Here is a 56,822-nt window from a genome sequence, read left to right as displayed (position 1 = left end):
TCGCGCAGCCCGGCAACGCGATCGAGAACGCCGAGCGCCGCGCCGCGGACCTGGTCCAGCAGACGCGCGAAAAGGTCGCGGGCATGTTCTCCGGCAAGCCGGGTCAGCAGAACCCGGCGGACCCGAACGCGCCGCGCATCGAGAACATCGTCGACGACCGCTTCGTCGGCCTGCGCAGCATGGTCACGGCCCCGGCCGGCGGCGGCAAGGCGCCGCTGGACGAGACCGTCGGCCTGATCGCCGAGGCCAACATCATGCTGACGGCGGCCGATTCCGCGCTCAAGGGCGGCAGCGCGCCGCCGCCGTCGCCGGTGCCGACGCGACTGAAGGCCGCCGCCGCGATGAGCCCCGAGCCGCTGCGCACGATGCTCGACGACCTGGGCAGCAGCAGCGCCCGCGTGTCGCAGGGCGCGATGCGCCAGAACCTCGGCATGGAGGTGCGCTCGCAGGTCGGCGAGTTCTGCAACCAGGCCGTTTCCGGGCGTTATCCGCTGGATCGCAACTCGCCGCGTGACGCCACGCAGGCGGACTTCGCGATGCTGTTCGGGCCGGGCGGCAAGATCGACCAGCTCTTCCAGCAGAAGCTGGCGCCCTACGTCGACACGACGACGCGGCCGTGGAAGTTCCGCGCCGTCGAGGGCACGCCGCTGGGTGGCGACAGCGGCACGCTGCCGCAGTTCCAGCGCGCGCAGGCGATCAAGGAAACCTTCTTCCCCGGCAGCGCCACGCCGTCGCTGCGGCTGGACTTCAAGCCGATCGAGATGGACACCACGATCCAGCAGTTCATCCTGGACGTGGACGGTCAGATCGTGCGCTACAGCCACGGTCCGCAGATCCCGACCTCGGTGCAGTGGCCGGGACCGCGCGGCAGCTCGCAGGTGCGGGTGCAATTGAGCCCGGTCAGCGCGAGCGGCTCGTCGGGCCTGGTCAACGACGGCCCGTGGGCGCTGTTCCGGCTCTTCGACCGCGTCAAGATCGAGAAGACCGCCGCGCCCGAGCGCTTCAAGGCCACCTTCGAGATCGAAGGCCGCAAGGCGGTCTTCGAGGTCACCGCCAGCAGCGTCCGCAATCCGTTCCGTCTGCCGGAGCTCAATGAGTTCCGCTGCCCGGGCGGTCTGTGAGTCGCATCAGGAGAGCCCCACCATGAGCGCGCTGCCCGAAGCCCTGAACGCCGCCGGCGATGCCGTGCCCGGCTGGTACGGCAAAGTCACCGCGCTGGGCGACTTCGCCCAGCGGCGGCTGCCGCAGCACTGCGTGCAGCATTGCGACGCCTGGCTGTCCGGGATGATGCAGGACCTCCCGAAGGTGCTTGGCCCGCGCTGGCTCGACACCTACCTGACCGCGCCGGTGCTGCGCTTCGCGTGGGCACCGGGTGTCGTCGACATGAAGTGGTGGTTCGGCGTGCTGATGGCCAGCTGCGACAACGTCGGGCGCTACTTCCCGCTGGTCATCGCGCAGCCACGCGCGCAGCCGCCGGTGGACCGCGCCGGGCTGGATCACCTCGACCGTTGGTACACGGTGCTGGCCAACGCGGCGATGCGCACGCTGGACGACACGGCGACGGTGAACGCGCTGGAGGCGGCGTTGGCCGCGGCCCCGCCCTGGCCGCCGAGCCACGCGGCGACCTTGCCCGCGCCGGAGAACGCGGTGCAGTGGGTCGCCTACACCGCGCCGGCGAGCCTGCTCACGGCGGCGGTGCCGATGCTGGCGGCGGGCGAACTGCTGGAACGCCTGGCCGGCTGCACGGTGTGGTCGCCCAACCCCGAGCCCGGGGAGCAGGTCCACATGCGCTGGGGGCCGGGGCTCCCGTACGTGGAGGCGTTCGCGGCGATGCTGACGCGCAAGACCGGCTGATCTCGCTGGCTCGCGGTGACGGCAGGCGCGAGACCTTCAGCCTCACCTGTGCGACATTGCGCCCCAGGGAGAACCGCATGAAGACATTCGGACGCAGCCTCGCGCTGGGATTCCTGCTGGCCGCGGCGGTGCTGTGCGGCGTCGGCGTCGTCGCCATGAGAAGCGCCTATCTGATGGCGTCCGCGGCCGACGGCGTGACGCAGAGCCATCAGAACTTGCGCCTCCTGGTCGAGCTGCTCAACGACGTGGCCGAAGCCGAGGCCGCGCAGCGCGGCTTCATGCTCACCAAAGACACGGCCTACCTGGCGGCCCTCGACAAGTCGACGGGCGTGGTCACTGCCAGACTTGCCGAGATGCGCGCGACGCCCGCGTGGCGATCCCGGAGCGCGGAGCTCACCAATACCGAACAGGACATCTCCGCGCTCTTCGCGCTGTTCCGTGAGCGCATCGCCGACCGCCAGACGATGAGCCTGGAAGAAACCACGCGATCGCCCAAGGTCAGTCTGGTCCGCCAGGGCATGGAGCGGCTGCGCGAGCGGTTCGCCGCGTTGGAGCGCGACGAGGTCGCGCAACTGGAGATGCGCTCGGCCGAGATGGGCCAGACCACGCGGCTGGTCAAGGGCGTGGGGCTCGGGGGCACGGTGCTCGGTCTGCTGATCGTCGTCGTCACCGGCCTGGTCCTGCAGCGGCTGCTGATGCAGATGGTGGGCGCGTCCGCCGTGGACGTGGCCGAGCGCGCGCGCGAACTGGAAGCCTCATCCCTACGGCAGGCCGGGGCGACGAAGCAGACCTCCTCCGCGGCCATCGAACTCACCGCCACGATGCACGAGGTGCAGGCGGCCGCCAACCAGATCGCGCAGCGCTCGACCGAGGTCGAGGAGATGGCCTCGGCCAGCACGCGCGCCGCCACGGCCGGCGGCCAGGCGATGGCCCGCGCGCGCGAGGCCACCGTCGCGCTGAGCCAGCAGATCGACATGGTCGTCACGCAGATGACGACGCTGGGCAAGGAGGTCCAGGGCGCGTCCACCGTGCTCGGCGCCATCGAGGAACTGGCGGAGCGCACCAACATCCTCGCGATCAACGCCACGATCGAGGCCTACGGCGCCGGCGAGGCCGGCGAGCGCTTCCGCGTGGTGGCCGACGAGATCCGCCGCCTGGCCGAGAAGGTGCGCGCCGACGCGGTGGACATCCGGCGCCAGCTCGACTCGATCCGCAACGTCTCCAACGCCACCATCATGTCGACCGAGGCCGGGGTCAAGGCGGTGGCGGCGAACTCGTCGCTGTTCTCGGAGGCGGAGGCGATGTTCACGCTGATCTCCGAACGCGTGGCCGCGTCCGACCTCGCGAGCAAGGAGATCAAGATGGCCACGCACCAGCAGTCCAGCGCCGGGCGCCAGCTGGAGGTCGCGTTGACCGATGTCGGCCGCGCGACGGCCGACGCGGAACAGGTCGCGCAACGCAACCTGGAGACGGCCGCGGCGCTGTCGACCACCGCGCAGCGCTTGAGCGCGTTCGTGGCGTCGCCGACGCGATGGGAGGCCGCAAGACCTGGCCCCGTCGGCGCATCGCGCCCCGCGCCGCGAGGCGCGCGGGGCAGCTGAAGCGCGAGCGGCCGGCGACCGAGGGCCCGGCGCTCAGAGCGGCATGCGCCGCGTCGACTCGTCCTCTTCTTCCTCTTCCAGCGGGATCGGGCCGGAATCGATGGTCGACTCCTGCACCGCCGTGCCGGCTTCATCCGTGGGCGTCTGGGCCACGGCCGCCAGCACCGGCTCGCCCACCCACAGCGCGATCGCGCTGAAGTTGTCCTGATCGGGCAGCCGGCGCTCCTCGATCACCGCGCGCATCGCCGCCAGCCAGTCGTCCGGCGACCCCGCGTTGCGCAGCGTGTCGTGGATCAGCGTGTCGCCCGCGCTGCCCCACCAGCCGTCGCTGCACAGCAGGAAGACGTCCCCGTCCTGCAAGGGCTGCGGCGCGGTGGTGTGCGGGTTCAGGTCGTCCTCGATGCCGAGGGCGGCCACGAGGTGGTTCTTGTGCGGATGATCCTCCGCCTGCTCGGGCGTCAGCAGGCCGGCCTCGATCAGCATCTGCACGACGCTGTCGTCCTGCGTGATCGTGTCGATGTCGCCGCCGCGGATGCGGTACAGGCGCGAGTCGCCCACGTGCGTCCACAGCGCGAAGTTGCGCTGCGCATCGACGCACAGCGCGACCAGCGTGGTGTGCATGCGGTCGCGGCCCGTGCCCTCGACGCCGCGCCGCACGTCGTCGTGCGCGGCCAGCACCGCGCCGGTCAGCAGCTCGGGGCGCCACGGCAGGGTCGCGTCGCCCAGGCTGGTCTGCATGCGGTGCACGGCGCGGCGCGCGGCCTCGGCCCCGTTGCGGTGGCCACCGGCGCCGTCGGCCAGCACGGCATACCAGCCGGGGCCGTTCTCGTGCGCCACGATGGCGTCCTCGTTGTTGTTGCGCGCGCCTTGTTCGCTGCAGGCGGCGACCCTGATCTTGAGCATGGTGTGAACGACGTGTAGGACAAGTGGCGGGACTCAGGCCCCGCTCTGCTGTGCTTGTTGTTGTGACGGCTGCGAAGCCGCGGAGGCGCCCTGCCCATGCTGGCTCAGGCGCTCGAGTTGATCTTCATAGGCCTCCAGGAAGGCCTTGCCGAACAGTGAGTGGAAGTCCTCCTGCGCCTCGTCCCGGATGGACTCGAAATGCTGCAGGTAGAGCTCCCAGAGCTTGGCCTTGCGGTTCATCGCCAGCACGCTGTCCAGCACCGACCGGCTGGAGAGCTTGGCTTCCAGCGCCTTGGGCTGGAAGCGCGTCAGCACGCCCTCCAGCGCGGCGCGCGTGCCGGCCATCGTGCCGATCGTGTGGCCGACCAGGTCGCGCATCGCGTCCTGCATCGCCGCGGGACCGGGCAGGAAACCGCGCACCGGCGGCTGCAGCAGTTGCTCCAGCGCCGATTGCGCGTCGGGCGAGAACTTCAGCGGGTTGTTCTCGCGCGAGCGGATGACGGTCACCTGCGCGCGCAGTTCATGTTTCGTCGCGGCGCGCACGGCCATCATGCGCAACGCGCCGTCGACCGAGGCGTTCAGCAAGGACCCGATGACACGCATCAGGTCCGGGTTCAAGCCCTGCGGCGGCGCGGCCATGCGGATGCCGGCGCCCTCGCAGAAGGCCTGCCACAGCGCCGCGGTATCGGCGGCCTGGCCCGGGGCAACCGGCGTGGCGGCCACGGCCGGCGCGGGCGGCGGCACGTAAGCGGGCATGGGCGGCGGCACATGCGGCGGCGGCACATGCGGCGGCGGAACCATCGCCAGCGGCGGAGGCGCCACCGCCTGAACCGCAGGCGCCGCGATCGGAGCGCTGACGGGCGGAAGGATGGGCGGCAGGACGGGCGCGACCACGACGGGCGCCACAGCCGGGGCCATCACCGGCGGGACGGCGGCCACAGGGGGTGCCACGGGCGGTTGAGCCGGCGGCAACGGCGGCGGAAGCGGCGTCCGGACTTCCGGCGGCCGGAAGGCCGAATGCAGCGCCGGCGTGTGGTCCGGCAGCGCGGGGGTCTGCGGCTCGGTGTTGGTCGCCGGCGCCGCGGCGCCGAACAGCGCCAGCGGGTCCGACGCCACCGTGTCACGCAGCGCGTCGCCGGGCTTGGACGCGCCGGCCATGAAACCGGCCAGCGGATCGCTGCCGCCGGGCTGCAGGCCGAAGAGGTCGTCCAGCGAGCGGTTGTTGTCGCCCGGCACCAGGTCGGCGAAGGCACCGCCGAAGCCGAGCTCGTCGTTGCGCGCCGGCGGCAGGGCCGGCGCGGGCGGCGGCGCCAGATCCAGCCCGCCGAACGGATCGAAGGACGGGACTCCCCCGGAGACCGGCGACGGCGATGGCGACGCCACCGGTGCGGCGCGGGACGGCGGCGGCGCGAACGGATCGAAGTCGTCCGGCAGCATCATCGGACCGGCCGGCGCGGGCGGCGGCGCCAGGACCGGCGTCGCCGCGAAGGCCGAGACGTGCGGCGCGGGCGCCGGCGAGGTGCTGAAGACGTCGGGCGGCGGCGGCGTGCCGCCGAACAGGTCGGCGAACGGATTGGAACTGGACAAGGCGGCCGGCGCCGGGGCCGGCGACGGTCCGAGCGTCGCCGGACGGGCGAGGTCCGGCGCGCGGCGGATGACCGTCGCGCCGCTGTCGGCGCTGGCTTCGCTCTGCACTTCCAGCAGGTAGCCGCCGATGCGGACCTGGTCCAGATGGCGCAGCGGCACGGCCTGACCCTGCCCCACGGGCTGGCCGGCGACGGTGATCGGGTTGGCGCTGCCGACGTTGCGGATGACGAAACCGCCGGCCTCGGCGCTGATCTCGGCCTGCTGGCGGGAGATGTGGCGCTCCGGGTCCGGCAACGCCATGGTGTTGTTGTCGGCGCGACCGATGGTCCCCCCGGTGGCGTCGAAGCGCGCGGTGATGGGCTGCGTCAGGGGCAGGTCGTTGAGCGACACCGCGCGCAGGGTGAGGGTCATGTGGCTGCCTTTGGGACCTCGGGAGACTGGCATGGGATGTTTGCGTGACAATGGCCGCGCTTCAATGAACGAAAGTCACCTGAGAGGGGCTTGTCGCTGTTTCATACTCCACCCCGCTCGAATCCCGACGTGATGCCGATGTCGACCACCTTCCGTTCCGACGCTCCGATTTCCCTGACCCCGACCGCGCAAGCGGCGCGGGGCCGCGGCCATTCCCCCCTTGCTGCCGGTACGGCCCTGCTGCTGAGCCTGGCGCTCGCGGCCTGCGTCACGCCGGCCCCGCCGCCGCCGCCGCCGCCCGATCCGGTGGTGACGGCGCCGCCGCCGCCCCCTCCTCCGCCCGAGCCCGTGCCGCCGACCGCGGCCGAGCAGGCGCTGGCGCAGAAGACCGCCATGCAGGCGATCGAACTGCTGGAGGCCGGCCAGGAAGACCAGGCCCGCAACGAGCTGCAGCGCGCGCTGCAGCTGGATCCGGGCAACAAGCTGGCCAACAACCTGATGCGCCAGATCACCGCCGATCCGGTGGCGCAACTGGGGCGCGAATCCTTCGCCTACACGGTGCAGTCCAGCGACACGCTGTCGCGGATCGCGGGCCGCTTCATGGGCGACATCTATTCGTTCTACATCCTGGCCCGCTACAACGACATCCGCGTGCCGCGCCAGGTGTCGGGCGGCCAGGTGCTGCGCATCCCCGGCAAGCCGCCGGCGGGTCCGCTGTATCCGCGTCCGTCGGCCAGGCCGGACCCGAAGGCGACCGCCGCGGCCGCGGCCGCCGCGGCAGCCACGCAGCCCCCCCCGCCGCCCGCGACGACGACGGTGGCCGCCGCCCCGACGCCGGCAGCGCCGCCGCCGCCGCCGGAACTCTCGCCCGGCGAGAAGGCGATGCGCGCCGGCGATGCGCATGAGCGCGCGGGCCGCTTCGACAAGGCGCTGGAAGAGTACCGCCGCGCCGAGGCCGCCGATCAGCCGGGCGCCGGCGCCAAGATCGAGGCGGTGCGCAAGAAGCAGATCGCCAGGGCCACGCTGGCCGCCCGCACCGCCTTCGCCAAGCAGGACCTGGCCGGCGCGATCAAGGGCTGGGACAACGTCCTGCAGCTCGATCCGGACAACGAGCTCGCCAAGCTCGAACGCCAGAAGGCCGCCACGCTGAAGGCGAAGGCGGACCAACTGAAGTGACCGGTCATCGCTGACCGCATGCGAAAGAGGCGCCCCGGGCGCCTCTTCGCTTTTGAAGCCCATCCCCATGGACTCCCGCACCCCGCGCAACTTCGCCATCGACTGCCTGCGCGGCGTGGCCATCCTGTTGGTGGTCGTGCACCACCTGGCACTGCCGTTCCGGCTGCCGCTGGCGCCGAGCCTGCTCGGCCCGTGGGTGCCCAAGCGCCTGATCGACGCCGTCAGCTTCAACGGTTACGAGGCGGTGTTCATGTTCTTCGTGATCTCCGGCTTCCTGATCACGACGCGCCTTCTCGAGCGCCACGGCGATCTCCACCGTGTCGATCTGGGCGCCTTCTACCTCGCCCGCGCGCGCCGCATCCTGCCGCTGCTGCTGGTCGTCCTGGCCGTGCTGACGCTGCTGGCCGCGCTCGGCGTGCCCGACTTCGCGCCCTCGTCGAAGCAGTCGCTCGGCGGCCTGCTGGGTTCGGCGCTCACCTTCACCTTCAACTGGTATGAAGGCCGGACCGGCTGGGCACCGGCCGCGTGGGACGTGCTGTGGTCGCTGTCGATCGAGGAGGTGTTCTACGTCGGCTTCCCGCTGCTGTGCCTGATGCTGCCGCGCCCACTGCTGGTCGTCGCGCTCACCGTGCTGGCGCTGAGCCTGCTGCCCTTGCGCTCGCTGGTGCCCGTCAGCAACGAGGTCTGGTGGGAGAAGGCCTACCTGCCCGGCATGTCCGCCATCGCCTGGGGCGTGCTGGCCGCCCTCGCCGTCCAGCGTTGGCGGCCGGGCCCGCGCGACGCGCGCGCCCTGGCGATCTTCGGCGGCTTCTGCGTGCTGCTGGTGATCGGGTGGGGCGACCTCGTCCACCGCCATCTGTTCAAGAGCGGCATGTACGGCCTGTGCGTCGGCACCTGCGCGATGCTGATCGCGTTCCGGGCGCACGCGCCGGCCCCGCGCGCCGGCCTGAACTGGCTCGCGCGCATGGGCCGGCTCAGCTATGAGCTCTACCTGAGCCACATGGTCGTCGTGCTCGGCACCGTGGCGCTCTATCGCTCATTGCTGGGGACTTCGCAGGCGTGGACCTTCGTCGTGTATGTGCCGGCGGTCGCCGCGTGCATCGGCCTCGCGATCGCGCTGGAGCGTCTCATGGTGCGTCTGGCCGAACTCGTCACGGGATCGACGCGGGCGACGCGGCACGCCCGTGCAGGCGCCAAGGACATCGCACCCGGCAACTGAGGCGAACCTGCCGGGAAGCTGTATATTCATACAGTAGTCATTCTTCCGGCAGTGCCATGGACCTCCCCCGCAAGCTCGCCATCCTGGCGGACGCCGCCAAGTACGACGCCTCCTGCGCCTCCAGCGGCACGGACGCGCGCGATTCCCGCGGCGGGACCGGCATCGGCTCGACCGAAGGCATGGGGATCTGCCACAGCTACGCGCCCGACGGCCGCTGCATCTCGCTGCTGAAGATCCTGCTGACCAACCATTGCCAGTACGACTGCCTCTACTGCGTGAACCGGTCGTCGAGCAACGTGCCGCGGGCGAAGTTCAGCGTCGAGGAGGTCGTCGCGCTGACGCTGGACTTCTACCGGCGCAACACGATCGAGGGCCTCTTCCTCAGCAGCGGCATCATCAAGAGCCCGGACTTCACGATGGAGCAGGTCGTGCGCGTCGCGCAGGTCCTGCGCGAGGAGCATGACTTCCGCGGCTACATCCACCTGAAGACGATCCCCGATGCCAGCGAGGAACTGCTGCGGCGCGCCGGCCGGTATGCCGACCGGCTCAGCATCAATGTCGAGTTGCCGACCGATGTCGGCTTGAAGGCGTTGGCGCCCGACAAGGACACCGCCGCCATCCATCGTTCGATGGGCCGCCTGCGGCTGCACATCGACGATGCGAAGGACGCGCACCAGGCCGCCGCCAAGGCGCCGATCCGCGTGATGCCGGGCGCCGCCGCGCGTGCCGCCCGACCTCCCCGCTTCGCGCCGGCCGGCCAGAGCACGCAGATGATCGTCGGTGCCGATGCCAGCGACGACCGCAGCATCCTGCGCAGCAGCGCCGCGCTCTACGGGCGCTTCCGGATGCGGCGCGTCTATTACTCGGCCTTCAGTCCCATCCCCGATGCCGCACGGGCGCTGCCGCTGATGGCGCCGCCGCTGGTGCGCGAGCACCGGCTCTACCAGGCCGACTGGCTGATGCGCTTCTACGGCTTCGATCACGAGGAGATCGTCGACGACGGCACCGGTCTGCTGCGGCTCGATGTCGATCCCAAGCACGCGTGGGCGCTCGCGCATCCGGAGCGCTTCCCGGTCGACCTCAACCTGGCGCCGCGCGAAATGCTGCTGCGCGTGCCGGGCCTCGGCGTGGGGTCGGTCGACAAGCTGCTCGCCGCACGCCGTGTGCGCCGCCTGCGCGCCGAGGACCTGCGGCAGATGAAGCTGCCCGCGCGCAAGGTGCTGCCCTTCGTGGTCGTCGACGGCCACAGACCCGCGGCGACGGCGATGGCCGCGACGTCCGTGGCCACGGGCTCCCCGGGTCCGACAGCGCGGGCCGATTCGATGATGGCGCCGGCCATGCCGGTGCCGACGCAGATGGGCCTGTTCTGATGGTCCATGTCCGGCTCGACGGCCCCATCGATCTCGACGGCTTCCGTCAGGCAGCGAAGCGGCTGATGGCGCTCGGCATCCCGCCCGACGACGTCGTCTGGACCACGGGCGATGCAGGTGACGGCCTGTGGGGCGACGACGATCAAGGGAACGGACTTCCGCTCGGACTTCCCCAAGGGCTGCCGCCCGGGCTGGATGCGGCGACTGCGGCCTCCATGGCGGCAGCAACGGCGGCGACGCTCACCGTGCCCGCGGCCTTCCTGTCGCTGTGCCGCACCGCCCTGCTCCACGCCGAGCCTCAGCGGTTCACGCTGCTGTACCGGATGCTGTTCCGCCTGAAGACCGAGCCCGGCTACTGGCGCGACACGCTCGACGCGGACCGCCGCCGGGCGGAGCGGCTGGAACGCGAGGTCCGCCACGAGATCCACAAGACGCATGCCTTCGTCCGCTTCGTGCCCGTCGAAGACGCCGATGGCGAGCGCCTGGTCGCATGGTTCGAACCGACGCACCACACGATCGAGGCCGCCGCGCCCTTCTTCGCCCGGCGCTTCGCCAACCTGCGCTGGGCGATCCTGTCGCCGCGTTGCTCGGTGTCGTGGGACGGCGAGGCGCTGCAGATCGGCCCCGGCGGCCGGCGCGAGGACGCGCCGCCGCCGGACGCGGGCGCGGTGCTGTGGTTGACCTACTACCGCAGCATCTTCAATCCCGCGCGGTTGAAGGTCGCGATGATGGAACGCGAGATGCCGCGCCGCTACTGGGCGAACCTGCCGGAAGCGGCACTGATCGAACCGCTCGTCGCGCAGGCCGGGGGCCGTGTTCAGGCGATGCTGGACGCGGGACCGACCTCGCCGCGCCGCATCCGCGAGATCGAGCGCCCGCGCAGCGCCAACGCGGCGACGCCGGCGATCAGCAGCGCCCAGGTCGACGGTTCCGGCGCGGGCGACGGCACCGCGGACAGCGCGTAGTTGAAGCCCGATGCCGACGACAGCGAATAGTCGATGACATTGCCGTTCCAGTCGGTGACCTGCGAGATCCCGCCCCAGTAGATCGTCGGCGCGTTGGCGGCCATCGAGGCCGTCGCCGACGGCCCCGCCGCATTCAGGTGGCTGGTCATCTCCAGGTAGAAGTCCATGTTCGTCGCGTGCCCCGCGAAGATCGCCGCGGAGAAGCTGTAGACCGCGTACACGTCGCCGATCGGGCTGCTGTTCCACTGGTTGTCGGTGACGACGCTGCCGTCGTGGGCGAGCGTGGTGGTGCTCTGCCAGGCGGTCGTGTAGAAGCCGTCGAGCTGATGGACCAGGGTCCAGTCCAGCGACCCCGCCGGCGCGGTGTCGCCGGCGCCGCCGGTCATCGACGCCGAGGTGCCGCCCGCGATCACGATGTTGTAGTGGACGATCAGCTCCGGATCGAAGCTGCCGTCGTTGCGCGTGAAGGTCAGCGCATCGGTCTGGTACGCCGTCAGCGAGGTCGACGAGGTGCCGCTGCCCGTGACGCTCGTGGCAAGGCTGCCCGACAGGTAGCCCGGACCCAGCCGGGTCGACGCCGACGCGGTGGCGCTGAAGGGCGTGCCCGACGCGTCCGTGCCGCTCTCGCTCGCGGACGCGTTCAACGATCCGGGCGTGCCATGGTTCGATCGACTGTCGGTCGCGGATCCGGCGCGGACCTCGATGGTCTGCTCGGGTCCGGCGGGCGGATTGAATTGCGCCTGCGCCTGGGGCGCGACCGCCCAGAAGAGTGCGGCAAGGAGAAACGGTTTCATGAGAGGGCTGCTTTCGGAGACGTGCGAGGCACGAGAAGGCTTCCGCGAGCAAGCGCGGGGCCCATCGAGCGCTCGCGCTGTCCCGCACTCCGGGGGCGCCGAACGGCGACGCAGCAGGAACGAACGGCACGGACGTCGCGTCAGGATAAGAACGCCGATTGCCCGTCCATTTCACTGGACGTTTCACTGGACGTTTTCACCGCCAAGATTTCAAGGAGATCCCCATGGAAACGCAGGAACTGCATCGCGGACGCCTCATCGACCACCTCCAGCTCGTCGTGCGGGATCTGCCCGCCAGCCGGAAGTTCTACGAGGCGATCCTGCCCCCGCTGGGCGTGCCGATCGGCGGCTCGGGCGACGACTACTTCTGGGCTGACGAGCTGTTCGTGTCGACCGCCGACAGCCAGGCCGCGCAAGGGCACCTCACCGGCCGCCACCACCTGGCCTTCCAGGCCAAGGACCGCGCGGCGGTGGATGCCTTCCACAAGACCGCGCTGGCCAACGGCGGCACCGACAACGGCGCCCCGGGCGAGCGGCCCTACCACCCGGGCTACTACGCGGCGTTCGTGCTCGACCCGGACGGCAACAACATCGAGGCGGTCTTCCACGGCGAGGCGAAGCGGAGCGCGGCGTCGGTCAAGGTGACCTTCTGAAGGCGCGAACCTCTCGTCGTCCCGGAGCACCAAGCAGACCCCTGCGCCGGGATGGCTGTCGTTCGACTGTCGCAAAAGCGCATGCCTTCAACGAACGCCACCATGCTGCCCTCCCCGGATTTCAAACGATTTGAGTTCGAAGCCTCACAGCCCATCGACGACGAACCGCCGCCTTCCGGCGAGGCGGAGGCCCGCCAAGATCGCGGATTGAACGAGCTGCCGGAGGAAATGCTGGACCAGATTGCCGGGCACCTGCCGATGCGATCGTTGCAGGCTCTGGCGTGTGTGAACCAGCGCATGGGAAGCATCGTCGACTGGCAGTACGAATTGAAGCAGAGGACGCTCCAACAAGACATCGAGCGATTCTCATGGACGTCCGGGCTGGACGACTTCCGGTCTCTGCTGTTTCTCGTCCGACGTCTTCCGCGCGAGGATCAGATCGCGCCGCTCCAGGCGTTGTATGCGCGTCTTGATCGATTGCCCGAGGCTCAACGCAAGCCGGCTGCGGCTGCAGTTCTGAGGGACCTGTCCGGGTTGTCCGAACGCTTGGTCAGTCAGTTGAGAGTCCTCGCGAACCACGGTTCGGCCGCCAGCGCCGTCATTGCTGGTGAGCCTGTCCTTGACATCGCGAACTGCTTTGGAATTCGCAACACCGATGACTTGGACCGGCTGGCCCTCAGCCACGGTCCCATCCAGGCAGCCATCGATGCAGGCGAAGACAGTTCGGAAGTCCTGAAGCGTTATCAAGTTCCTCGCCACCTGCTACCGTTGGAGTCCTCGTCGCCGCACCTGTCCAAGTCTTTTCAAGGGGTGCAGGATCCTTCGCTCTACATGGCCCGTCTGCAGCAAACCCGTCGCGCTGTCCGTCAGGGCGAACCTGTGGACGCGGCTGTGAATCGATGCTTCGAAGGGGTCGACTTCCGCCCCACCGATCGACGCCGCCTGGTGCTGTGCGCGGTCGACGGTGTCGCCGGGGAAGCCGCCGCCCGGGGGGATCACCTCGATGCCATCGCGCAGAAGCATGACATTGACACCGAGGCCGGACGGATAGAACTGGAACGCCGCGCCTGCAACGGAGCTGCCGGAGAAAAGGCCCTGGCAGGAGAGAACGTGGCTGCGGTGGCGCGACAACATGGCATTCGATCCGAGCCCTACCTGTTGGCGCTGATGGGCGTGGCGATGAGGGGCGTACCAGGCGACGAGGTCAGGACGGGCGAGAAGACCGTGGAACAGGTGACCCGCGAACATGGCCTCGATCTCTCACAGATCGCGAATGCCATGGAGGAAGGAAGGACATCGCCCCAACGGACCGGCCTGCTTCCACATAGCTTCCTCAGAGCAATGAGTGACTTGTGGTACCGCGTGCCAGGCGCAGCCGAGTTTCTCGAGCACGAGGCCAAGTCAGGCAGAGCGTCCTCCGTACCAAGGGTGTGAGCCATCCCCGGGAACGCTCACGCGTTCACTTCCCGTCGACCTTGTTCTTCGCCGTCGGAGCGGCGGCAGGCGCGGCGACCGGTGGGCACGTGCCTTCGCCGACGTGCCCATCCCGCGGATTCCAGAGGCGAACCGTCGCCGTTTCCCGGTCACATAGCTCATCCCCCTTGTCCAGGTTGTCCGCCATCGAGGCAGACACGGAGACATGAGCAACCGGAGAACCATTGTCATGGTCAGAACATCGCCCCAATGGGGAAGCACGATCCCCTCGTCCCCCACCGAAGCGGCGACCGAGGCGGTGACCGAAACGGCAATCGACACCGCAATTGACACCGCAATCGACACGGCACCCCGAACACTGCCTCCGTCTGGCGGAATGCCGAATCCGCAGCGCGCGGGCCTGATGTACCTGCCGCAGGAGATGCTCGAGCAGGTCGCCGATCACCTTCCGGCGAAGGATCTGAGGGCGCTGGCGCTCACGAGCAGGGAAAGCGCACGGGCCGTCGACTACCAGTTGAAGCGGGCGATGATCTCCCACCAGATCGCCCGGATCTCCGGAAAGGCGCAGCCTCCCTGGGGCGAACGACTCGAGACCTTTCAGCGACTGCTGACTGCCATCCAAGGGCTCCGCAAGAGCGATCAGCCCCGGCAAGCGCTGCAGGCCCTGAGTGCATGCCTCGATCTGATGCCGGAAGCGGAATGCCGACAGGCCGCGGCGAACTTGCTGACTTTGCATCCGCTGCTGCCGGAGTCACTGCACGAGCCCTTGAAGATCCTGGCCGAACACGGTTCGCCCACGCTCGCCATCGCTGGCGGCGTGAGCGTCGAAACGATCGTTCGCCACTTCTATCCGTCCTGCGAAGGACGGGCGCGGAACGATCTTCTTCTCAGGCTCGAGAGCACGGCGATCCACCTGGGTCCCGCCGAGGAAGCCATCAAGGCGGGTGAAGATCCGGACGAGGTTGCCCAGCGCCTCGGCATTGACAGCAACTTCGCGTGGGCGTTGAAAAGGCGGATCGACCGGAGAGGCGATGTGCTCCCTGCCGTGCCGCCCGGTGCCCTGCCTGTCGCTCGACGAGCGGCCCGTGGGGGAGAAAGCGTGGAGGCAGTGGCACTGCGTCTTCGGCTCACCCGGCAGCGCGACATCGAGGACCTGGAGTTGTTCGCGGCCGAAGGCGCCGCGGGAGAAGCGGTGGCCTTGGGCGAGCCCGTCGATCAGGTGGCGGCGAGGCATGGCATCCGAAGCGTCAACGGACGCTGGGCCCTGGAGCGCACGGCCTGCTGCGGGGCGGCTTGCGATGCGGTCAGGCATGGCCACCTGGTGGATGCCACGGCGGACCGCCACGGCATCCTGGACCCGCTGAACCGCTACCACCTGCTGCTCCAGGCGATGGCGGCAAAGCCCGGCGACGCGGTCAGGAACGGGGCGTCCGTCGAGGACGTGGCGCGTCTCCATGGCATCGACCTGTCTGCGCTCGCCGTCGAACTGCAAGCCCGCGCGCCCCAGCGGCACAGCGAGCTCAACCCCGGCTTCCCCGGAGGCCACGGAGACCACGGAGACCACGGAGACCACGGAGAGGAAGACGATGCGGCGTATGTGCAAAGAATGACGCAGAGCCACTACCAGTGGCTCGTCGACGACCTCAAGCGCCACGCCGAGTCGCGTCCGGAGAGTCGCCTGCAATTCAGGCGTCGGTTCATGACCTTCCTGACGGAAGTCCCCGCCCGCGAACGTCCTGGAGCCACGGGGCACGAGCCCCCGGCCCCGGCCTGAGGCGAGGCCCGCCCCGGCGGCGCTTCACTTCTTGTCGACCTTGTTCTTCGCCGTCGCCGCCGCGGCAGGTGCGGGCGCAGAGGACTTCGCGGCCGATTCGTCGATCAGCTGCCGCATCATGGCCGTCGCGCGCGCATTCTTGGGGTCCACGCGCAGGCACTTCTGCAGCACCATGATCGCCCCGGACTTGTCGATCGTCGCCAGCTTCTCGGCCTTGCGCACGTAGAGGTCGGCCAGCAGCCGCTTCGCCGACGGATCGTTGCGATCCTGCGGCGCACGTTTCTCCAGCAGGCGGATGGGCTCGTCGACCTCGCCCTGCGCGGCCAGCATCGCGATGTGCTCCAGCTCGTTGCGGTCCGGACCGGCGGCGGCCGCCGCGGCCTGGGCCGACTCCTTCGCCGGGGTGCCCGAGCTCGACGCCTGCGCCTTCGCGGGCGAGGCCGGCTTCGCCGCGACCGGCGGCGGCGCGGCCTTGCGCAGCGTCACGCGCGCCGGCTTGCCGAGGTAGCTCTTCTGGTTGCGTTCCTTCTCGAGCGCGCGCAGCGCATCGGCGGCCGCCTCGTTGTCCGGCTGCAGCGACAGCGCCGCGAGGTACTGCGTCGTCGCACCGTCGAGGTCGCCGCGCTTCTGCGCGGCCCGGGCCTTGTCCAGGCGCTCGCTCACGCCGCTGTCGATCTGCTGCCGCGTCGCGGCCAGGCTGTCGCGATAACCGGCATTGTCCGGACGCAGCACCGTCAGCGCCTCCCAGGTCCAGGCGGCGTCGGCCAGCTGGCCATCCTTCACCTGCTCCTGCGCACGCTGGACCTGCGCCTGCTCGAACGCCGACGGCGGCGCGCCCGCCGTCCCTTCCGGGTTGCGCAACGCGCCGGGGCCGCCGGTACAGGCCGACAGCGCGACGGCCATCACCAGGGCCAGTGCAACGGCGGCTCTCATGGGGTCGGTCCGATGCGTCGGCTGGTCTGCAGCCGGGCCTTGAAGGCCTCGAGGTCGTGGTCGCCAAAGATCATCGTGCGGCGCAGCATCAGCGGCTGCGCGTAGAAGGCGTTGCCGCCCGGGTTGACGGTCACTGCCAGCGTGTACTTCTGGCGCGTCAACGCGTCCAGCACCAGCTCGTTGGCGTCGCCGTAGGGATAGGCGTAATGGCGCACCTGACCGGCCGTGCCGAGCTTCTGCTCGATCAGGTCGCGCGGGCCGGCGGTCTCGCTGTCGAGGTTGCGCTTGTAGCGCTCCTCGTTCTCGCCGGTGGTGCGTTCGATCAGGTTGCGATGCGACTTCGAGTGCGACTGGATGTCCATCAGCCCCGAGCCCTGCATCTCCGCCAGCTGCGGCCAACTCACTGCGTCGCCGCCCGCGCCGACGAAGTCGGTGTAGACGAACATCGTCGCCGGCATGCCGAGCTTGCGCAGCACCGGATAGGCCAGCTTGTAGACCGACTCGTAGCCGTCGTCGAAAGTGATCACCACGGCCTTGGGCGGCAGCGGCTCCTTGCCGTCGAGGTAACCCGCGAGTTGCGACAGCTTGACGACGCGGTAGTCGTTCTTCGCGAGCCACTCCATCTGCGCCGCGAAGTTGGCCTGGGACACGGCCATCTTGCCGCCTACCGTGCCGAGACGGTGATAGCAGAGGATGGGCACGGTCTGCAGCTGGCCCGAGCGCACGCCCAGCGGGCTCATCGGCTTGAGCGGCACGATCAGCGGCTGGCCCGGCTCGGCCTTCGTGGCGCCGCTGTTGGCCTCGCTGATCTGCCAGTCGCGGTCCTCGCTGCCGAGCAGCCGGCCCGCGATGCCGCGCAGCGACTCACCGGCCACCGGCACGTAGATCAGCAGCCGGTCGCTGCGCGCGACGATCTCGCCGTTGGCGGTGGTCGAAGGCGCCTTCACGGGCGCGGGCTCGCTCAGCGGCGGCGTCGCGGTCGGCGGCGCGACGCAGCCGGTCAGCGCGAGCACCATGGCCACTGCGGCGGCCATGACAGCGCCGCCAGGCATCGAACGACGCGGTCGAACTCCCTCTCCCGCTTGCGGGAAAGGGTGGGCGTGAGGGCCAGCGGCCGGCGAAGTACGGCGGGTCGCTTCATGCGTGAGGCTGCCGGCCCTCACCCCTGCCCTCTCCTGCAAACGGGAGAGGGAGCCCCCCCGAGGGGCACCGATGCCGATGCGCATGAATCCGTTCAACACGAGCATCAGGCAGCTCCTGGCGTAGACGGCGGGACGGGCTGGGTCTGCTCGTCCGAGGGCGCGGCGGCGACCGGCGCCTTGGGCTCGGCCGACGAGGCCTGAGCCGCCTGGGCCGCCTGGGCAGCCTCCGCGGCCTGCTGCCGGGCCGCGGCCAGCGCGCCGGACTTGCGCCCGATCGTCGTCGGCGCCTCGGCCTTCGCCGCGGAGGCCGCCAGCGCCTGCTTGTCCTGCAGCGCCTGCGCCATGCGGTCGAAGGCGGCGTAGAGCAGGCCGAATTCGTCCTTGCGCTGCTCGCGGATGCGGAAGTCGACGCGGCCGCGGCCGATCTCGTCCAGCGCCTCCACGACCAGCTTGATGGGCCGCGAGAACCAGTTGGCGACGAAGAACATCGCGATCGCCACGGCCAGCACCGTCGTCACCGCGAGCACCGCCATCAGCGTGCGCGACAGCCGCGCGACGCTCTCCAGCGGACGCTCCGGCAAACCGAGCGCGACGCGCCCGACGGTCTTGTCCTGGAAGGTGATCGGCGAATCGAAACCCAGGATCGCCGCGCCGCCCGCCGCGTGATACCGCGTGCGCTTGACGGCGCCCTGCGCGCCCAGCGTCTCGCCCGGCGGCGCCTGATACGGCTTGCCGACGGTGTCGGGCAGGCTGGACGCGGCGACCACGCCGGCGCGGTCGATGACGGTGACGCTCTCGAAGTCACCCGTCTTCATGATCTCCTGCAGCGAAACGTCGACGGAGACCCAGTCCTCGCCCAGCGCCGCGGTGGCGTTCTGCGCGGCGATGAAGCGCGACAGCGCGGTGCCGTAGTCGGCCACCTGCTGCATCAGCGCGGCGTTCTGGCGCTGGCTGATGATGGAGCCGCTCACGGCCATCACGATGGCGACGATGCCGGCCATCATCGCGGCCCATTTCACGCGCAGCGGGATCAGCTTGGAGCGGCCCTTGTTGCGCGCTTCCTCGTCGATCTCGTTGAGCACCTTGACCAGCGAATCGGCGAGTTCGGCGCCGGTCTGGAAGCGGTTGTCCGGCGCCTTGGCCATGCAGCGGTCGACGACGCGGCGCAGCGACGCGGGGATCTCTGGGCGCAGCTTGTTGAGCGGTGTCGGGTCGTCCTTGGCGATCTTGAGCGCCAGGTTCACCACGCTGTCGCCGGTGAACGGGCGCACGCCGGTGAGCATCTGGTACAGCACGATGCCGACCGAGAACAGGTCCGAGCGGCCGTCGATCTTCTCGCCGTTCATCTGCTCGGGGGCCATGTATTGCGGCGTGCCGAGCACGTCGCCGACGCGGGTGCGCTGCTCCCCCTTGGTGGACTCCATGTGGGCGATGCCGAAGTCCATCACCTTGATGTCGAGCGTGCCGCGCACGCGGGCGATGTTGCCGGGCTTGATGTCGCGGTGGACGATGCCGCGCTTGTGCGCGTAGTCGAGCGCGCGGGCCAGCTGGATGGCCATCACGACGGTGTCGCGGATGGGCAGCGGCGTGCCGGGCTCGAGCAGGTCGGCCAGCGGCTCGCCGTCGAGCAGCTCCATGGCCATGTAGGGCCGGCCGTCGACCTCGCCCACGTCGTGCACGGTGACGATGTTGGGGTGCGACAGGCTGCCGGAGGCGCGCGCCTCGCGCAGGAAGCGGGCGTGGTATTCCTCGTCCTCGCACAGCGAGGCGTGCAGGAACTTGATCGCCACGTCGCGGCCGATGCTCGGGTCGTGGGCCTTGAACACGCTGGCCATGCCGCCGCGTCCGATGCGGTCCAGCACCTGGAAGCGGCCGACCTGGCGCACGGGGGCCTCGTTGCTCGCGACCTTCGCGGCGAGCGTGCCGCCCGGCAGCGTGCCGGTGGACGGACGCCGCTCGGGCTCGGGCGGCAGGGCGCGCAGCGCCGCCACGGCGGCTGCGGCATCGGGATCGAGCACGGTCTCGGCGAATTCGGACGCGCCGAATTCGGATTCCTCGGCGTCGGCCACGGGCGCGGCGAACGGCGTCACCGACGCAGCGGGCGGGGCCACCGGCGGGGCGACCGGCACGACAGGCGGCGTCGCGTCGGGGGCCGCGGGCGCCACGGGCGGCTTGGCCACCGCCTCGACGGCGGGCGGCTTCGCCACGACGGCCTTCGCGGCCGGAACGAGCACGGTTTCGTTGCCGGTCGCCGCGGGCGACGGGATCGATGCGGCCGGCGCCGACGGCGACGAGGTCGTGGCCGGGGCAGCCGACGGCGTGGCCTTGGCGGCGGACGCAAGTGCCGCCGCGGGAACGATCACCGTTTCATTGCCCGAGGGCTCGACGTCCGCGAGCGACTTGGCGGCGGCCGCGGGCGGCTCGACCGGCGCGACGGGTGGAACGGGCTGGGCGGGCGCCGAAGGCGTCGGGGCAGGAGTCACGGAAGAGGCTTCAGCGGGAATGGCGGATTCGGCGGCGGGCGTCGAGGGGGCGGGCGTCGAGGGGGCGGGCTTCTCGGCGTGCGTGCGCGGGGTCAGCAGCGGGGCGGGCGCGATGACGGTGTGGTCGGTGTCGACGGGGATGTCGGCCGGCTTGCGACCGGCGCGCATCGAGAAGGTGTCGGGGAACGTCGGATCGATGAAGCTGATCTCGCGCTCATGCTGGACCGTCTCGGGGCCCTCGTCATGAGGCGGCTCCGGCTCCGGATCCGGCGCCGATGCGGGAACGGCGCGGTTGGCGGCGGTGTTCGGGGGCATGCGGTCCAGCGGCGCGCCGGCCGGCACGATGCGTGTCGCGTCCGGATCGAGCGTGGGATCGTCGGCCACCGCCGGTGCGTTGCCCGGCTTGGCCGAGCGGGGATTGCCTTCTTTTCGTGACATCGAACGCCTCGCCGCGGCGAGGATCGCCGCCCAATGCGCATCGTCCCTGTCACGGGGATCGGGGGCAATGAACGAAAGTCACCAGAGCAAGGTCCTGGAGTTCGCTAAGCCCCACCCTGGTCGGTTCAGAAGAAGCGCGCGACCCAGCGGTCCCCCACTTCCGAGTCCATCGTCGGATAGCTGATCTTTTCCAGATACTCGTCGCTGACCCAGACGGGCCGGAGCGCATTCGCAACAGCCCGGTACACGGGTAACGGATCGTTGCGGTTGACATCTCCGGCGACCGGCTCAACGCCCGCTTGGACAAGCACCGCGCCGTCCTTCAGGTCCATCACCCGGCAATCGGCCGGCAGGACATCCCTCAACGCGCCACCACCGCCTAGCCGGTCCGCATGGCGGGGTCCCAAGGCCGTGAGCCAGTTGATGGTCATGAGACCGGCGGGTGCATGAAGCACCAGGAACGAGAAGTCGCCCATGGCCAGTCCCGGATGCCGCAGCAGCCGGGGGACCGAGTGAGTCTCGAACGCGTCAGTCGCGTCGTTGTGCTCGGCATTCCAGCCGAATGCGGGGCCACACAGCCCGTAGTTGAGCGGCAGCCCTGCAAGCATCGAGGCGAAGACCTCCCGCAGCGCATCCGGGCCGTCACGCAGGACATCGAGCGGCAGAAGAATCTGGATGCCACCCCGCGACAATTCCCTCGACGGCGCGTAGTGCACCGCGTCAAAAGCGGGCGGCGTGGCGTCAGCGTCAGGTTCTGCCGCCTGGAAGTGCGCACCGAAGGAGCCGCTGCCCAGCGTCAGGTCCGCATCGAGCCAGCGCGAAACGTCCGCCCACTCCGAAGGCTCGAAGGGGCGCATCGCTTCGTCGTCGTAGTCGCTGCAGAGACGGATGCTTGCGCCGAACCGTTGCATGAAGCCGTCATACAGGCGCTGGATCGCCGGCATGGCCGGCGCGAGCGGCCCGTCGAGCAGCAGGACGATCTCGATGCAGAGGTCGACCAGTCGGACACCGTCTTCATCGACGGTCACTTGTTCTCGAAGTTCAGTGAGAGTCATTGTTGGCAACCCGTCATGTGCAGGCGCAGTCCTTGTCAGGCTTCATTTCGACGATCTTGTCCTTGTCGGCGCGACTCATGTTGCGCCGGGTGAAACGCTGATTGCGGGTGTGAGTGTCCTTCGGAAACTTCACCTCGATGTACTTCGAGATGTTGCCCGGCGCGATGCCCCCGGCCGGCGACTTGAGCGACACGGCATCCCAGATCGTCAAGCGACCGCCAAGGGCCAGCGCCTCCTTGGCGATGCCACCAAAGGCGGCGACACCCGGCGCCATGCTGGTCAGCGCCGTCGTCCCGGCGATCGTGCGACCGGTCATCGAGACCAGCATGATCATCGGATCGCCTGGCGTCATCGGCGACAGCGCGGGAGCCTCCAGCAGCAGTCTCGGGTTCTTCGCCGTGTAGGTGGTGAAGTTTCCCCCATGCGTCTTGAATGATGACGAACTGAGGCGCTCCGCCATCATGTCCTGGCGCTTGCCCATGCCGGGCTTCCAGTTCTTCGTCACATGGCAGGCCGCATCACAGAGCTCGTCCGCAAGTTCCTTGTCCCCCAGTCGAGCCGCGAAGTCCGCCGTCGCGATGCCCTGGATCTCTCCGCCCAGGTTTGCCGCGTTCTCGTGGTTGTGGAACATCTTGTCCATCAACCGGGCGCAGTTCTTCCCGTTCATCTTCGTGTCGAAGGAGTACAGGATCCAGGTCGCCTCCTTCATGAAGGTGCTGGACTTGACCCCGCCGAGCGTGCCCGGATTATCCCCGTTGGACATCGCGAACTTCGAGCCCTTGATGGCCGCCATCGCCTTGTCGCCCTTGACGGTGGTCGTGCCGTCGGACAGCGTCATCGACTGGGCGATGTTGGGATACGGGATCGGCACGGGACCGCCCGGGCTCGGGGTCTTGCAGACGTCCGGGATGGTGGCCGCGCTGATGCCGTTGCTGAACTTGTGGACCAGCGAGTTGACGGTGCCGTTGACCTTGATGGTGACGGGCATTACGCGGTGTCGCTCTCAAGGAAGCGCCGGAACCAGTGCGCCGTGTCTTCGAGTTCGAACTCGGGGAACGCCATGGCGGCTTCGTACAGCCGCGGCTCGAAGACCTCCGCCAATGCCGCGTAGGCGCCCACGTCCTCGCGACGGTTGACGTCCCCGGAGATCGGAGCGCCGGCCATCTGCAGCGCGAGCACATCTCCGGCCAATGGGCGACGCAGCACCGGCTGCGCCGACAGCGCCTTGCCGATGGCGTCCTGACCTCCCAGCGCCTGGACGTGGGCCGCACCCAGGTAGTTCAGCCAGTACGCACCGCGCAGACGGTTGCCCAGCGTCAGCGTATCGATGGAGACGTGACTCACGTCCAGGCAGCGGTAGCGGCGGCACAAGCCGCGGATCTTCTCGAAGGCTGCGGGCTCGCCGGCGCCTGTCGCTGCGATGAAGGCGGGGGACAGGTAGCCGGAGGAGATGGGCAGCGCCGTTGCCACCGCATCGTGAAAGCGCGTCAGCAAGTCCATCCCCAGACGCTCGACCGTTTCGGTCGCGTAGGTCAGCAGCAGCAGACCGACTGCGTCCGGCCGCATCGCGGCAATGGGATCGTCGGCGTGCAGACCGATGTAGCGGACGCGATGCGCGCTCACGCCTTCGGGGTTGTCCATCAGTCGGAAACCGACCGACTCTTCGCCCGGTTGCGCCAATGCCGTCAGGCGCGCCCCGATCGCGGCGTCGTCGAGTTCGACGGCCTCGCCCTCCTCGTCGATGGTCCAGCGTAGCGCGGGCTGCCGCACGAGTCGAAGGTACTCGGCGATGCAGCGCGCCGCCGCTGCCTGATGCTGTTCGCACGGCGCGGGCAGGTAGAACACCGCGGTCCATCCATCGCGCAACACCGGCACGCCGGCCTCGACATCCAATCGATAACGCGGCAAGGAGGCGCCGCCGGCGGCGTCGTTCAGGGGAAGGGATTCGGTCAAGTCAGGGTCTCCTGCGAGCGTCGATGGAATTCAGATCGGCAGGCCGAGCAGGCGTGCCACGCCCTTCATCGCGAACGAGGCGAACGGTCCGATGCGATATCCGGGCGCCACGATCTTGGGAACCTGCCGGAACACGTGCATATAGAGCTCGCCCTGGTCGAACGCCCCGCGGTCGCCCCAGTGCGGCATGTTCGACGGCGGGCATGGCGCCTTGAAATCGTAGACCGCGCGCACGGCGCTCGGGTTGCCTGGCGCATGCAGCACGACATCCGGCCGCTGCGAACCCTTGATGACGTCGCCCGGTTGGCCGACTGCCTGCGGCCCCTTGGGAGTGCCGTTGTAGGACTGCTCGGTCGACGCCTCGTTCCCGCGCCCCTGTGCCGCCATCTTCTCGTTGACGCAGGCCTCGGCTTCTTCGCCGATCTCGGTGCCGCGCTGCATCGCGCCCGTGATGTCCTTGCCGCGGGCATCCTGACCCACCACGCTCTTGCAGAACTTCAACCAGGCCGCCTTGGACTTCGGTCCGCTCGGGCTGCCCAGATGCTTCTTATTGACCGTCGCCGCGGCGGACTCGATGCATTCCTTCAGGATCGCCTCGAACACCTCGATCGTCACGGGCGGATTGATCGCCCCGCTCAGATTCGCCGCGTTCTCATGGTTGTGGAACATCTTGTCCATGAAGCGCGCGGCGTTCTTCTTGTTCATCTTGACGGTGAACGAGTAGAGGATCCAGGTCGCCTCCTTCATGAAGGTGCTGGACTTCACCCCCCCGGCCACGCCCGGGTTGTCGCCGTTGGACATCGCGAACTTCGAGCCCTTGACGGCGGCCATCGTCTTGTCGCCCTTCACCGTCGTCGTGCCGTCGGACAGCGTGATCGACTGGGCGATGTTGGGATACGGGATCGGCACGGGGCCGCCCGGACTGGGCGTCTTGCAGACGTCGGGCAGCGTCGCGATGCTGATGCCGTTGCTGAACTTGTGCACCAGCGAATTCACGGTGCCATTGACCTTGATGGTGGCCGGCATGACCTCAGTCCCCAGCGCCGAAACGGTCCAGCAACCTGCGCTGCCGCCACGCCGGCGCATCGACCGGGAACAGCGGCGTCCCCGGCCGCAGCAGGCACAGGTGCAGCGCGGCGAGCACCCTCGCCCGCTGCCGTCCGCCGTGCAGCACGCGCAGGCAGTGCACCTCGCTCAGCGGCTGGCCGAGGAAGAGCCGTCCGTCCGGCGACAGTGTCGGCAGCCGCGACTGATGCGCCAGCCACCAGGCCCGCACCTGCTCGACGTTGGGCCACGGCAGCGCGACGTCCACCGGCACCTCGACGTCGTCGTCCTCCGGGTCCTCGTTGGGGCCCTCGTCGAAGTCCTCAGGCGGCGGCGCCTCCAGGCCGTCCGTGTTCACGTCGGCGCCGGCGATCAGGCAGAAGGCCTCCAGCGCGATGCGCGCCGACGCGGGCTTGGTCATCTGGTCGATCAGCCACGGCAGGTAGCGCAGCTGGCCGGACAGCCCCGCGCCGATGATGCGCAGGCGCGCCGCGCCGGCCATCGTCTCCGCCTCGACCAGCAGGCGGTGGCCCTCCTGCACCGGCAGCGCGAGCACCGCCAGCCGGAACGCGTCCATCTGCCGCGTGCCCGGCCGCAGCGCGGCGCCGGTCAGCGCGGCCAGGGCCTTGCCGCGATCGCCCAGCAGCACGCCGGACCACAAGGCCCAGTAGCGCGGCTCGCTCTTCTCGTCGCCGATCAGGCCAAGCACCGGCTCCAGCCCCTCGACGCGCCCGAGCTCGCCCGCCAGCCGCAGCGCCCGCGCGCGCTCTCCGGCATTGGTCGACCGCATCGACACCGACCAGCGCTCCCCCGCGTCCAGCCGGTGCGCGCCGTAGGCCTCCAGCGTCAGGCGCCGGCTCAGCGAATCGTCGGCCGGCATCAGCGCCTCGGCCTTCAGCGCCTCGTTGGCGCCGACCCAGCCCAGCGCCGAGGCAAGACCTGGCGCCGCCTCGGGCGCTTCCTTGGCGCGCCGCACCAGCGGCAGCCAGTCGTCCGGCCGTCCGTTCAGCGCCAGGACGCCGGCGACGAAGAAGTCCTCCGCGCAGTCGTTGACCAGCGCGGCCTGGCACGGCGGCCAGGCCTCGTCGCCGGCCTCGACGAGCCCGTCGATCTGCGCGGCCAGTTGTTCGTCCAGATCGGCGAACTGTTGCGGCGAGTAATGCGGCGCGTCGAGCGCGTCGCGCCGCTGCGTCCACAGGAACGCGGCCTCGTCGCGGTAGGTCTCGATCTGGTCGGCGGTCACCGGCGCCGGGGCACCGGGCTCGAAGCGGGCGTTGTCCATCGTCATGCCCGCACCGCCACGTCGGCGCGGATCACCGCCGCGCCGCGTCCGCCGCCGTCCGAGCTGCCCCAAAGCAGCGTCAGCGGCCCCTTTGCGTGACCCTTGCGGCAGGCCGAGGCCGCCAGCAGCAGATGCAGCGGCAAGCCCGCCGCGCCCACGTCGCCCCAGCAGTCCGCCGGCGCGAGGAAGTCCGTCGGATCGCGCAGCCGGTCGCGCACGCGCAGCCCGCAGAAACCGTATTCGTCGGCGCGGTACGCCTCTCCGTTCATGTCGCAGACCACGTTGTCGATCACCCCTCCCGCGGGCATTTCATCGAGCGCGCGGCGCAGGGCCTGCGTCAGGCCTTCGCCGATGCAGACCTCGCCGCTCTTGTTCAATTTCGATTCGCGGCCGAGACCGACCGCAAGCACGTCCGCCCAGCCGCCGCCCGCGGCGGTCTCTCCCGCACGCGCCAGGAGCAGCGCGCCGGCGGCTTCACCGGGGATGAATCCCCAGGCGTTGTTCAACGGACCGGCGCCGTGCAACTGCTCTTCGGCCTCGAGCCATTCGAGCGTCTCCGGCGCCAGATACGAGTCCACGCCCGCGACGACGACCGCGTCGACCTGCCCGCCGCGCAGCCAGGCGCGCGCCTGGTCAAGCGCCTCGAAGCCGCCCGCATGGCCGCTGGCGAAGAGCTGGCACGGGCCGAGCCGCGCGCCGAGACGTTCGCGGCACAGCGCGCGCACGGCGTCGTCGGCGGCGTCCGGACCGCCAGGACGCGCAGGCGGCAAGGCGATGGCGACGCCGATGCGGCCGTCGCGCCCATCGCGGGCCGCCGTCGCCGCACCGCCTGGCGCGAGCACACCCGCCAAGGCTTCCGTCAACGCGGGCGCCAGCAGCGCGACCAGGCGTTCCGCGCCGCGCAGGGCGTCGTCGACGCCGGCCACCCGCGCCACGCGCATCGGCTCGCCGGCGGTGTCGATCATGTAGGCGTGCTCGCTGAAGCCGCACAGCCCCGCGCGCACCGCGGCGGCGGTCGAGCGCGCATCGCCGCCCACCGGGGTGAAGGCGCCGATCGCCAGGACGCGCAGCGCCGGCGGCGCCGATGCGGCTGGCGATGGCGGAGCAGTCGATTCCTGGCGCATCTCAGGCCGCCTCCGTCCGATGGCCGGAGGCATCGGCCTCGTCGGGCATCGGCGCCCCGAGCACGCCGTCGCGCAGATCCTGCTTGAGCCAGATCCGCGTGCGGTCCAGCTTGAGCACGCGCGGATGGCACGGCAGCGCGCTGTGGAAGACCAGCGACACCCGGCGCTCATCCGGCGCCAGGATCACGGTGTGCAGCTTCGGCGGCGGATGCTGCTCGCGGTGGCCGTCGTTGAAGAAGGTCTCCAGGCCGAGGAACACGCGCGGCAAGGCGAAGCGAAGTTGTCCGCCGCCCGGCGACAGGTTCAGCAGCGCGACCGGTTCACCGCCGCGCAGGAAGCCCGCATGCTGCTGGTCCGGCGGCGCGCACTGGTAGTGGCGGTCGTCGAAGTCGTCGGGCAGCAGCGGCAGGCGCTCGCGCTGCCAGCGCTCGTCGTAGGTGCCGGCGAAGCGGCGGCGTTCCGTCCAGTGGCTGCACAGCGCGCCGAAACCGGCCGGCACGGGCCGGTCCTTCCAGCCACGGATCAGATGGTCGGGATCCTCGATGTTGGGCAGCGGGCGGCCGTCGACATGGTCGCCGTCGACCGCGTAGCCCTGCCCCAGCGGATTGCGCTCGTCCCAGGTCGCGGGATCGGCCTGGGGATCGACGCCGCCGAAGGCGCGCTCCCACACGAGGGGCATCGCCGTGAACGGCGTCGGACGGCCGATGCTGCGGCCAGACCAGACGCGATCGCCGAAAACCTTGAGCACCTTCGCGCGGCCGCCCACCGCCACGCCGACGTCCAGCTCCGTCACCGGCGTGCCGCCGGGCGCATGGGCCTGTCCATCGACGATCACGTCGGTCGCGATCTTGGTCCGGATCAGGTCCGCGTCCGCCGACAGGCTGGTCGAGGCCGCGTCACCGCGATGCGCCGGACCGCGCAGCACCTCGGGCTGCGTCTCGGCCACGCGCGGCGTACCGTCCGCCTGCAGCGTGAAGCTCGCCTTCACGGCCACCAGCCAGATCTCGGTGCCGTCGCGATCGCGCACCCAGCCGCGCTCGGCGGCGAACGGCGTGCGGTTCTGCAGTTGCCACATGGGGAATCCTGACGGGGTCCGGGGCCGTCAGTTGATGTCGACGAACGCACCCTTGATGCGGTTCGCGCCGCTGGAGCGGCTCAGCACGTAGGTGCCCCGGATCAGGATCTTGCCGGCGGCGGTCAGCACGATGCTGGCCTCGCCGCAGCGCAGCTCGACCTGCTTCGCGCCGTTGAGCACGACGCGTTCGCCGTCGACCGTCACGGTCTGACCCCGTCGCGTCAGCGCGGATCCGGCCGTCCCGGCAGGCGCACCCTCGGGGTCGACTTCGGGTTCAGGTTCGGGCGCGGCCCCGCGCGCTTCCAGCTCGAGTTCGCGCGCGGCGTGGGCCGCACGGGCGCCGCGTCGCGGCGCCTCGGGCTCCGCATGGCGCATCGCGCGGCCCAGGATGACCGGCCGGGTCGGATCGCCGCGCTCGAGCGAGACGATGACCTCGTCGCCCTCGTCCTCGACCTTCAGTCCGACGACGGACATCGCCACGACGGGCGGCAGGCCCTTGGCCATGCGGACCAGGAAGCGGCCCTGCGCGTCGAAGCCGCAGAACATGCCGACCAGCACGCCGGCGTCGACGAGCCGCATGCGGTCCATCAGGTGCTCGGCGGCGGCGACGGCCGCGCGGGTCGGATCGCCGCGACGGCGGTTGGGACTGGGAGCGGCACCCAGGGGCCCCGCGTTGCCTGCTTGTTCGGCCATGTCAGTTCTCTCCGATCTTGGCGCCCTTGACGGCGACGCCGCCGCTGCCCTTGATGCCTACCGTGCCGCTGGCCTTGATGGTGATCTTGGATGCGGTGATCGTGATCCCGCTCGAGTCCATCACGATCTTGCTGCCGCCGGCCTTGAGCGTGATCGATGGCGCCTCGATCGTGGCGCTGCCGCCGGCCTTGGTCTTGTAGGTGCCCTTGGCGGTCTGCCCGATGGTCGCGGCCGACAGCTTGTGCGGACCGCCGACGCCGATCGACTGCAGCGCGCCGACGTTGACCCGCTGCAGCCCGCCGATGGACACCATCTGCGCGCCGCCGACGTTGATCGCTTCCGCCGCGCCCACGGTGTGCATGCGCGCCGCGCCGACCGTGTGGGCCTCGGCCAGCGAGACGGTGGTGGTCTGCGCACCGTTGACGGTGTGGCTGCGCACGCCGTTGACGGTGACCGTCTGGCCGGCGTTGATCGTCACCGTCTCGCCGCCGTTGACGGTCTCGGTGCGATGCGCGCCGATGGTGATGGTCTCGGCCGCGCCGACGGTCTCGGTGCGGCTGGCGCCGACCGAGGTGGTCTCGTTGGCGCCGACCGTCTTCGAGCGGTTCGATCCGACGCTGATCGTCTGGTTCACGCCGACGGTCTGCGTCTGGTTGTTGCCCACGGTCTCCGAGTCGTCCACGTCGACCGTGTCGGTGCGGTTGTTGTGGATGGTGGAGGTCTGGTCGTGCTCGATCGTGGTGGCCATGTCGTACTGGCCGTGGATCGTGATCATCTCCTTGCCGGCGGTGTCGTCCATCGACATCTCGTTGTAGCCGGCGCCCTTGTGGGTCTTGGACTTCATGCCGCTGATGACGGCGGCGGCGGGCAGGCCGTAGGGGGGCATCTGCTCGGCGTTGTAGACGCGGCCGGTAATGAGCGGCTGGTCGGGGTCACCCTCGACGAAGTCGACCACCACCTCCTGCCCGATGCGCGGGATGGACACGCCGCCCCAGCCCTTGCCGGCCCAGGGCTGCGACACGCGGATCCAGCAGGAGCTGGTCTCGTTGCGCTGGCCGCGGCGGTCCCAGTGGAACTGCACCTTCACGCGGCCGTACTTGTCGGTGAAGATCTCCTCGCCCGACGGCCCCGTCACGATCGCGGTCTGCGGGCCCGGCGCCATCGGCTTGGGCGTGCGGCGCTCAGGGCGGAACTGCTGGTCGGCGGGGATGGCGTTGAAGCGGCAGCGCAGCTCGGACTCGCCGGAGGCCGACTCCGTCGACGCCTGGCGCAGCTGCGTGACCGTGCCGGTGACGAGGTACTTCGCGTTCTGGTCGTCGCGCGGATGGCGGCTCAGCGACAGCAGATGGCCGGTGCGCACGCCCTGCGCGTTGGTGTCGCCGTCGAAGCGGGCGAAGGCGGTCTGGATCTCGTCAAGGCGGTCCTCGACGTACTGCGCGCCGTCGCTGCCCTGCACGTAGCCGCCGGGGTAGTCGAAGACCTCGCCGTCGGACAGGTCGTAGTCGCGGGCGCGGTCCAGCTGCGTTTCCAGCGAGGTCGAGGGCCGCTCGAAGTCGTAGTCGGTGATGACGACCTTGCCGGGCTTGAGGCTCTCCTGCGTGACCCAGGTGTCGACGTACTCGAGCTCGGGCGGCGCGTTGTTCACGCCGCCGTAGAACGGCAGGGTCTCGCAGTCCGGGGCGCAGTCGTGGGCGGAGGCGGCGTCGGTCAGCACCAGCGTGTGGCCGGACTCGTCGTGGGTGAAGTACCAGTAGATGCCCTCGTTCTCGAGCAGCCGGGCGACGAAGTTGAAGTCGGTCTCGCGGTACTGGACGCAGTAGGTCCAGGGGCGGTAGGCGCGCATCAGCTTGAACTCGTGGCGCGCGACCGGGTGGTCGTCGAAGACCGCCTTGACGATGTCGGGGACGGTCATCTCCTGGAAGATGCGGCAGTCGGCGGTGCGCGTGAGCAGCCACAGCCAGGGGCGCATCGTCATCTGGTAGACGGTGTGCTTGCCCTCGAAGCCGGTCTGCGCGAAGCGGGTCACGTAGCCGGCCAGGTGGCGGGGCGCGTCGTCGCGCAGGGCCATGGTCAGCGTCGCGGACTTGCCGAGCAGTTCCGAGGCGCGGATGTCCTTGCGCTCGCTGAGCAGGGTCAGCGTGGTCTCGCCGAGGTCGCTCAACGCTTCGCGCGACGCGCAGGCGTGGACGCGGAGGACGTCGTCGTCGAGGGCGGTCTTGAGGCGGAATGGAGCTGCCATGGGCGGACCGTGAAGGCGGACCGGAGCAATCGGACCTTCACGGTAGGCTCGGGCGAACTACGCCGAAAGCGACCAAAGTCATTCGCCACGGTTGCCACGGCCGCAAGGCGGGCAGTCCGCGTCGTTGCAAATCCTCGCCATAGCGCCGCTATGGCTGCGGTTTACGCCTAGCGGCCCCTCCCGCCTTGCAGCCGCGGCAACCGCGGCGGCCGGCGCGGGGGGGACCGTGGCATGTCACCGGTGTGGGTGACGCGTGCGCCGCTGCGTGCGGCGGCGCACGTTCGTCATCGTTACATCGGCAGCGTCAGCGAGACGGTGATCGTCAGCACGGCGCCGTCGTCGTCGTAGTCGGCGGTGACCTCACGGCCCTCGACTTCCCACTGCTCCCACTCGAAGACGCCCTCTTCCTCCTCGCCGTCGACGGCTTCGCCGTAAGCGGCGGTGGCGGCCTCGCGGGTGGTCACCGGCGTGGTCGCGAACGGGCCGTTGCCCTTGTAGGGATCGACTTCCTCGCTGCCTTCGGGGTAGTAGAAGATCGCGCTCAGCACGTGGGTGCCGGTGCCCAGGGGCTCGCCGTAGTCGACCGCGTGTGTCTCGCGCGGGGAGAAGGACAGCACGACGCCGGCCTCCTTCAGATGCACGAAGCCGGCGCGAATCTCTTTCTTGCGCTTCTGGGAGAGCTCGGTCGGCGCGGGCGTGCCGGCGGGCGTGGTGTGCGCGAGCACGGCAGCGATGAGCGGAACGTCGACTTCGGTCAGGCCGAGGAGGCTCGGGAGCTCTGGGAGCGTCAGGATGGAGGTGGTGGTCATGAGGCTGAACGATACCCCGTAATGGGGTCACCGGGCCGGGCGGGCGATCAGGATGGAACTCAGGCCGCCGGGGCGCCGTTCGGCGAAGCCCAAGTCCAGACTGACCCAGGATTCGCGTCGTCGAACCCTTCCGTGACGTCGGCCCCGCCTGTCAGGCCTTCATCGGGAACGATAGGAGAACAGTTTTCACCGCCAACGCATCGTTGTAGTCCACCTTGATCTGGCGGCCATCCCTCATCCAGATATCCCAGTAGATGTCGCCGTCCTCCTCCTCGGTCTCCTGAGGATCACCGAAGGCCATCAAGGCTTTCTCGCGCGTGTTCACTGGTCCTTCAGCGAAGGGAATGGATCCCGGGTACGCAGCAACCTTGGCGGCGCCATTGGGATAGTAGAAAACGCCGCTCATCGCATACGGACCGGCCCCGAGCGGATCGCGATAGTTCCGCGAGTAGAACTCCCTCGGCGTGAGCGCGAGCGAGATGCCCAGTTCATTGAACTGCACGAAGTCGAGGGTCAGGTCTTTCAGCTTCTTCGGAGACAAGGCATCCACGGATCCACCGTTGGCCCTGATGGCGTCGATCACGGCCGCATCGGTGTTGGTCATTCCTACCAGGACAAACAATTGATCTGCGTTCATGCGGAATCATCTCTTCACGGGCAACTGGACTGCCAGTATCTGCAGTTCTCCGCCTGCGCCCAGCGTTGCAAAGAGGGCGTGTCCGTCGCGATCCCAACGGAAACGATGGCCGTTCGGACCTTTCCATCCGGGCGCTCCGAGCACCTTCATCAGGTCGTCGAGCGTCGCGCTGAAGTCCAAGCCGTACGGAAGTTCACCGGTGTATGGGCAGAAGTCTTCCGCCCCCGCGCCCGCGCCGTAGAAGCGAACGTTCGTCAACACCAACGCGCCTTCTGGATACTTGCGGAGCTTGACGGTCATGAACTGCTCGCCGGTGAATGTGAGTTCAAGCCCGGCCTCAGCCTTTTTCAGAAAGGTCGTGTCGTCCCCCTCCGGCAGTTCAGGCGCCCCATCGACGGCGACGGAGTGAAGGAACAGGGCCAAAGATGCCTCGCCAAAGTAGGACCCAAGGGCTCGCAGCAGGGTGTCGATGTTCATGTCTTGTTGATGCATGCGTTTGTGGACAGCTTGGTCCGGCGATCACCTTCGTCCCTCATCTCCAGTCCTCTTTCCGCGGCAAGGTCAAGCAGTCGGCGTGACCGACTTGCTCACGAGCCCGCCGCCCAGGACGTGGAAGCGAATTCCACCCATAGCCAAGGGAGTTCCGTCAGTTCGCCCTGATGTGGATTTCGAACTTGGCTGCCCTCGATCGCGAGCGGCTTCAGGCTAACGCGCTCAGCCGGAGGCGCGTCGAGATCGATGTCCTCCACGATAGCCGCCTGCACGCAGACGCCCTGACGCCATCGGAGCAGCAGCGGCAGGTCCGGAGGGATGAAGCCGTTCAGGAACTCGGCGTGATCCTCCAGATCCAGCCACATCCAGGCGACTTGGGTCGGCATCGCATCCGCGCAGAGCGCGTCGAAGAGCGGCCGCAGTCGCAGACACTTCGGGCACCACGCCTCGGCGCCGATGATGACCAGCAGCTCCGCGTCGGACCGTGCGAGTTGACGGGCCAGCGCCTGCGCGTCGTTCCAAGGATCGAAGGTCGGCATGTCAGGCGGCCTGCTCGAGACCGATGCGGCGGAGTTGACGCGCCTGATGCCCAGGGCTCGCGCGCAGGTCGACCGCGTATTCGGGATGCATCCGCGTCAATGCGTCGGCCGCGATGAATCGCAGGGCCTGGGCGTGGTCGCGCGTCGGGTCGAGGATGTCCCGCAGGAGGTGCGGATGCACGGGATTCGCCAGCAGCAGCCGCTGGTCGCGCGGCCACGTGTGACGGCTGGCCGGATGCGCGCGGACGCGCGTGACGTCCGGCAGAGGAAGGCCGGCGTCGGCATCGCGGCGCTCCGTTGTCATCGGTGCGTCGAGATCGAAGGCTGGCTCCTCGGCCGTGAGCCCTTCTCCGGCCAGATCGACGGCCGTGAGGCACTGCCAGACCCATCCAGCCCAACGACCCTGCGCCGGATCCTGCATCGCGGACACGACGAAGTCGAGCAGCGCCGGGTCGCCATGACTCAGCGAGAAATTGAGCGCCTGCCTCACCGGAAGACGCGCCACCAGCCGCCCCGTCTCGGGATGACCGATCGGCAGCATGGCGGCGAGTTCTCGGAGCCAGCGGTCCAGACGGCGTCGCGCCGGCACGCGATACCAGCCGGTCGCCTTGGCGAGCACATCGGTCTGTTCCACGGCGCATTGCCAGAGCAGACCCGACAGGCGCACCACGACGTCGGGACTGCGGGCTTCCCGGGCTGAGCCCGCATGCCAGGCGATCACGGCCTCGGCGCGGACGGCGCTCGACGAGTCCTCGAACAGCGGCCGAAGCAGCCCTGGCCGCTCCCGTCCGACAGCGCGACAGGCGGCGGCACGGACATGGGCGTCGGCGTGTTGAAGCAGCACGGAAGCCGATTCGGGCACCGTGCCGCGCAGTGCGCTTGCCCGCAAGGCGAGCACGAGGTCCACCGATTCCTCACTCGTCCAGGCCTTGTCGAGCCAGGCCGCGGCATCGGTCTCGCTGGCCCATGCCAACGCGGAAGCCGCTCCGCGCAGCACGACATCCGGATGGCGACGGATCGTGCGCAGGACGCGCCCGATCCGGTCATCACGCGAATCCGAATCGCCGAGCAACGCGCAATACATCGCCACGAAGGCCTCCCCGGCCTTGCCCCAGCGGTCGAGACCGGCGATGGCCAGTTCGTACGACAACGGCGTATTCAGGCGCAGGCCTTCGAGATTGGCCTCGAGCAGATGCGCGAAGTGCCGGGCCCGCTCGGCGCCGAGATGCGTGGCCTCTGCCGGGCGATCCAGCGTCGTCCAGTAGAACGCGGCGTCTTCCACATGCCGCGCCACGATGGGCGAGACGAAGGGGCGGTCCAGTGCGACGGAATCCATCTGTTCCTCGGGCATGAGTTCGGGTGCGGACAGCGGGGCCGTCAGTTCTTGTAGGGGGCAACGACCTTGCGCCAGGTCTTGCCGTCGAAAGTCGAGACCGTCCACAGGTCCGCGACAACAAGCAAACCGTCGTGCGCGTCCATGTGGCCCGAAGCCAGGATGGGCTTGCCCTCGTGCTCGGGCGCCACGATCTCGTGCCCGTTCCACACGCGCAGCTGGTAGTCGGAAGCGAGCCAGAGCTGACCGTTGAACCAGCGCGTGTCGTTCCACAGGATGCTGGAGCCGCGCTGTTCCAGCAGGCGCCAGGTGGACTGCTGCCCCACCCACAGGCTGCCGCCTTCGCCGGTGATGTACACGTTCCCGTCGCCGCCGCAAGTCACCGTCGCCAGTTGCTCGTTCGTCGGGAAGTCCATCTGGCGCCACTCTCGACCGTTGAAATGCCAGACGTCGCCGTGACCGCCGACGGCGTACATGTCGGACTCGGCGAAGGCATCGACATCACGGAAACCCGCCCCTTTGATCTCCGCTTCTCGCGTGGACATCGGGATACCGGGGAGCTGTTCCCATTTGCCCACGGCGACCCGCCTGTAGAGGCGACGGGCCAGCGCCACGGCGAAGGTCTGATCACCAATGCAACGCAGTCGCTGCAGGCCCGGCCAGCGGCCGGCATCGATCTTTTCGAATGGGCCGTCGAGCCCGCCGCCCACGGGGTAGACATCGCCGTCGCGATCCATCGATGCGACGAGGACGCCGTCATGGAACGATGCACGGGACACGCCTAGTCGAGGATGCGTCATCCCGGAGATATCGCGGAAACCAACGTCGTCCTCGGAGAGATCGTCGAGAAAGATGGTCGCGACCCTGGTCAGGATCCGACCGTCGAGCAGATGGGTTGCCTCGTCATGAGGTGTTGCCTGCCGGGAGAGAGTCTGCAGCGTGTTGCGATTGCGGATCGCGACGCCGGTGATCTCATACCCCTTGTAGGCGTCTTCCCAGGCAGAACGGCTAAGAACCGGATTCACCATGGAATCGTGCGTAGTCGCATGCATACGGGCCAGCCGTTCTTCGGATCAGTCCTTGTATGGCGCGACGACCTTGCGCCAGGTCTTGCCGTCAAAAGTCGAGACCGTCCACAGGTCCGCGACAACGAGCAAGCCGTCGTGCGCGTCCATGTGGCCGGACGCGAGGATGGTCCCCCCCGCGTGCTCGGGCGGCACGATTTCCTGACCGTTCCAGACGCGCAGTTGGTAGTCGGAAGCCAGCCACAGTTGACCGTTGAACCAGCGCACATCGTTCCAGAGCACGGACGATTCGCGCTTTTCAAGAAGTCGCCACGTCGAGTGTTGACCGACCCACAGGCTTCCGCCCTCGCTGGTCACATACACATTACCGTCGCCCGCGCACGTGACCGTCGCGAGCTGCTCGTTTGTCGGGAAACCCATCTGGCGCCATTCCCGGCCGTTGAAATGCCAGACGTCGCCGTGACCTCCAACGGCATAGATATCGGAAGGCGAGAACGCATCGATATCGCCGAAGCCGGCCGCTTGCAGTTCGTCCTCGTCCGCGGACATCGGGATGCCCTCGATGCGCGACCAGTTCCCGACCGCATCCCGCCGGTAGATCCTGCGACCAAGGCCCACCGAATAGGTGTAGCCGAACAGGCACTTGAGGCGCTGCGTGGCTGGCCGGGCGCCGGCCGCAATCTTCTCCAACGGGCCGTTTCCGCCACCGAACGGCCAGGTGTCGCCGTCCATGCCCATGGCAGTGACCAGCCCCCCTGGTCGTTCGAACGGCGTTCGACTCACACCGAGCTTCGGATAAGGGAAGCCCTCAAGGTCCTGGAACCCGACGTTGTCATCCTCGGGATCCAGGAGAAAGATGGACGCGATCCGAGTCGGGATCTGCCCATCGAGCAGATGCGAGCCCTCCTCCGGCGTCACCGCCTTTCGAGCGAGCGTCTGGAGAGAGTCGCGGTCGCGAATGGCAACTCCGACGATTTCATAGCCTTGAAAGACATCTTCCCAGGCGGATCGATTCAATACCGGTTCCATGCTGTTCATTACTTCGAGTTTCCACGCTTGGATGGGGTCGGCGTTGGGGACGGCGGAGGCGTAATGCTCTTCGCCTGATCGTCGACCATTCCCGGCCGAGCACCGGGGCACACGCCTTTGTAATACGAATTCAACTGCTCCCGAATGCATTCCATGGAACAGTTGGACAAGGGGAAAGCGGCCTTGTGCGACTTTGCAGCGGCATCGATCGCGTCATCCATCGACATCGTGCCATCAGGCGCGACCTTCCCAGCCAAACTCTTGAGTTCGTGCTGCTTGGCCAAGGCTTGGTGCGCCCGCTTGTGGCTGCCATGGTTCTGGCTGAAGCCCTCCACGCAGACCGTCGGAGCCGCGTTGTGGTTGTACTTGCCGCATTGCTTCTGCAGCGAACCTTCCGGTATCAAATGGTGCCCCGTCTGGCCGCCACAGCATCCCCCTCCGTTCGCGGGCTCAGCGTTCGATTTGCTGGTACCGGGAAAGCCCTTGTTCTTGTAGGGCACGAGGTTGCACTTCCGCGCGCGAGTGCAGTCATTCAAGGTCGCCAGCATGTCCTGGCCCTCGGTGGCCAGCTTCAGGACTTCCTCCCCTGAGAGCTTGCTCACGTCGCCGAACTTGTTCGCCAGCCCCTGCAGGTCTTTCGCCTTGTTGGTCAGCACCTCGAGCCGCTCCAGCGACTCCACGGCAACGGCGCGGATCTCCGCCACATCGCCGATCGCCACTGCGGCGTCCACAACCGACCAGACCGCCATGACCGCATTGCCCCATGCAGGCACCGCGCTTCCCGCCAACTGCTTCGCTCCAGCCTTTGCGCCCCATTTCGCCGCGGCATTCGCACCCGCGTTGAAGGCCATGTCCGTCAATTGGTCCTTCAACGCGTTCATCAGATCCAGTTCGCTCGGCAGGTTCTTGAACGACTCCTGCATCTTTTCAGCGTACTGCTGCGCGGCCTCGTGGGTGTTCAGCATCAAGTCCAGGCCGTCGCAATGATCGTCCGTCCAGTGCGAGCCGGAACTGTCGCGTCGCCCTGCCCCGTCCCTCTTGCGGAACTTGGCCAGGAGTTGCGCCATCTTGCTCTGCTTTTTCAGCGTCTTGCGCGTTTCCGAATGATCCTTCTCCGGTTCGCAGGCTCGCTCGATCCGCGTGTCCTCGTCCTTGCACGCATGCCCGCCCAGCATCCCCCGCGAGACATACGGGAACGTCGGCGTGTTGCTCGGCATCGAGCCGTGGTTATGCGTGACCAGGTCCAGGTTGCGCGGCACGCCGAAGCCCTCGAACACCACGTCGCTCGACCAGTTGGTGAAGTACGCCTTCCCCTTGATGACGCCCGTCGCGACGCCCTTGCCGAAGGCCTGCGTCGCGGGTTCGTTCCCGATGCTGGTGTCGAACCTCGACTTGTTCTCGATGGCCACCATCTGGCCGACGATCATCACGGTCTTCGTCCCGTTGACGATGGAGTCGGCGAAGCAGGTGTTGGGGTACGGAATGACGACCGGGCCGGCGGCCGGCCCCGGCGGACTCCAGCAGGGATCGGGCGACGCGCTCGACGACACTCCGGAAGAGCCGACCGCCTTGCTGGCGATCTCCTGGCCGTTGGCGTAGACGTGGGTAGCTGGCATGGTCTTCAGGCAGTGTCCTGGGCCGGTTCTCGGGTGCGGAGCATCAACGCGGACCGGCGTCCGTCGTCTTCGGCGAAATGCAGCAGGCCGGTACGACCCAGACCTGCCGTTCCGGCATGCCCGATCGTGCCCAGCGCACGCATCTCATGCGCGATCCAGCCCAGCGTGGCCACCGCGCCCGCGGTTCCGGCATCGCCGATGAACTGCGCGATGCGGTGATGAGGAAACTCCACGCGCTTGCGCTCCATCGCGCGCGACATCGCGAGTTCGATCTCGCGTGCCATCCAGTGCTCGCCGTTCATGCCGCTGGCGTGGAACTCGGCATCGGCCACGGCGACGCCCGATTGCCGCGCCGCCTCCCGGAGCGCCGCGGTCAACGCCTGCGCACGCAGCGGCTCATCGCCGTCGATCCGCCAGTCGTCCTGCCCGCTCGCGGCGCCGGTGATCCAGACCTCGGTCATGTCGGCGCGCGTGGCCAGTCGCGTCAGCACCACGGCCGCGGCGGCCTCGCCAGGAATCAACACACCCGTGTGCCGATCCTCCGCGAGCCTGCGCTGCGCCAACAGGCGGTCGATCGTCGGCGCCGTCAGCAGGCTGTCCGACGCGAGCAGCACGACATGGCGGATCGCCTCGGTACCGTCGATACCGTCCTCGAGCAGATGGGACGCCAGCAGCACGCCATCGGCAATTCCGCCCCGGCCCGCATGCATCGCGCGACTGCCGGGATGCAGACGGTGATCGGTCGTCACGGCCTGGAACGCTTCATGCAGTTCACGCAGCGGTGTCGCCGGCTGCGACGCCGACGGCAGCATCAGCAGGAGCGCCGTCGACTGGGGCGAGAGCGACTCGCCCTCCTCCAGCCTGGCGCGCTCCCACGCTTCGTCGAAGGCCATGCGAAGCAGAGCGGCCTGCCGCTGACCGCCCCAGATGTCGAAGCCATGCACCGGGGCCCCGACGACCGGCTTGCCGCCGAGACCGACGAACCGGGTCTCGCGGAACAGGTTCAGCCGCGCGCGGATCGCCGCGACCGTGCGCGGCAGCGTGTAGCCGAGCGCGCTGCACAGGCCTTCGGCGGCGATACGCATCGGGCGTGGTGGCCGGATCTGTGCACTCATGCGACTGCCTCGTTCTCGACGGCGCCGGGAACGTCCGCCACCGTGCCGCAGCCGGCGCAGCCCCCGGCCACGCGCTGCCGCCACCAGATCGGATCGATCGGGCCGACCGCCACTTCGCTGAACTCCTGAATGCTCCGGTACTGGCGGACGCTGGCGCGCCAGACTACGCTGAAACGGCGCTCTTCGGGCTCGAAGAACAACGTGTCGACAACCGCCTCCGGCGCCTCCTGTCGATAGTCGGTGCGCAGCACACGGACTTGCATGTCGAGCTTGGGCAGCGCAAAGCTGAGTTCCGGATGCGTCTTCAGCAGATGCGTGAGACGCACCGTCTCCCCGCCGCGTGGATAAGCCATCTGCTGGTCCGGAGGCGCGACCTGATGAAAGCGTTCATCGAAATCTTCCGGCAGCAGCGGGAATACCTCGCGCCGCCAACGGTCGTCATAGGTGCCGCCGTGACGGCGGCGCGGCAGCCAATGCCGGCCGATCGCGCCCAAGGCCCACGGCACCGCGTCGTCGCCCGGGTGGCGGACAGGCCGTGCCGGATCTTCCAGCCGCGGGGCAAGACGGCCGTCCATCGCGCGCCACGTCGTCTCGCCCGCGAAGCCAAGACCGATCGGGTTGAACTCCTGGACCTCGGATTGGCCGGGATGTCCATCCACCGGCTGAGTGCCGCCGAACGCAAATGCATGATGAAGCGGCAAGCTGACGAAGGGCTCCGGCTCGGTCAGCTTGAAGTCGGTACGTCCAGAGCCGGCGGCCCGCCAGCGACGCTCACCAGTGACACGCACCCGCTTGCTGAACTCACCGATCTCGACGCCGGCGATCAGCTCGCGCACCGCCACGCCGTCCGGCGCGTGCGCATGGGCGTCGAAGATCACGTCGCAGCGCGGTTTGAAGCGCGGCATGTCGGCGCCATAGCGCATCGCGCTTTCGCCGGGGACGCCATGGTATTCATCGGCCAGCACGATCGGCGACGGCGGCAGCGGGCGCGGCCGCTGCCCCGGATCGGGGATCCGCCAGGTCGCCTTGACCGCGATCACGAGATGCTCTCGTCCGGCGGCATCCAGGGCCACCGCGACGTCGGACACCAGATGCCGGGAGCCCACATGAAGCTGCATACCGCGCTGTCGCTTTCAGTTGACGTGCACCGACCCGCCGACGATCCGCTGCGTCGCGCTGGCATGGCTGGTGATGTAGGTTCCGCGCAGCTGGATGCGGCCATCGGCCGTCAGCACGATGCACGCCTCGCCGCAGCGCAGCTCGAGTTCCTCGGCGGCTTCGATCACCTCGCGATGACCGTCCACCGTGATGACGAGCCCTTCCGGCTCCTCGTCGTGAACCACCTGCGCCGATTGCGTTGCGGGCGCGGCCTCGCCGTTCCACAGCAAGCCCAGCACGATCGCGGAGCCGCCGGCAAGCACGCTCAGCGCGACGCCCTGGCCGGCGTGTTCCGCCGACAGCGGCACCAGGCTGTGCGCCACGCCCACGAGCCCCAGCCCGGCGACCATCGCCGCGCCAGCCGCGCCTTGCGCGGGCACCGCCTGCAGCGTGCCGATGATCACCTGTCCCGGCACCGGCATGGCCGCCGACTGCGAGCCCTGATTCAACAGCGCATGGAACGGCGACGCGTCCTGCGCCGCCGCGTCGACGCCCTGCGCCGGCAAGTCGAGTCGCTCCACGTCAGTTCTCCAGGATCTTCTTGCCCTTGACCGTCACCTCGCCGTCGGCCTTGAAGGTCTGCTCGCCGGTGGTGCCGACGCTGAGCGTGTGGCCGTTGAGGATGATGGTGCCGTCGGACTTCATCGTCAGGCTGGCCTTGCCCACCGTCAGGTGGATCTCGTCCTTGGCGTCGACGGAGTACACCGCGCCGCTGCTGATGCTGTAGTCCTTCCCGACCATCGTGTTCTTGTACAGCCCGACCTGTTCCGTCTGGAATGCACCGACCGTCGTGTTCATCATCGCGCCAACCGACGTCTGGTACCCCAGACCGATCGTCAACGCCTTGGCCATGCCGATGGTCTCGGCCTTCGCCATCGCGATGGTCTCGGTCTTGTTCGCGCCGATCGTCACCGACCGGTTCGACCCGATGCTGATCGTCTCGTTGATGCCGACGTCTTCCGTGCGGTTCATCCCGATGGAGATCTTCTCGTCGAGGTCGACGCGCTCGGTGCGGTTCTTGTGCACCGTGATGGTCTCGTCCAGGTCAACCGTCTCCGTGCGGTTGCCCTTCACGAACACCGTCTCATGCCGGTCGATCGTCTTGGTCCGATCCCGTCCGACCCAGTGCGTCTCGTCGTTCTCGACCTCGATGTCCTGGTTCTTCTCCGCGTGGATCCACAGCTGCTCGTCGCCGTGCTTGTCCTCGAAGCGGATCGCGTTGGCGTTGCCGTAGCTGCCGCCCTTGGTCGAGCGCGTCAGGAAGCCGCTCTGCGTCGCGTTGGCCGGCAGGTCCCACGGCGGCAGGTTCTCGCCGTTGTAGGTCCGACCCATGATGATGGGCGCGTCCGGGTCGCCTTCGATGAACCCGATGATCACTTCCTGCCCGATGCGCGGGATGTGGATGCCGCCGAAGTTCGAGCCTGCCCACGGATGCGCCACGCTCACCCAGCACGAGCTTCGCTCGTCGCTCCTGCCGCGCCGGTCCCAGTGGAACTGCACCTTCACCCGGCCGTACTTGTCGGTGTGGATCTCCTCGCCCGCCGGACCGCTGACGATGGCCGTCTGCGGCCCCGCCACCAACGGCTTCGGGGTGCGCCGCGGCGGCCGGTACTGCTGCGCCGCCGGGATGCAGTTGAAGCTGCAGCGCAGCCCCGTCTCGCCCGAGCCCGCCTCGTTGGCCGCTTGGCTCAGGCTGATCTGCGTGCCCGTGATCAGGTACTGCGCGTTCTCGCTCTCGCGCGGATGACGGGTCAGCGACAGCAAGTGCCCCGTGCTCACGCCCTGCGCGTTGGTCGTGCCGTCATAAGTCTGGAACTGCGTCTGCAGCTCGTCGAGGCGGTCCTCCACGTACTGCGACCCGTCACCCGTCTGGATGTAGCCGCCCGGGTAGTCGAAGATCTCGCCGTCGGACAGGTCGTAATTGCGCGCCACGCTCTGGTTGGTCTCCAGCGACGTCGACGGCCGCTGGAAGTCGTAGTCGGTGATGACGACCTTGCCCGGCTTCACGCACTCGGCGCTGCTCCAGTTCTGCACGTACTCCAGCTGCGGCGTGGCCTGCGCGCCCGAGCCGTAGAACGGCAGCGACTCGCAGCCCGGCCGGGCGTCGTGCCCGCTGGCCGAGTCGCACAGCACGACCTTGTGGCCGCCTTCGTCGTGCTCCACGTACCAGTAGATGCCCTCGTGCTCGAGCAGTCGCGCGACGAAGTTGAAGTCGGTCTCGCGGTACTGGACGCAGTAGTTCCAGGTCCGGTACGGACGCAGCAGCTTGAACTCGTAGCGCGCGACCGGGTGGTCCTCGAACACCTGCTTGACGATGTCGGGGACCGACAGCTCCTGGAAGATGCGGCAGTCCGAGGTCCGCGACAGCAGCCACAGCCACGGCTTGAGCTGCATCTCGTAGACGCAGTGCTTGCCCTCGAAGCCGCGCTGCGCGAAGCGCGTCACGTAGCCGCTGAGGTAGCGCGGCGCATCGTCGCGCAGCGCGATCGTCAGCGTCGCGGGCTTGCCCAGCAGCTCCGAGGCCTGGATGTCCTTGCGCTCGCTCAACAGCGTCAGCGTGGTGTCTCCAGCGTCGCTCAGAGCCTCCCGCGACACACAGGTGTGCACGCGCAGGGTCTCTTCAGGCAAGGCGGTCTTGAGGCGGAAGGGTGAGGCCATGGCACCAGGGGTCAGGTCGACACCCCGGAGGCTAGGGATCACCCGCAAGCACCACAACGGTCGAAAGTCACTCCCGAGCTTAGAACTGGCGCGGACGAATTTCGCAGAATTATCAGAACGGTCAGGCAAGACCTGGACATGCAGCACTTTCCGATGTCGACCAGCAGGTTTCACCGATTTCCGGATGAACGCCCGGTCACGCATTCAACCCGCTTCAGGCATCAATCCAGGACGTGCCGGCGGGCACTCCGCCGCTCCAATGGGATGGATCTGCAGCGCTTTCGTACAGAGCGAACAGCTCCCGCGTCACCAGGTCACGAGCGGCCTGCACTGAGTCCGCAGTCCCGATCAGCCGAACCGCGCCCCGCTCTGCGAAGCCGACCCGCCACTGGCCACGCTGCCCGTCGATGACGAAGTGATCGTCTCCGGTCCAGCATCCCTCCACGAGCACCTCGCGACGAACTCCGTGGACGCGGGCGAACGCGAGCAGTTCTTCCAGACTCAATGCAAGCACCGTCCGCGGATCGCCATGCCGAAACCACGCCTCGCCGAAGTGCGTTCGCAGGAATGCAGCGGTGCTGATGTCGAGAACGGAACGTTTGAGATCGTCAGTGGCGCTCATGGTCAGAGCGATGCTCCTTCAGCGACCGCGAATCACGATCGACAGGTCTCCCACCTTCGGGTCAACGTAGAACTCGATGTCGCCCCAAGGGAATCGGGCGAAAGCGCGTGACTTGGCAATCATCTCCGGCTGGACGCCGGTCTTCCTGGTGAAGCGCCGCACCATCAGCGTGGTCAAGATGGACTCCGGAAAGTCCTCCTCGTCGAACAGAATGAACGCCACCGCCTTGCCGTCACGCGTGTCGACCACCAGCTTTGCGGACAGGTCCAAGCACGTGACCGGAGACCGTTCGAGAGCGGCCAGGCCAGATGCGCCGGACTGCCAGACGACCCCGCCATCAACGGCAACACAACCCTTCAAGACATCGATATCCAACACCACCGGTCGACCTTGCCTTCCTGCGAGCGGATGTCGGACGCGAGGCGTCACGCCATCAGCATGTGCTCCTGACCCGCGACAGTCTGGCTCACGTCCTCGCGCCATTGGCGGGGATCATTGACTACCGTCCAGGTCACCTCGGCCGGAAAGACCCGACCCTCACCGTCGAAGCGATCCCGCATATTCGCGACAATCGACGCGTCGGTCGGCCATCCCGACTGCCCGATGCCCGTCATCAAGTTGCCGCGGTCCAGTTGGTCAAGCAGCACCTGCTGAAGACTTTCAGGCAGCTTCAGCGCGAGGAGCACCCAGTCCTGCGCGCTTTCAGTCCCGCTCTTACGCGCGCGAATCTGCCGCGCCACGTCTGCGGCAGCTGCCGCGGCCTCGTCGTCCGACAGCGCTAGCGCGTCGGGATAGTCGTACTGGAAACCGACCGACGTGTGGAAGCGCTTCCATGCTGACTTCTTGCTCATATCGTTCCTTCAGATGGGTCTGATTTTCCCCGCAGTGAGGTGGCCGAGATCGGACTTTGACACGAAGTATTGAGTACCACCCCCCGGGCCGAACTGAGGGTTCGCAAGCGCCGTACCACGCGCTACGCAGATGTCTTCCTTGACCCGATAAGCGCGCACTTCGGTGCGGAGTTTGCGCGGCAGACCCGTCTTCGAATCGATGCCCGGATCCTGGCTCACCTGCACCAGGTCGTAATAGTCCGAAACGCTGCCCTTGGCCCTCATCAACGTGTGGTTCTGCACCGCGTAGCCAGGCGCTCCACCCGGGTGCAGCGAATACAGGATCGTTCCTTTGCGAAGCACAACATTCTGATAACTGTCGACACCGGTGTAGATGTTGTGAGGATTGGCGGGGCTGACCCCCTGCCAAGCTCGAGCCTCCGACGACGGATCCTTCCCGCAGCACGCGTCACAACCGCCCTTTCCCTTCGTCAGCCCCAATGGGTCGACCCACGTCACAGGGTCGGGTGCGTACTGGTAGAGATTGAAGCCACCCATCAACCCGATCGGATCCTGCGTCAGATACCGCCCCGCATCCGGGTCGTAGTAGCGATGCCGGTTGTAGAAGAGCCCCGTCTCCTCGTCCTCGTACTGCCCTTGGAAGCGCAAGGGCTGGCGAACTTCGTCGACGTCGGTCCGCGCCAGGCGCCCCCAGGCGCGGTAGCGGGCGCGCCAGCGCGCACGGCCATTGCCGTCCAGCAGCGCCAGCGGCGTGCCGAGGTGGTCGCACTCGTAGAAGAGCACCTCGTCGTTCGCGGCGTCGGCGCCGTCCCATCGCGTCTGCGCCGCCTGCTCTGCCTCGCAGTCCGCGCGCCAGCGTTCCAGGCGCCGGTACCAGCGCACGTGTGCGTCCGGCTCCGCGGAAGGCGCATCCGGTCGATCCCACGCGACCACAGGCGCGAACGCGACCGACGCGCTGTCGAAAGCCGCCAGCGTCTCCGCGCCGCGGACCCGCGCCAGCGGCGTGAAGCTGTCGGGCTCGTGCACGTAACTCACGGTGCCCTGTGCATCGACCTCCTGGACCATGAGGTCGCCGTTCCAGACGAACACGGTGACGTGCTCGCCGTCCGGCGTTGCGACGCGCTTGAGCACGCGGCGTCCGATCGCGTCGTACGCGTAGCGGCTCGTCAGCACGCCTTGAGGCGTCGCGCGCTCCGCACGGACCAGCCGCTGATGCGCGTCGTACTGCAGATTCAGATCGTCGACCTCGACCCCGACGCCGATCGCCGCCTCGTTCGCGGCATCGTCCTGCACCCAATGCTTGCGCACCGCATTGCCGTCGGCATCGTGCTCGTAGTGCCAACCGAGCGCCTGCGTCACCACGTTGCCACGCGCCGGCGCCGCGAGCGCGTGCTGCCCCGTCGAGATCGAGGCAGCGGACGTCGCGCCCGGCAAGGGGACGAGGTTGCCCGCCGGATCGAACGCGAAGGTCTCCCGCAAGCCCGGCTGGATCGCGGACATCAACTGCCCCACCACGTCATGCGTGTAGCGCAGCTCTCCCAGCACGGAATCGTCGATGCGCTCGATGTCGCCCGTGCGCGCGTAGCCGTACTCGCGCTCGCGCAGCGCGCCCGGCGCCGCGTCCCCGAAGCCGAACACGCTGCGCGTCCAGCGCGACGCGCGGTCGTAGCGCAGTTCGCGCCGCATGCCGCCGAGGCGGAGCCCACCCAGGCTGCGTCGCGTCTCGCGATGCAGCGCGTCACGATCGACGTCGACCAGCGGGCGTCCTTGCCACAGCACGCCGTGCCAGTGTCCCGGACCGTAGCGCTGGGTCTGCAGCACGCGCCCGTTCGGCAGGCGCGTCGCCACGCGCTGCCCCAAGGCGTCGTACTCATGCCGCAGCAGGAAGGAGGCCGCCGCTGTGCCGCGCTCGGCCGCATCGGGCCAGCCGCCGGCGGGATCCGGTCGAACGCTTTCCGGCGTCAACTCGATGCGCTGGCGCTCCTCGATCAGTTGCCCCGCCGCATCCCAGCGCAGCCGCGACTGCGCCGCCGCGTTCTCGACGGCGATGACGCGGCTCAGCGGATCCCAGGCGAAGCGCTCCTGCCCGTCCGGCGTCACGCGCGCCAGCATGCGGCCCAGCGCGTCGCGCACGTAGTCGGTGCGGATCGCGCCGCGCTGACTGGCGACCAGCTCGCCTGCGGCGTCGTAGTCGTAGCGGCTGACGAGTCCGTCGAAGCCCGTCTCCTGGATCAGCCGCCCTTGCGCGTCATAGGCAAGGCGATACGACTCGCCGTTGCCGTTGATCAACTCGACCAGCCGCAGCGCGCGGTCGTAGCGGTACTGCAGGCGCTGACCGGCCGCATCGATGCGCTCGACCGGCAGTCCCTGCATCTGGTAGCGGTAGGTCGTCTGACGCCCCACCCCGTCCATGTGGACGAGCAGGCGACCCATGGCGTCGTAGGTGAACCGTTCCTCGCCGCCGTCGGGATAGCGGATCGCCACGAGCCGGTCGATCTCGTCCCAACCGTAGCGAACGCTGTGTCCCAACGCATCCGTCCGGGCGATCAACCGGCCGCGCGCGTCCCAGTCGAAACGCGTCTCGGATCCGGAGCAATCGACGTAGGCCATCAGCCGGCCGCTGCCGTCGTAGACATAGGTCTTCGCGCGGCCCGCCGCGTCCATCAGTTCCCGCAACTGGCCGAACACGTTGTAGGCCATCCGGGTAACGCGCCCCAGCGCATCGGTCTGCGCCACCACGCGACCATCAGCGTCGAACGCGCGCTCCTGCACGTGGCCCATCGCATCGATGGTCCGGATCGGCTGGTTGCGTTCGTCGTACTGCAGCACCGTCCGTCCGCCCATCGCGTCGGTGGTGCTGAGCAGGTTCCCCTGCGCGTCGTAGGTGAAGCGCGTCGTGTGGCCGGCGGCGTCGGTCTCCTCGAGCAGATCGCCCGCAGCGCTCCAGCGGCGGGTGCCAAGCCGGCGTGCGTCCGCCGTCGCGTGGTCCTGGACCCGCACATCCACGCACAGGTTGTTGGCATTGAAGCGGTAGGTCCAGAGACTGTCGTCGCTCTGCCGGACACGGGTGGTGTCGGCGTCGAGGTAGTCGATGTGGACAGGCTCCGTTCCGTCCTCCGCGCCGGCGTAGATGGCACGTGCCCAGTGGCTGGTCAGCGGCGACCAGGTCCCGCGGTGTGCAGGCGCAAAGTCGCTCGGAGGCTGCGCCTTCACGACATCGGTCAATGCATCGGTCGAGGTATCGGTCTCGGCCGCGGTCGCGGTCGAAGTCGGAGTCGCGGGCTCGGTCTCGACGGGGTCCGCCGGCTGGAACAGCACGTCCGCGCCCTGCCAGCGAAGCACCCATGCGCCTCCGGTCGGATCGGCGTAGCGCGTCAGCAGGTGCGTGTCGTAGTGGTAGCGCCAGAGATGGCCCAGCGCGTCCTTGCGTCCGAGCAGATCCAGCGCCGACAGGTCCGCGCCGTCACGCGGCGCTTCCAGGCCATAGGCGTAGCGCGTCAAGACCTGCCACCCCACCGAGACCCCGCCGGCGTCGGTCCCGTCGACCGGGAGCCGGCGGACCAATCTGCCGATCCGCAAGGCGCCATGGCAGTCGCGTTGCGCGTCCGTCAGCACACCCGTCGGCGCCGCGTGCGCCTCCAGCACGATGCCGCCCGGCGCCGTGATGCGGAGCACCGCGAAGTCTTCATCCAGGCGCTGCGGCAGCACGGACGACTCCCATCCGGGCAGCCAGTCGAGCCGCACGGAGAGCCCGTCCGGACGTCGCTGTTCCGTCAGGTAGCAGCACTGGACGCGTTCCATGCGCGGCGCGGGCTCTTCCAGCAGGCGCAGCGATCGCGGCCGCAGGCCCTCGAGGCCGAGCGGCATCACATCGACCGCCAGCGCCTCGCAGCGCGGCCGCTCGAATGCATCGAGGGTGCCGTCGCGCCAACGCAGTTCGAAGCGCCACTCCTCCACACGCGTCAGCGTGAAGGCCTCGAACGCGTCATCGATCGTTCCACCGACCGACAACAGCGGCAGCAGGACCGTCCGACCGGTCGCGTCGTGGTACGCAATGCCGCGCGCGCCAATGCTCAGGCGGACCAGGTAGGGCGAGGTCCATCGCGCGCCGAGCAACCCGCGGTCATACGCCGCGTGGCTCGACCGGTAGGCGCGCGACCAGGCGACCGGCATCAGGCCGTCGATCTCGGCGTCGAGTTCCGACAGCAGCTCATCCCCGGTGCCGTAGTGGATCGGCCGCCGGCTGCGCGTCGCCGCCTTGCCCGGCCCCTGGTTCTGCGGGCAGCACTCCTTCGGTTGCTTCTTGTCCTCGGGTGCCTTTTTCTGCGTCTTGCCACCGTCGGGCTTGTCTTCCTCGTGTTTGGCGGCGTGCGGCTTGGGTTCGGGCTTCTTGGCCGGCGGATGCTTCTTCGGGAAGAAGCGTGCCAGCAGGCGCCCTCCGCCTGGCAGCTTGCCCAACGCCCAGGTGGCGCCGCGCTCGGCGGCCTTTTCCGCGAGGGCGCCCAGGCTCGGCGCCTTGTCGTCGAGCACCCAGTCCACCGTCGTATCCAGCACGTCGGTCGCCGACCCGGTGGCGGCGCCGACCGCGGTCACGCCGCCGCCGACCGCCGTCACCGCGCCGCCGGCCGTGGCGATCGCGCCGCCCACCGGCGCGCCCACGCCCGTCAGCGCCACGCCGCCGCCCACCAGCGTCGTGGCGGCCCCGGCGGTCGCCACCTTGCCGCCGGTCTCCATCGCCTCGTCGCTGAACTCATGCAGCGCGTCGGACGCGCCGCTGTCGCGATACGCCTGCGCCGCGCCCTTGAGCCGGCCTTTCGCCGCAGCCGTCCCCCGCTCGTGGATGCGCCCCATCGTGTTGCGGGCGTTCATCCAGATCAGGTCGGCCTCCCGCACCCAGGCCTTCGCGTTGCTGGTCGACGTGCTGCTCTTGTCCTTGGGCTCCGCCTTGTCGAGGTAGGTGCCGCTCTTGACCCCGCCCTTCACGCCGCGCGCATCGCCGGTCACCTTCGGGATGAAGGTCTGGCCGTGCAGCACCGCCGGATCGCCCTGGTGCTTGACGTTGCGCGATGCGGCCGTGGCTTCCTTGAACTCGCCCTTGATCGGATACGGGATCGGCACGATGTTGCTGCCCACCGGGGTGAGACAGACATCGGGCTGCAGGCTGACGCAGAAGAAGCGCTTGGATCGGGTGACGGTTTCGCGGGCCATGAGGAGGATCAAGGGCCGACGGCGTGGCGGCGGCGGTTGCGGGGGAAGGTCGGAAACGGCGTGTCTGCGCCGACGCAGGCGGCTACATGGCCGGCTGCGCCAGCACGGCGCGCAGCTCGGCGAGCCGCTCGCGTTGTCCGGGCGTCGTCGCCTCCATCAGGCGGGCCTCTTCCAGCCCATGTTGCGCGCTGACGCTCCAGCGCCAGCAGATGTCGACGACGCCGTCGTCGCTGTCGATCAGCACGGTGTCGATCACGGGGTCGAAGCAGCGCACGTCGCCCTCCGCATCGATGCCCATGAGGACGAAGCCGCGATCCGGCAGCTCGAACATCGTCATCCGATGGCCGCCCTGGACGGGCCTCGCCGCCGGGTGCGACCGCGGCCAGAGGTTGTCCAGCACGACGCGCTCGCCGCCGCGCAGCGGCCGGCATTGCTGATCCGCGGGCGCGCAGTTCCAGTAGCGGAAATCGAAGTCGCGGTTCAGCGCCAGGCCCGCGGCGACGTGCGCCGGATCCGGCGCCTCGCGACCGATCCAGCCGACGCGCGGCGCCCAGCCGCGCTCGATCGGGCCGAGGCCTACGGTCTCCAGCGACTCGCGTCCGGCGGCGACATGCCAGAAGTCGTCGACGGTGACCGGCTGATGCGCGAGCTCGATCTGATGCGCTGGCAGACGGTCGAGCTTCGACGCCTGCAGGAACCATTCGCGCGTGAATCCCCGCCCCGCCGGATTGAACCGGCTGGCCTCGTGCGCGAGCGGACGTTGCGGCAGGTCCGCGGACGCATCCGGATGAGCCGCCAACTGATCGGGACGCAGGTGATGGCGCGCGGGCACCTCGCTGGCCACCGGGCTGCCGACGTCGATGCGGCTTTGGCCGCCGAAGCCGTTTTCATAACGGAGCGCGCAACGCTCGATCGGCTCGGCGGCGCTGAGCATCCAGTCATCCGGCCCTGAAGCACGGCCGTCGCGACCGTCGCCGTCGGCGGAACGTCGCATCCACCAGCGCGGCCCGTGCACGCGCACCTGCTTGTCGATCAGCACGTTGAAGGCGTCGCGCGCGGACACCGGTTCGGGCGAAGCCGACGTCGCGGTCGCTGCCGATGTCGCGCCGGTGGCCGGGGCCTTCGGCTCGAACACACGCAGTCGCGCGACGAAGGAGGACACCGGCGTCGCCTCGGGTGCATGCGCCGATCCCACGACGAGCACGTCGCACATCGGCTTGTACGGCGCGAGGTCGCTCTCCTCGCGGATCGTGAGCGCGGGGTTGCCGTCGTGCGGCAGGTCCTCCTCGTTGAGCGGCGCGGGCGCCTCGTCGAGCAGCAGCGGCGCCACGCCGGCCTCGTCCGGCTCGCCGAGCCGGTAGCGCTCCTTCAGCACCACCGTGTGGATCAGGCGCAGCGCCGGATCCAGCGCGTCGAACTGCAGATGCGACCGCCCGGTCAGGTCGCGCAGGATCAGTCGCGGCAGGTCGGCGCCGCGCAGGTCCTCAACCGACCGGGTTGGTGTCGACGTCATCGCCGTGCACTTCCACTTTCTTGTCGCCGCGGATGATCACTTCCTTGCCGCTGATCTCGATCCGCCCGTCCGTGGTCATGAGCAGGCTGCTCGCGCCGACGGTGATGCTCAGGCGATCGCCGGCGGTGATGTTGATCGAATGCCCCACGGCGGTGGTCTGGTTGAGACCGACCACGGTGGCCATCAGTCCGCCGACGTTCAGGTTGTAGCCCAGGCCGACGTTGTCCATCCGTCCGAGACCGACGTTCTGCATCGAGGCCAGCGTGATCGTCTCGGTCTTCATGCCGCCGATGGCGATCTCCTGATTGGCGCCGATCGAGATGGTCTCGTTGATGCCGACGTCTTCCGTGCGGTTCATCCCGATGGAGATCTTCTCGTCGAGGTCCACGCGCTCGGTGCGGTTCTTGTGCACCGTGATCGTCTCGTCCAGATCGACCGTCTCCGTGCGGTTGCCCTTCACGAACACCGTCTCATGCCGGTCGATCGTCTTGGTCCGATCCCGTCCGACCCAGTGCGTCTCGTCGTTCTCGACCTCGATGTCCTGGTTCTTCTCCGCGTGGATCCACAGCTGCTCGTCGCCGTGCTTGTCCTCGAAGCGGATCGCGTTGGCGTTGCCGTAGCTGCCGCCCTTGGTCGAGCGCGTCAGGAAGCCGCTCTGCGTCGCGTTGGCCGGCAGGTCCCACGGCGGCAGGTTCTCGCCGTTGTAGGTCCGACCCATGATGATGGGCGCGTCCGGGTCGCCTTCGATGAACCCGATGATCACTTCCTGCCCGATGCGCGGGATGTGGATGCCGCCGAAGTTCGAGCCTGCCCACGGATGCGCCACGCTCACCCAGCACGAGCTTCGCTCGTCGCTCCTGCCGCGCCGGTCCCAGTGGAACTGCACCTTCACCCGGCCGTACTTGTCGGTGTGGATCTCCTCGCCCGCCGGACCGCTGACGATGGCCGTCTGCGGCCCCGCCACCAACGGCTTCGGGGTGCGCCGCGGCGGCCGGTACTGCTGCGCCGCCGGGATGCAGTTGAAGCTGCAGCGCAGCCCCGTCTCGCCCGAGCCCGCCTCGTTGGCCGCTTGGCTCAGGCTGATCTGCGTGCCCGTGATCAGGTACTGCGCGTTCTCGCTCTCGCGCGGATGACGGGTCAGCGACAGCAAGTGCCCCGTGCTCACGCCCTGCGCGTTGGTCGTGCCGTCATAAGTCTGGAACTGCGTCTGCAGCTCGTCGAGGCGGTCCTCCACGTACTGCGACCCGTCACCCGTCTGGATGTAGCCGCCCGGGTAGTCGAAGATCTCGCCGTCGGACAGGTCGTAATTGCGCGCCACGCTCTGGTTGGTCTCCAGCGACGTCGACGGCCGCTGGAAGTCGTAGTCGGTGATGACGACCTTGCCCGGCTTCACGCACTCGGCGCTGCTCCAGTTCTGCACGTACTCCAGCTGCGGCGTGGCCTGCGCGCCCGAGCCGTAGAACGGCAGCGACTCGCAGCCCGGCCGGGCGTCGTGCCCGCTGGCCGAGTCGCACAGCACGACCTTGTGGCCGCCTTCGTCGTGCTCCACGTACCAGTAGATGCCCTCGTGCTCGAGCAGTCGCGCGACGAAGTTGAAGTCGGTCTCGCGGTACTGGACGCAGTAGTTCCAGGTCCGGTACGGACGCAGCAGCTTGAACTCGTAGCGCGCGACCGGGTGGTCCTCGAACACCTGCTTGACGATGTCGGGGACCGACAGCTCCTGGAAGATGCGGCAGTCCGAGGTCCGCGACAGCAGCCACAGCCACGGCTTGAGCTGCATCTCGTAGACGCAGTGCTTGCCCTCGAAGCCGCGCTGCGCGAAGCGCGTCACGTAGCCGCTGAGGTAGCGCGGCGCATCGTCGCGCAGCGCGATCGTCAGCGTCGCGGGCTTGCCCAGCAGCTCCGAGGCCTGGATGTCCTTGCGCTCGCTCAACAGCGTCAGCGTGGTGTCTCCAGCGTCGCTCAGAGCCTCCCGCGACACACAGGTGTGCACGCGCAGGGTCTCTTCAGGCAAGGCGGTCTTGAGGCGGAAAGGTGAGGCCATGGATCTTGCTGAATCGTTCTGGTCCGCACGGTAGGGGGCGCCTATCGCGCAAGTAAGAGGCGAAGGTCACTTCGGGCGACGATCGCCCGCGACGCCGCCGGGCGCTTCCTCCTCCGCCTGGGAACCAGGGGGCAGGACTTGCCTGGCTCGAAACATCCCGTTGCGAATTCCCGCCTGTGCAGAGGCCAAAGTCACTTCGGCGCGCCCGGCCCGCCCGGTACCTTCCGGTTCATCCGCATTCTGAAGAGGCGCCGATGCCTGCTGCACGCATTCCCGGACCATTGGGCGCCGGGGCCAACACCCACGAGATCGACGACGGCACGATGATCCGCGCCGCGTCCCCGCTGGTGTCGCCGGTCGGCGCCGCGCCGCGCGCCGAGAAGGCGCCGGCGATCGACGACGACACCCGCGCGCTGGCCGCCGTGGCGTACGGCGAGGGATCGACCGGCAACGTCTACGAGGAGATGGCCGCCATCGCCAACGTGCTGGTGCGTCAGCAGAAGGCGCGCGGCTTCGCGTCGATCAGCGCGTTCATCAAGACGGACAAGACCTTCGCGTTCGCCGCGCATGACGGCAACCAGCGGCACAACAAGCTCAAGAAGGCCACGGCCGAAGAGATCGCCGCCGACACCGGCATGAGCGAGGCCGTGCGCGGCGCGCGCAACGCGCTGAGCGCCACCGGCACGGACTACGCCAACGGCGGCTACTTCTGGGACGGCGCCGACATCAAGTCGAACTACGACAAGCATCCCAAGGTCAAGGCCGGCATCCACATCACCGACCCGAAGCACAACATCTACGGCATCAAGGACAAGGACGTCCCCGGTGAAGAGTGGTGGCGCAGCGCGGCGGGCGCCAAGACCAAGCTGCGCGGCAAATGGGATTACAAATACGAGTCCACCGCCGCGTACGGCGGGACCATCTTCTGGAAGTACAACGACGACTTCGTGAAGGCCACCAACAACAAGGTGTACGACTGATGCCCCGCCTGTCCCGTCCGTTCCGCGCTTCGTTGAGCCACTCCCTGCGCTGTTCCCTGCGCCGTTCGCTGCCGCGATCGCTGCCTCGATCGCTGCAGATTGCCGCGACCACCCTCGCCGGCTCGCTCTTCGTCGCCTGCGCGGCGCACGCCGACGCCGTGGCCAGGAATGCGACCGAGCTGCGCGACCTGCTGCGCGGCACGGCGACGCCCGCGGCGCTGGAGCCGATCAAGACCGAAGGCTGGTGCGGACCGCAAGGCTGCTTCGTCGACGTCGGCGAGCTGCGCCTCGACCGCGACAAGGGCGGCTTCGCCAAGGCGCCAGGCGGCAGGCAACTCGTCCTCGTCGAGCACAAGGCCATGGGCGGCGAGCCACTCCCGGACATCGACTGGACGTCGACGGACGCCTACCGCGTGACGTCCGGCGGCCAGCGCTGGGGCACGTGCATGGAGTTCGCGCATGCCGGCATCGGCAAGAGCGGCGTGTACCAACGCTGGACCAGCGTGGTGCTGGTGCCGTTCAACGGCGGCAAGCCCGCGGGAACGGCGCATCGCTTCGTCGGCTACTGGGCCGGGTGCGATTCCTTGCAGGCCAGCGCGACCCAGGGTCAGGTCGTGCTGCCGGTCATCGAGCGCGGTGAGCCGACGGCGTCGAAGCCGCTGCGGCTGGTGAACCAACAGTGCAGCGCCAAGAGCTGCGACGGCCAGATCGACCGTCGGGTGATCGATGGAGATCCCGCCAGCGAAGATGGCACGTTGTCGATGCGCGGCGCGCGCTGAGTTCCTGTCGCCGCTTCGGCTCCCAGCCATCCCACGTCCTACGGCACCGAGCTGCGTCAATCCGCGCCGGACGTGAAAACGCCCGCGAGTGCGGGCGTTCGAACCACCGCCTGGTGGCGGTGTTGTCGGACCGATTCGTCCGACGCTGATGTCAGCGGTCAGGCCGACTTGCGGCGACGCACAACACCGACCGCCGCCAGCGCGAGGCCGGCCAGCGCCAGCGAAGCGGGTTCCGGCACGGCGTTGCCTTCCAGCGCGAACACGACGCTCTCGCCGCTGCGCACGCCCGCGCCCTGCTGGTACAGCTGACCGCCCACATGGCTGTAGCCCCACACGCCCAGGTCGGTGTTGTAGAAACTGGCGTAGTAGGTGCCGGCCGCCAGAGTCAGGTTGAGCAGATCGTCGGTGGTGGCCGTGCCCTGGAGGCCGCCGAGGTCCGTCGTCGTGAAGTCGCCGGCGACCAGCGTCTGGCTGAACAGCTGCGCGCCCGGCAGGCCGTCGCCGCCGATGCTCCACACCGAGAACGTCATGCCGTTGTTCCAGTATGGCGCCGAGTTGTAGATGTTGACGCTGAAGCCGGTGATGTCGCTGGCCGAACCCAGCGTGAACTGGTCGAAGACGCGGTACGTGCCGCCGCAGCCCGAGCACCACGGCGTCGCGGGCGTATTGCCGGTCAGGCTGGGGAACGACTGGAACACCACGTCCGCCGAAGCGGTCATCGGCAGCGCGGCGCAGGCCAGTGCAACGGCGCCCAGGGACAGGCGTGCGGTCGTGAAGAGGGAGCGGAGGGTCATGGTGTCGTCGTTGGAATGAGGTTGAACCAACCATCCCAACGCAGCGTCCGTGCCAGGCCGCAATTTCCCAGTCACATCAATGACTTACCCTGGCCATGCCCCTTGCTTCAGTGACAGGTTGTAAAGGAGTTCGACACCTGTTCATGGGACATAGTTCACGAATCGTGGGCACGCCGCTTGAAAAGCTCAACTCTGCTGCCTGGCGGCTAGTCGCTACGTCGCAGCGTCACCGGACGAGGACCTTGTCCCGTCGTGCTCAGTCAAACGCGTAGTCGAAGTCCCCATCCTTCACCGCCAGCTCGACCTTCGTGATCGCCTGGCCGTTGGTGACGCGGGTGAGGTACTCGCGGCTGATGCGCGGCAGCACCGTGTTCGTGAGGATCGCATCGACCACGCGGCCGCCGCTCTCCACCTCGTT

Annotated in this window: 46 protein-coding genes and 1 pseudogene (2 of these 47 running past the window's edge); 12 read left to right on the top strand and 35 right to left on the bottom strand. The window is 68.7% G+C overall.

What is annotated here, in order from left to right; translation table 11 throughout:
• The 3 genes from tssM to ACQ4L4_RS06750 all read left to right on the top strand — a co-directional run.
• Positions 1 to 1,121, top strand: partial view of a type VI secretion system membrane subunit TssM gene (tssM, locus tag ACQ4L4_RS06760; RefSeq protein WP_431103465.1) — the end only. Its footprint begins 2,458 nt before the window's first position; 1,121 of the gene's 3,579 nt are visible here — the last part of the coding sequence; its start codon lies beyond the left edge, outside the window; its stop codon occupies positions 1,119 to 1,121.
• Between the two features lie 22 nt (positions 1,122 to 1,143).
• A complete protein-coding gene (tagF, locus tag ACQ4L4_RS06755) occupies positions 1,144 to 1,854 on the top strand; it encodes a type VI secretion system-associated protein TagF (protein ID WP_431103463.1) in 711 nt (236 codons plus the stop codon).
• Between the two features lie 77 nt (positions 1,855 to 1,931).
• Positions 1,932 to 3,455 carry a HAMP domain-containing methyl-accepting chemotaxis protein gene (locus ACQ4L4_RS06750; RefSeq protein WP_431103462.1) on the top strand — a complete coding sequence of 508 codons (1,524 nt, stop codon included), beginning with the start codon at positions 1,932 to 1,934 and terminating at the stop codon, positions 3,453 to 3,455.
• 33 nt (positions 3,456 to 3,488) lie between these two features.
• Here ACQ4L4_RS06750 and ACQ4L4_RS06745 read toward each other — a convergent pair whose 3' ends face one another.
• Positions 3,489 to 4,358 carry a PP2C family protein-serine/threonine phosphatase gene (locus tag ACQ4L4_RS06745; protein WP_431103461.1) on the bottom strand — a complete coding sequence of 290 codons (870 nt, stop codon included), beginning with the start codon at positions 4,356 to 4,358 and terminating at the stop codon, positions 3,489 to 3,491.
• 33 nt (positions 4,359 to 4,391) lie between these two features.
• Positions 4,392 to 6,356, bottom strand: a complete 1,965-nt coding sequence (gene tagH, locus ACQ4L4_RS06740; RefSeq protein ID WP_431103459.1) for a type VI secretion system-associated FHA domain protein TagH — start codon at positions 6,354 to 6,356, stop codon at positions 4,392 to 4,394.
• Positions 6,357 to 6,494: 138 nt separating this feature from the next.
• On the opposite strand from tagH, the gene ACQ4L4_RS06735 reads away from it, so the two are divergent.
• The 4 genes from ACQ4L4_RS06735 to ACQ4L4_RS06720 all read left to right on the top strand — a co-directional run bounded on the left by ACQ4L4_RS06735 (position 6,495) and on the right by ACQ4L4_RS06720 (position 11,086).
• Positions 6,495 to 7,532 (top strand): LysM peptidoglycan-binding domain-containing protein, encoded by a 1,038-nt coding sequence (locus ACQ4L4_RS06735; RefSeq protein ID WP_431103458.1) that lies wholly within the window; start codon positions 6,495 to 6,497, stop codon positions 7,530 to 7,532.
• A 67-nt stretch (positions 7,533 to 7,599) separates the two neighbouring features.
• Positions 7,600 to 8,751 (top strand): acyltransferase family protein, encoded by a 1,152-nt coding sequence (locus ACQ4L4_RS06730; RefSeq protein ID WP_431103457.1) that lies wholly within the window; start codon positions 7,600 to 7,602, stop codon positions 8,749 to 8,751.
• A gap of 56 nt (positions 8,752 to 8,807) precedes the next feature.
• Positions 8,808 to 10,121, top strand: coding sequence for a putative DNA modification/repair radical SAM protein (locus ACQ4L4_RS06725; RefSeq protein WP_431103456.1), 1,314 nt, complete (start codon positions 8,808 to 8,810; stop codon positions 10,119 to 10,121).
• The gene (locus tag ACQ4L4_RS06720; protein ID WP_431103455.1) at positions 10,121 to 11,086 is read left to right on the top strand and encodes a TIGR03915 family putative DNA repair protein; all 966 of its coding nucleotides are present in this window, start codon (positions 10,121 to 10,123) and stop codon (positions 11,084 to 11,086) included. The genes ACQ4L4_RS06725 and ACQ4L4_RS06720 overlap by 1 nt, the downstream gene beginning before the upstream one ends.
• Here ACQ4L4_RS06720 and ACQ4L4_RS06715 read toward each other — a convergent pair.
• Positions 11,023 to 11,190, bottom strand: a pseudogene (locus ACQ4L4_RS06715) (hypothetical protein); the annotation flags it as partial. The gene ACQ4L4_RS06720 and the pseudogene ACQ4L4_RS06715 sit on opposite strands and share 64 nt — an antisense overlap.
• Before the next feature lie 914 nt (positions 11,191 to 12,104).
• Between ACQ4L4_RS06715 and ACQ4L4_RS06710 the strand changes: the two are divergent.
• The 3 genes from ACQ4L4_RS06710 (at position 12,105) to ACQ4L4_RS06700 (ending at position 15,741) form a co-directional block, all read left to right on the top strand.
• Entirely contained in the window at positions 12,105 to 12,533 is a 429-nt protein-coding gene (locus tag ACQ4L4_RS06710; RefSeq protein ID WP_377155202.1) for a VOC family protein, read from the top strand.
• 102 nt (positions 12,534 to 12,635) lie between these two features.
• A complete protein-coding gene (locus ACQ4L4_RS06705; protein WP_431103454.1) occupies positions 12,636 to 13,967 on the top strand; it encodes an F-box protein in 1,332 nt (443 codons plus the stop codon).
• A 205-nt stretch (positions 13,968 to 14,172) separates the two neighbouring features.
• Positions 14,173 to 15,741 carry an F-box protein gene (locus tag ACQ4L4_RS06700; RefSeq protein WP_431103453.1) on the top strand — a complete coding sequence of 523 codons (1,569 nt, stop codon included), beginning with the start codon at positions 14,173 to 14,175 and terminating at the stop codon, positions 15,739 to 15,741.
• 24 nt (positions 15,742 to 15,765) lie between these two features.
• On the opposite strand, the gene ACQ4L4_RS06695 is transcribed toward ACQ4L4_RS06700, so the two are convergent.
• From ACQ4L4_RS06695 to ACQ4L4_RS06550, 30 genes are all read right to left on the bottom strand, one after another.
• Complete coding sequence (locus ACQ4L4_RS06695; RefSeq protein ID WP_431103452.1) at positions 15,766 to 16,674, bottom strand: hypothetical protein; 909 nt, start codon at positions 16,672 to 16,674, stop codon at positions 15,766 to 15,768.
• Positions 16,671 to 17,708 (bottom strand): polysaccharide deacetylase family protein, encoded by a 1,038-nt coding sequence (locus tag ACQ4L4_RS06690; protein WP_431103451.1) that lies wholly within the window; start codon positions 17,706 to 17,708, stop codon positions 16,671 to 16,673. The genes ACQ4L4_RS06695 and ACQ4L4_RS06690 overlap by 4 nt, the downstream gene beginning before the upstream one ends.
• Before the next feature lie 212 nt (positions 17,709 to 17,920).
• A complete protein-coding gene (locus ACQ4L4_RS06685; RefSeq protein ID WP_431103450.1) occupies positions 17,921 to 20,737 on the bottom strand; it encodes a protein kinase domain-containing protein in 2,817 nt (938 codons plus the stop codon).
• Positions 20,738 to 20,862: 125 nt separating this feature from the next.
• Complete coding sequence (locus ACQ4L4_RS06680) at positions 20,863 to 21,765, bottom strand: type VI immunity family protein (protein WP_431103449.1); 903 nt, start codon at positions 21,763 to 21,765, stop codon at positions 20,863 to 20,865.
• A gap of 40 nt (positions 21,766 to 21,805) precedes the next feature.
• The gene (locus ACQ4L4_RS06675; protein WP_377155209.1) at positions 21,806 to 22,780 is read right to left on the bottom strand and encodes a DUF4150 domain-containing protein; all 975 of its coding nucleotides are present in this window, start codon (positions 22,778 to 22,780) and stop codon (positions 21,806 to 21,808) included.
• A complete protein-coding gene (locus tag ACQ4L4_RS06670; RefSeq protein WP_431103448.1) occupies positions 22,780 to 23,745 on the bottom strand; it encodes a type VI immunity family protein in 966 nt (321 codons plus the stop codon). The genes ACQ4L4_RS06675 and ACQ4L4_RS06670 overlap by 1 nt, the downstream gene beginning before the upstream one ends.
• Before the next feature lie 30 nt (positions 23,746 to 23,775).
• The gene (locus ACQ4L4_RS06665; protein ID WP_431103447.1) at positions 23,776 to 24,771 is read right to left on the bottom strand and encodes a DUF4150 domain-containing protein; all 996 of its coding nucleotides are present in this window, start codon (positions 24,769 to 24,771) and stop codon (positions 23,776 to 23,778) included.
• A 4-nt stretch (positions 24,772 to 24,775) separates the two neighbouring features.
• Positions 24,776 to 26,077 (bottom strand): TIGR02270 family protein, encoded by a 1,302-nt coding sequence (locus ACQ4L4_RS06660; protein ID WP_431103446.1) that lies wholly within the window; start codon positions 26,075 to 26,077, stop codon positions 24,776 to 24,778.
• The gene (locus tag ACQ4L4_RS06655; protein WP_431103445.1) at positions 26,074 to 27,195 is read right to left on the bottom strand and encodes a beta-ketoacyl synthase N-terminal-like domain-containing protein; all 1,122 of its coding nucleotides are present in this window, start codon (positions 27,193 to 27,195) and stop codon (positions 26,074 to 26,076) included. The genes ACQ4L4_RS06660 and ACQ4L4_RS06655 overlap by 4 nt, the downstream gene beginning before the upstream one ends.
• A 1-nt stretch (position 27,196) precedes the next feature.
• Complete coding sequence (locus tag ACQ4L4_RS06650) at positions 27,197 to 28,270, bottom strand: DUF2169 family type VI secretion system accessory protein (RefSeq protein ID WP_431103444.1); 1,074 nt, start codon at positions 28,268 to 28,270, stop codon at positions 27,197 to 27,199.
• A 27-nt stretch (positions 28,271 to 28,297) separates the two neighbouring features.
• Positions 28,298 to 28,963 (bottom strand): DUF6484 domain-containing protein, encoded by a 666-nt coding sequence (locus ACQ4L4_RS06645; RefSeq protein WP_431103443.1) that lies wholly within the window; start codon positions 28,961 to 28,963, stop codon positions 28,298 to 28,300.
• 1 nt (position 28,964) lies between these two features.
• Positions 28,965 to 31,202 (bottom strand): type VI secretion system Vgr family protein, encoded by a 2,238-nt coding sequence (locus ACQ4L4_RS06640; protein ID WP_431103441.1) that lies wholly within the window; start codon positions 31,200 to 31,202, stop codon positions 28,965 to 28,967.
• A gap of 290 nt (positions 31,203 to 31,492) precedes the next feature.
• Positions 31,493 to 32,011, bottom strand: a complete 519-nt coding sequence (locus tag ACQ4L4_RS06635) for a hypothetical protein (protein WP_431103440.1) — start codon at positions 32,009 to 32,011, stop codon at positions 31,493 to 31,495.
• Between the two features lie 151 nt (positions 32,012 to 32,162).
• Positions 32,163 to 32,648 carry a hypothetical protein gene (locus ACQ4L4_RS06630; protein WP_431103439.1) on the bottom strand — a complete coding sequence of 162 codons (486 nt, stop codon included), beginning with the start codon at positions 32,646 to 32,648 and terminating at the stop codon, positions 32,163 to 32,165.
• A gap of 6 nt (positions 32,649 to 32,654) precedes the next feature.
• The gene (locus tag ACQ4L4_RS06625; protein WP_431103438.1) at positions 32,655 to 33,125 is read right to left on the bottom strand and encodes a hypothetical protein; all 471 of its coding nucleotides are present in this window, start codon (positions 33,123 to 33,125) and stop codon (positions 32,655 to 32,657) included.
• Between the two features lie 110 nt (positions 33,126 to 33,235).
• Positions 33,236 to 33,679: a hypothetical protein gene (locus ACQ4L4_RS06620; protein WP_431103437.1), complete on the bottom strand. Its 444-nt coding sequence runs from the start codon at positions 33,677 to 33,679 to the stop codon at positions 33,236 to 33,238.
• A gap of 1 nt (position 33,680) precedes the next feature.
• Complete coding sequence (locus ACQ4L4_RS06615) at positions 33,681 to 35,120, bottom strand: hypothetical protein (RefSeq protein ID WP_431103435.1); 1,440 nt, start codon at positions 35,118 to 35,120, stop codon at positions 33,681 to 33,683.
• Complete coding sequence (locus tag ACQ4L4_RS06610; RefSeq protein ID WP_431103434.1) at positions 35,057 to 36,040, bottom strand: hypothetical protein; 984 nt, start codon at positions 36,038 to 36,040, stop codon at positions 35,057 to 35,059. The genes ACQ4L4_RS06615 and ACQ4L4_RS06610 overlap by 64 nt, the downstream gene beginning before the upstream one ends.
• Positions 36,041 to 36,085: 45 nt before the next feature.
• Positions 36,086 to 37,075 (bottom strand): hypothetical protein, encoded by a 990-nt coding sequence (locus ACQ4L4_RS06605; protein ID WP_431103433.1) that lies wholly within the window; start codon positions 37,073 to 37,075, stop codon positions 36,086 to 36,088.
• Positions 37,075 to 38,682, bottom strand: a complete 1,608-nt coding sequence (locus ACQ4L4_RS06600) for a PAAR-like domain-containing protein (protein ID WP_431103432.1) — start codon at positions 38,680 to 38,682, stop codon at positions 37,075 to 37,077. The genes ACQ4L4_RS06605 and ACQ4L4_RS06600 overlap by 1 nt, the downstream gene beginning before the upstream one ends.
• Positions 38,683 to 38,687: 5 nt before the next feature.
• Positions 38,688 to 39,797, bottom strand: coding sequence for a hypothetical protein (locus ACQ4L4_RS06595; RefSeq protein WP_431103431.1), 1,110 nt, complete (start codon positions 39,795 to 39,797; stop codon positions 38,688 to 38,690).
• Entirely contained in the window at positions 39,794 to 40,915 is a 1,122-nt protein-coding gene (locus ACQ4L4_RS06590; RefSeq protein ID WP_431103430.1) for a DUF2169 family type VI secretion system accessory protein, read from the bottom strand. The genes ACQ4L4_RS06595 and ACQ4L4_RS06590 overlap by 4 nt, the downstream gene beginning before the upstream one ends.
• 15 nt (positions 40,916 to 40,930) lie before the next feature.
• Positions 40,931 to 41,476, bottom strand: a complete 546-nt coding sequence (locus ACQ4L4_RS06585; protein ID WP_431103428.1) for a DUF6484 domain-containing protein — start codon at positions 41,474 to 41,476, stop codon at positions 40,931 to 40,933.
• A gap of 1 nt (position 41,477) precedes the next feature.
• On the bottom strand, positions 41,478 to 43,613 hold the full coding sequence (locus ACQ4L4_RS06580) for a type VI secretion system Vgr family protein (RefSeq protein WP_431103427.1): 2,136 nt from the start codon (positions 43,611 to 43,613) through the stop codon (positions 41,478 to 41,480).
• Between the two features lie 214 nt (positions 43,614 to 43,827).
• Positions 43,828 to 44,235 (bottom strand): hypothetical protein, encoded by a 408-nt coding sequence (locus ACQ4L4_RS06575; RefSeq protein WP_431103426.1) that lies wholly within the window; start codon positions 44,233 to 44,235, stop codon positions 43,828 to 43,830.
• An 18-nt stretch (positions 44,236 to 44,253) separates the two neighbouring features.
• On the bottom strand, positions 44,254 to 44,613 hold the full coding sequence (locus ACQ4L4_RS06570; RefSeq protein ID WP_431103425.1) for a hypothetical protein: 360 nt from the start codon (positions 44,611 to 44,613) through the stop codon (positions 44,254 to 44,256).
• Between the two features lie 47 nt (positions 44,614 to 44,660).
• The gene (locus ACQ4L4_RS06565) at positions 44,661 to 45,086 is read right to left on the bottom strand and encodes a hypothetical protein (protein WP_431103424.1); all 426 of its coding nucleotides are present in this window, start codon (positions 45,084 to 45,086) and stop codon (positions 44,661 to 44,663) included.
• A gap of 9 nt (positions 45,087 to 45,095) precedes the next feature.
• Positions 45,096 to 50,294, bottom strand: coding sequence for an RHS repeat-associated core domain-containing protein (locus tag ACQ4L4_RS06560; protein ID WP_431103423.1), 5,199 nt, complete (start codon positions 50,292 to 50,294; stop codon positions 45,096 to 45,098).
• 82 nt (positions 50,295 to 50,376) lie between these two features.
• Positions 50,377 to 51,807: a DUF2169 family type VI secretion system accessory protein gene (locus ACQ4L4_RS06555; RefSeq protein ID WP_431103422.1), complete on the bottom strand. Its 1,431-nt coding sequence runs from the start codon at positions 51,805 to 51,807 to the stop codon at positions 50,377 to 50,379.
• Positions 51,779 to 53,851: a type VI secretion system Vgr family protein gene (locus ACQ4L4_RS06550; RefSeq protein WP_431103421.1), complete on the bottom strand. Its 2,073-nt coding sequence runs from the start codon at positions 53,849 to 53,851 to the stop codon at positions 51,779 to 51,781. Before ACQ4L4_RS06550 ends, ACQ4L4_RS06555 begins: the two co-directional genes overlap by 29 nt.
• Before the next feature lie 254 nt (positions 53,852 to 54,105).
• On the opposite strand from ACQ4L4_RS06550, the gene ACQ4L4_RS06545 reads away from it, so the two are divergent.
• Positions 54,106 to 54,831, top strand: coding sequence for a hypothetical protein (locus ACQ4L4_RS06545; protein WP_431103420.1), 726 nt, complete (start codon positions 54,106 to 54,108; stop codon positions 54,829 to 54,831).
• The gene (locus tag ACQ4L4_RS06540; RefSeq protein WP_431103419.1) at positions 54,831 to 55,610 is read left to right on the top strand and encodes a hypothetical protein; all 780 of its coding nucleotides are present in this window, start codon (positions 54,831 to 54,833) and stop codon (positions 55,608 to 55,610) included. Before ACQ4L4_RS06545 ends, ACQ4L4_RS06540 begins: the two co-directional genes overlap by 1 nt.
• Before the next feature lie 158 nt (positions 55,611 to 55,768).
• Here ACQ4L4_RS06540 and ACQ4L4_RS06535 read toward each other — a convergent pair whose 3' ends face one another.
• The gene (locus tag ACQ4L4_RS06535) at positions 55,769 to 56,404 is read right to left on the bottom strand and encodes a PEP-CTERM sorting domain-containing protein (protein ID WP_431103417.1); all 636 of its coding nucleotides are present in this window, start codon (positions 56,402 to 56,404) and stop codon (positions 55,769 to 55,771) included.
• 256 nt (positions 56,405 to 56,660) lie between these two features.
• Positions 56,661 to 56,822 carry the end of a type VI secretion system ATPase TssH gene (gene tssH, locus ACQ4L4_RS06530; RefSeq protein WP_431103416.1) on the bottom strand. The gene runs 2,490 nt beyond the window's last position, so the window shows 162 of its 2,652 coding nt (coding positions 2,491-2,652); the start codon falls outside the window, past its right edge — the gene reads right to left on this strand; it ends in the stop codon at positions 56,661 to 56,663.

It is taken from the genome of Roseateles noduli (assembly GCF_050626985.1).
In the GTDB taxonomy this organism is placed as follows: domain Bacteria; phylum Pseudomonadota; class Gammaproteobacteria; order Burkholderiales; family Burkholderiaceae_C; genus Roseateles; species Roseateles noduli_A.
Note: the sequence above shows the minus strand (reverse complement) of the source record. Positions and strands in the feature narration are given on the sequence as shown.

What these genes read in the sequence shown, in the direction of transcription:
- tagH (WP_431103459.1), bottom strand. Translation starts at nt 6,356, where the DNA reads ATGACCCTCACCCTGCGCGCGGTGTCGCTCAACGACCTGCCCCTGACG.
- ACQ4L4_RS06535 (WP_431103417.1), bottom strand. Translation starts at nt 56,404, where the DNA reads ATGACCCTCCGCTCCCTCTTCACGACCGCACGCCTGTCCCTGGGCGCC.
- ACQ4L4_RS06750 (WP_431103462.1), top strand. Translation starts at nt 1,932, where the DNA reads ATGAAGACATTCGGACGCAGCCTCGCGCTGGGATTCCTGCTGGCCGCG.
- ACQ4L4_RS06545 (WP_431103420.1), top strand. Translation starts at nt 54,106, where the DNA reads ATGCCTGCTGCACGCATTCCCGGACCATTGGGCGCCGGGGCCAACACC.
- ACQ4L4_RS06725 (WP_431103456.1), top strand. Translation starts at nt 8,808, where the DNA reads ATGGACCTCCCCCGCAAGCTCGCCATCCTGGCGGACGCCGCCAAGTAC.
- ACQ4L4_RS06560 (WP_431103423.1), bottom strand. Translation starts at nt 50,294, where the DNA reads ATGGCCCGCGAAACCGTCACCCGATCCAAGCGCTTCTTCTGCGTCAGC.
- ACQ4L4_RS06685 (WP_431103450.1), bottom strand. Translation starts at nt 20,737, where the DNA reads ATGTCACGAAAAGAAGGCAATCCCCGCTCGGCCAAGCCGGGCAACGCA.
- ACQ4L4_RS06540 (WP_431103419.1), top strand. Translation starts at nt 54,831, where the DNA reads ATGCCCCGCCTGTCCCGTCCGTTCCGCGCTTCGTTGAGCCACTCCCTG.
- ACQ4L4_RS06630 (WP_431103439.1), bottom strand. Translation starts at nt 32,648, where the DNA reads ATGAACGCAGATCAATTGTTTGTCCTGGTAGGAATGACCAACACCGAT.
- ACQ4L4_RS06705 (WP_431103454.1), top strand. Translation starts at nt 12,636, where the DNA reads ATGCTGCCCTCCCCGGATTTCAAACGATTTGAGTTCGAAGCCTCACAG.
- tagF (WP_431103463.1), top strand. Translation starts at nt 1,144, where the DNA reads ATGAGCGCGCTGCCCGAAGCCCTGAACGCCGCCGGCGATGCCGTGCCC.
- ACQ4L4_RS06595 (WP_431103431.1), bottom strand. Translation starts at nt 39,797, where the DNA reads ATGAGTGCACAGATCCGGCCACCACGCCCGATGCGTATCGCCGCCGAA.
- ACQ4L4_RS06620 (WP_431103437.1), bottom strand. Translation starts at nt 33,679, where the DNA reads ATGCCGACCTTCGATCCTTGGAACGACGCGCAGGCGCTGGCCCGTCAA.
- ACQ4L4_RS06695 (WP_431103452.1), bottom strand. Translation starts at nt 16,674, where the DNA reads ATGAGAGCCGCCGTTGCACTGGCCCTGGTGATGGCCGTCGCGCTGTCG.
- ACQ4L4_RS06605 (WP_431103433.1), bottom strand. Translation starts at nt 37,075, where the DNA reads ATGAACAGCATGGAACCGGTATTGAATCGATCCGCCTGGGAAGATGTC.
- ACQ4L4_RS06720 (WP_431103455.1), top strand. Translation starts at nt 10,121, where the DNA reads ATGGTCCATGTCCGGCTCGACGGCCCCATCGATCTCGACGGCTTCCGT.
- ACQ4L4_RS06645 (WP_431103443.1), bottom strand. Translation starts at nt 28,963, where the DNA reads ATGGCCGAACAAGCAGGCAACGCGGGGCCCCTGGGTGCCGCTCCCAGT.
- ACQ4L4_RS06745 (WP_431103461.1), bottom strand. Translation starts at nt 4,358, where the DNA reads ATGCTCAAGATCAGGGTCGCCGCCTGCAGCGAACAAGGCGCGCGCAAC.
- ACQ4L4_RS06600 (WP_431103432.1), bottom strand. Translation starts at nt 38,682, where the DNA reads ATGCCAGCTACCCACGTCTACGCCAACGGCCAGGAGATCGCCAGCAAG.
- ACQ4L4_RS06555 (WP_431103422.1), bottom strand. Translation starts at nt 51,807, where the DNA reads ATGACGTCGACACCAACCCGGTCGGTTGAGGACCTGCGCGGCGCCGAC.
- ACQ4L4_RS06735 (WP_431103458.1), top strand. Translation starts at nt 6,495, where the DNA reads ATGTCGACCACCTTCCGTTCCGACGCTCCGATTTCCCTGACCCCGACC.
- ACQ4L4_RS06675 (WP_377155209.1), bottom strand. Translation starts at nt 22,780, where the DNA reads ATGCCCGTCACCATCAAGGTCAACGGCACCGTCAACTCGCTGGTCCAC.
- ACQ4L4_RS06625 (WP_431103438.1), bottom strand. Translation starts at nt 33,125, where the DNA reads ATGAACATCGACACCCTGCTGCGAGCCCTTGGGTCCTACTTTGGCGAG.
- ACQ4L4_RS06550 (WP_431103421.1), bottom strand. Translation starts at nt 53,851, where the DNA reads ATGGCCTCACCTTTCCGCCTCAAGACCGCCTTGCCTGAAGAGACCCTG.
- ACQ4L4_RS06730 (WP_431103457.1), top strand. Translation starts at nt 7,600, where the DNA reads ATGGACTCCCGCACCCCGCGCAACTTCGCCATCGACTGCCTGCGCGGC.
- ACQ4L4_RS06710 (WP_377155202.1), top strand. Translation starts at nt 12,105, where the DNA reads ATGGAAACGCAGGAACTGCATCGCGGACGCCTCATCGACCACCTCCAG.
- ACQ4L4_RS06665 (WP_431103447.1), bottom strand. Translation starts at nt 24,771, where the DNA reads ATGCCGGCCACCATCAAGGTCAATGGCACCGTGAATTCGCTGGTGCAC.
- ACQ4L4_RS06690 (WP_431103451.1), bottom strand. Translation starts at nt 17,708, where the DNA reads ATGGCCGCCGCAGTGGCCATGGTGCTCGCGCTGACCGGCTGCGTCGCG.
- ACQ4L4_RS06640 (WP_431103441.1), bottom strand. Translation starts at nt 31,202, where the DNA reads ATGGCAGCTCCATTCCGCCTCAAGACCGCCCTCGACGACGACGTCCTC.
- ACQ4L4_RS06590 (WP_431103430.1), bottom strand. Translation starts at nt 40,915, where the DNA reads ATGCAGCTTCATGTGGGCTCCCGGCATCTGGTGTCCGACGTCGCGGTG.
- ACQ4L4_RS06660 (WP_431103446.1), bottom strand. Translation starts at nt 26,077, where the DNA reads ATGACGATGGACAACGCCCGCTTCGAGCCCGGTGCCCCGGCGCCGGTG.
- ACQ4L4_RS06655 (WP_431103445.1), bottom strand. Translation starts at nt 27,195, where the DNA reads ATGCGCCAGGAATCGACTGCTCCGCCATCGCCAGCCGCATCGGCGCCG.
- ACQ4L4_RS06610 (WP_431103434.1), bottom strand. Translation starts at nt 36,040, where the DNA reads ATGGTGAATCCGGTTCTTAGCCGTTCTGCCTGGGAAGACGCCTACAAG.
- ACQ4L4_RS06565 (WP_431103424.1), bottom strand. Translation starts at nt 45,086, where the DNA reads ATGAGCAAGAAGTCAGCATGGAAGCGCTTCCACACGTCGGTCGGTTTC.
- ACQ4L4_RS06650 (WP_431103444.1), bottom strand. Translation starts at nt 28,270, where the DNA reads ATGTGGCAACTGCAGAACCGCACGCCGTTCGCCGCCGAGCGCGGCTGG.
- ACQ4L4_RS06580 (WP_431103427.1), bottom strand. Translation starts at nt 43,613, where the DNA reads ATGGCCTCACCCTTCCGCCTCAAGACCGCCTTGCCTGAAGAGACCCTG.
- ACQ4L4_RS06635 (WP_431103440.1), bottom strand. Translation starts at nt 32,011, where the DNA reads ATGACCACCACCTCCATCCTGACGCTCCCAGAGCTCCCGAGCCTCCTC.
- ACQ4L4_RS06575 (WP_431103426.1), bottom strand. Translation starts at nt 44,235, where the DNA reads ATGAGCGCCACTGACGATCTCAAACGTTCCGTTCTCGACATCAGCACC.
- ACQ4L4_RS06700 (WP_431103453.1), top strand. Translation starts at nt 14,173, where the DNA reads ATGAGCAACCGGAGAACCATTGTCATGGTCAGAACATCGCCCCAATGG.